The organism is Bradyrhizobium sp. GW821-FHT12B03 (genome assembly GCF_058807535.1).
In genome coordinates, this window is record NZ_JBXAQU010000008.1 from 108,619 (window position 1) to 163,141 (window position 54,523).

Annotated in this window: 59 protein-coding genes (2 of these 59 running past the window's edge); 37 read left to right on the forward strand and 22 right to left on the reverse strand. The window is 65.2% G+C overall.

Features of this window, described 5'->3' with window-relative positions; all coding sequences use genetic code 11:
- Positions 1-329: the 3' end of a redox-regulated ATPase YchF gene (gene ychF / locus AC1RUR_RS17555; RefSeq protein ID WP_492846161.1), read on the forward strand. It extends 769 nt beyond the left edge of the window; the window shows 329 of its 1,098 coding nt (coding positions 770-1,098); the start codon falls outside the window, past its left edge; it ends in the stop codon at positions 327-329.
- A gap of 149 nt (positions 330-478) precedes the next feature.
- Here the strand turns inward: ychF and AC1RUR_RS17560 are convergent, their stop codons facing one another.
- Entirely contained in the window at positions 479-775 is a 297-nt protein-coding gene (locus tag AC1RUR_RS17560; RefSeq protein WP_008130310.1) for a DUF4282 domain-containing protein, read from the reverse strand.
- Positions 776-955: 180 nt separating this feature from the next.
- Between AC1RUR_RS17560 and AC1RUR_RS17565 the strand changes: the two genes are divergently transcribed.
- The 3 genes from AC1RUR_RS17565 to AC1RUR_RS17575 all read left to right on the forward strand — a co-directional run bounded on the left by AC1RUR_RS17565 (position 956) and on the right by AC1RUR_RS17575 (position 2,233).
- Positions 956-1,408, forward strand: coding sequence for a MaoC family dehydratase (locus tag AC1RUR_RS17565; RefSeq protein ID WP_492846163.1), 453 nt, complete (start codon positions 956-958; stop codon positions 1,406-1,408).
- Entirely contained in the window at positions 1,408-1,887 is a 480-nt protein-coding gene (locus tag AC1RUR_RS17570; RefSeq protein ID WP_492846165.1) for a MaoC family dehydratase, read from the forward strand. Before AC1RUR_RS17565 ends, AC1RUR_RS17570 begins: the two co-directional genes overlap by 1 nt.
- A gap of 199 nt (positions 1,888-2,086) precedes the next feature.
- Positions 2,087-2,233 carry a hypothetical protein gene (locus AC1RUR_RS17575; protein ID WP_027545961.1) on the forward strand — a complete coding sequence of 49 codons (147 nt, stop codon included), beginning with the start codon at positions 2,087-2,089 and terminating at the stop codon, positions 2,231-2,233.
- A 39-nt stretch (positions 2,234-2,272) separates the two neighbouring features.
- Here the strand turns inward: AC1RUR_RS17575 and AC1RUR_RS17580 are convergent, their stop codons facing one another.
- The 5 genes from AC1RUR_RS17580 to AC1RUR_RS17600 form a co-directional block, all read right to left on the reverse strand.
- The gene (locus AC1RUR_RS17580; protein ID WP_018648329.1) at positions 2,273-2,410 is read right to left on the reverse strand and encodes a hypothetical protein; all 138 of its coding nucleotides are present in this window, start codon (positions 2,408-2,410) and stop codon (positions 2,273-2,275) included.
- A gap of 290 nt (positions 2,411-2,700) precedes the next feature.
- Positions 2,701-3,123 (reverse strand): hypothetical protein, encoded by a 423-nt coding sequence (locus AC1RUR_RS17585; RefSeq protein ID WP_492846168.1) that lies wholly within the window; start codon positions 3,121-3,123, stop codon positions 2,701-2,703.
- Between the two features lie 264 nt (positions 3,124-3,387).
- Positions 3,388-4,308, reverse strand: coding sequence for a hypothetical protein (locus AC1RUR_RS17590; RefSeq protein ID WP_492846170.1), 921 nt, complete (start codon positions 4,306-4,308; stop codon positions 3,388-3,390).
- 266 nt (positions 4,309-4,574) lie between these two features.
- The gene (locus AC1RUR_RS17595) at positions 4,575-5,015 is read right to left on the reverse strand and encodes a nuclear transport factor 2 family protein (RefSeq protein ID WP_492846172.1); all 441 of its coding nucleotides are present in this window, start codon (positions 5,013-5,015) and stop codon (positions 4,575-4,577) included.
- Between the two features lie 372 nt (positions 5,016-5,387).
- Positions 5,388-5,846: a nuclear transport factor 2 family protein gene (locus AC1RUR_RS17600; RefSeq protein WP_492846174.1), complete on the reverse strand. Its 459-nt coding sequence runs from the start codon at positions 5,844-5,846 to the stop codon at positions 5,388-5,390.
- Positions 5,847-6,136: 290 nt separating this feature from the next.
- Between AC1RUR_RS17600 and AC1RUR_RS17605 the strand changes: the two genes are divergently transcribed.
- The 3 genes from AC1RUR_RS17605 to AC1RUR_RS17615 all read left to right on the forward strand — a co-directional run bounded on the left by AC1RUR_RS17605 (position 6,137) and on the right by AC1RUR_RS17615 (position 7,499).
- Entirely contained in the window at positions 6,137-6,373 is a 237-nt protein-coding gene (locus AC1RUR_RS17605) for a hypothetical protein (protein ID WP_492846176.1), read from the forward strand.
- Between the two features lie 369 nt (positions 6,374-6,742).
- Entirely contained in the window at positions 6,743-7,129 is a 387-nt protein-coding gene (locus tag AC1RUR_RS17610; protein ID WP_492846178.1) for a hypothetical protein, read from the forward strand.
- Between the two features lie 7 nt (positions 7,130-7,136).
- Positions 7,137-7,499 (forward strand): hypothetical protein, encoded by a 363-nt coding sequence (locus tag AC1RUR_RS17615; RefSeq protein WP_492846180.1) that lies wholly within the window; start codon positions 7,137-7,139, stop codon positions 7,497-7,499.
- Between the two features lie 81 nt (positions 7,500-7,580).
- Here AC1RUR_RS17615 and uvrB read toward each other — a convergent pair whose 3' ends face one another.
- The 5 genes from uvrB to AC1RUR_RS17640 all read right to left on the reverse strand — a co-directional run bounded on the left by uvrB (position 7,581) and on the right by AC1RUR_RS17640 (position 12,746).
- Complete coding sequence (gene uvrB, locus AC1RUR_RS17620) at positions 7,581-10,544, reverse strand: excinuclease ABC subunit UvrB (RefSeq protein WP_492846182.1); 2,964 nt, start codon at positions 10,542-10,544, stop codon at positions 7,581-7,583.
- Between the two features lie 122 nt (positions 10,545-10,666).
- Positions 10,667-11,176, reverse strand: coding sequence for a hypothetical protein (locus AC1RUR_RS17625; protein WP_492846184.1), 510 nt, complete (start codon positions 11,174-11,176; stop codon positions 10,667-10,669).
- A 37-nt stretch (positions 11,177-11,213) separates the two neighbouring features.
- Positions 11,214-11,444: a hypothetical protein gene (locus tag AC1RUR_RS17630; protein ID WP_492846186.1), complete on the reverse strand. Its 231-nt coding sequence runs from the start codon at positions 11,442-11,444 to the stop codon at positions 11,214-11,216.
- Positions 11,445-11,469: 25 nt separating this feature from the next.
- Entirely contained in the window at positions 11,470-11,697 is a 228-nt protein-coding gene (locus AC1RUR_RS17635) for a hypothetical protein (protein WP_027548436.1), read from the reverse strand.
- 134 nt (positions 11,698-11,831) lie between these two features.
- Positions 11,832-12,746, reverse strand: a complete 915-nt coding sequence (locus tag AC1RUR_RS17640) for a LysR substrate-binding domain-containing protein (RefSeq protein WP_492846188.1) — start codon at positions 12,744-12,746, stop codon at positions 11,832-11,834.
- Positions 12,747-13,062: 316 nt separating this feature from the next.
- On the opposite strand from AC1RUR_RS17640, the gene AC1RUR_RS17645 reads away from it, so the two are divergent.
- A complete protein-coding gene (locus tag AC1RUR_RS17645; RefSeq protein WP_492846190.1) occupies positions 13,063-13,842 on the forward strand; it encodes a TSUP family transporter in 780 nt (259 codons plus the stop codon).
- On the forward strand, positions 13,839-14,069 hold the full coding sequence (locus tag AC1RUR_RS17650; protein ID WP_492846192.1) for a hypothetical protein: 231 nt from the start codon (positions 13,839-13,841) through the stop codon (positions 14,067-14,069). Before AC1RUR_RS17645 ends, AC1RUR_RS17650 begins: the two co-directional genes overlap by 4 nt.
- 32 nt (positions 14,070-14,101) lie before the next feature.
- On the opposite strand, the gene AC1RUR_RS17655 is transcribed toward AC1RUR_RS17650, so the two are convergent.
- Together AC1RUR_RS17655 and AC1RUR_RS17660 are read right to left on the reverse strand one after the other, a co-directional pair.
- Positions 14,102-14,707, reverse strand: a complete 606-nt coding sequence (locus AC1RUR_RS17655) for an SCO family protein (RefSeq protein ID WP_492846194.1) — start codon at positions 14,705-14,707, stop codon at positions 14,102-14,104.
- Complete coding sequence (locus AC1RUR_RS17660) at positions 14,707-15,822, reverse strand: MBL fold metallo-hydrolase (RefSeq protein ID WP_492846196.1); 1,116 nt, start codon at positions 15,820-15,822, stop codon at positions 14,707-14,709. Before AC1RUR_RS17660 ends, AC1RUR_RS17655 begins: the two co-directional genes overlap by 1 nt.
- Before the next feature lie 183 nt (positions 15,823-16,005).
- On the opposite strand from AC1RUR_RS17660, the gene AC1RUR_RS17665 reads away from it, so the two are divergent.
- On the forward strand, positions 16,006-16,701 hold the full coding sequence (locus AC1RUR_RS17665; protein ID WP_492846198.1) for a glutathione S-transferase family protein: 696 nt from the start codon (positions 16,006-16,008) through the stop codon (positions 16,699-16,701).
- 236 nt (positions 16,702-16,937) lie between these two features.
- Here the strand turns inward: AC1RUR_RS17665 and AC1RUR_RS17670 are convergent, their stop codons facing one another.
- Entirely contained in the window at positions 16,938-17,141 is a 204-nt protein-coding gene (locus tag AC1RUR_RS17670; RefSeq protein ID WP_492846200.1) for a cysteine-rich CWC family protein, read from the reverse strand.
- A 114-nt stretch (positions 17,142-17,255) separates the two neighbouring features.
- On the opposite strand from AC1RUR_RS17670, the gene AC1RUR_RS17675 reads away from it, so the two are divergent.
- The 3 genes from AC1RUR_RS17675 (at position 17,256) to hmuQ (ending at position 20,455) form a co-directional block, all read left to right on the forward strand.
- On the forward strand, positions 17,256-18,830 hold the full coding sequence (locus tag AC1RUR_RS17675) for a DUF1800 domain-containing protein (RefSeq protein WP_492846202.1): 1,575 nt from the start codon (positions 17,256-17,258) through the stop codon (positions 18,828-18,830).
- Positions 18,831-18,832: 2 nt separating this feature from the next.
- Positions 18,833-20,050 carry a DUF1501 domain-containing protein gene (locus tag AC1RUR_RS17680; RefSeq protein WP_492846204.1) on the forward strand — a complete coding sequence of 406 codons (1,218 nt, stop codon included), beginning with the start codon at positions 18,833-18,835 and terminating at the stop codon, positions 20,048-20,050.
- Positions 20,051-20,131: 81 nt separating this feature from the next.
- Entirely contained in the window at positions 20,132-20,455 is a 324-nt protein-coding gene (gene hmuQ, locus AC1RUR_RS17685) for a heme-degrading protein HmuQ (protein ID WP_492846206.1), read from the forward strand.
- Between the two features lie 18 nt (positions 20,456-20,473).
- On the opposite strand, the gene AC1RUR_RS17690 is transcribed toward hmuQ, so the two are convergent.
- The 6 genes from AC1RUR_RS17690 to AC1RUR_RS17715 all read right to left on the reverse strand — a co-directional run bounded on the left by AC1RUR_RS17690 (position 20,474) and on the right by AC1RUR_RS17715 (position 24,442).
- Complete coding sequence (locus AC1RUR_RS17690; protein ID WP_492846208.1) at positions 20,474-21,415, reverse strand: aldo/keto reductase; 942 nt, start codon at positions 21,413-21,415, stop codon at positions 20,474-20,476.
- 253 nt (positions 21,416-21,668) lie between these two features.
- Complete coding sequence (locus tag AC1RUR_RS17695) at positions 21,669-22,124, reverse strand: GNAT family N-acetyltransferase (RefSeq protein WP_492846209.1); 456 nt, start codon at positions 22,122-22,124, stop codon at positions 21,669-21,671.
- Between the two features lie 72 nt (positions 22,125-22,196).
- On the reverse strand, positions 22,197-23,000 hold the full coding sequence (locus tag AC1RUR_RS17700) for a PAS-domain containing protein (RefSeq protein ID WP_492846211.1): 804 nt from the start codon (positions 22,998-23,000) through the stop codon (positions 22,197-22,199).
- 224 nt (positions 23,001-23,224) lie between these two features.
- Positions 23,225-23,419: a hypothetical protein gene (locus tag AC1RUR_RS17705; RefSeq protein WP_492846494.1), complete on the reverse strand. Its 195-nt coding sequence runs from the start codon at positions 23,417-23,419 to the stop codon at positions 23,225-23,227.
- A 38-nt stretch (positions 23,420-23,457) separates the two neighbouring features.
- On the reverse strand, positions 23,458-23,634 hold the full coding sequence (locus AC1RUR_RS17710) for a hypothetical protein (RefSeq protein WP_492846213.1): 177 nt from the start codon (positions 23,632-23,634) through the stop codon (positions 23,458-23,460).
- Positions 23,635-23,791: 157 nt separating this feature from the next.
- Positions 23,792-24,442, reverse strand: coding sequence for a glutathione S-transferase family protein (locus tag AC1RUR_RS17715; protein ID WP_492846215.1), 651 nt, complete (start codon positions 24,440-24,442; stop codon positions 23,792-23,794).
- A 542-nt stretch (positions 24,443-24,984) separates the two neighbouring features.
- Between AC1RUR_RS17715 and AC1RUR_RS17720 the strand changes: the two genes are divergently transcribed.
- The 9 genes from AC1RUR_RS17720 (at position 24,985) to AC1RUR_RS17760 (ending at position 34,581) form a co-directional block, all read left to right on the forward strand.
- Positions 24,985-26,187 (forward strand): pyridoxal phosphate-dependent aminotransferase, encoded by a 1,203-nt coding sequence (locus AC1RUR_RS17720; protein ID WP_492846217.1) that lies wholly within the window; start codon positions 24,985-24,987, stop codon positions 26,185-26,187.
- Between the two features lie 159 nt (positions 26,188-26,346).
- Positions 26,347-26,829, forward strand: a complete 483-nt coding sequence (locus tag AC1RUR_RS17725; RefSeq protein WP_492846219.1) for a DUF992 domain-containing protein — start codon at positions 26,347-26,349, stop codon at positions 26,827-26,829.
- A gap of 208 nt (positions 26,830-27,037) precedes the next feature.
- Positions 27,038-29,086: an elongation factor G gene (locus AC1RUR_RS17730; RefSeq protein WP_492846220.1), complete on the forward strand. Its 2,049-nt coding sequence runs from the start codon at positions 27,038-27,040 to the stop codon at positions 29,084-29,086.
- Positions 29,087-29,540: 454 nt separating this feature from the next.
- Complete coding sequence (locus tag AC1RUR_RS17735) at positions 29,541-29,813, forward strand: helix-turn-helix domain-containing protein (RefSeq protein ID WP_027547696.1); 273 nt, start codon at positions 29,541-29,543, stop codon at positions 29,811-29,813.
- A 90-nt stretch (positions 29,814-29,903) separates the two neighbouring features.
- Positions 29,904-31,658: a SulP family inorganic anion transporter gene (locus tag AC1RUR_RS17740; RefSeq protein ID WP_492846222.1), complete on the forward strand. Its 1,755-nt coding sequence runs from the start codon at positions 29,904-29,906 to the stop codon at positions 31,656-31,658.
- Between the two features lie 67 nt (positions 31,659-31,725).
- Complete coding sequence (locus tag AC1RUR_RS17745; RefSeq protein ID WP_492846224.1) at positions 31,726-32,370, forward strand: YoaK family protein; 645 nt, start codon at positions 31,726-31,728, stop codon at positions 32,368-32,370.
- Positions 32,371-32,422: 52 nt separating this feature from the next.
- Entirely contained in the window at positions 32,423-33,262 is an 840-nt protein-coding gene (locus tag AC1RUR_RS17750; RefSeq protein ID WP_492846226.1) for a shikimate dehydrogenase, read from the forward strand.
- Positions 33,263-33,319: 57 nt separating this feature from the next.
- Entirely contained in the window at positions 33,320-33,946 is a 627-nt protein-coding gene (locus AC1RUR_RS17755; protein ID WP_492846228.1) for a hypothetical protein, read from the forward strand.
- A gap of 14 nt (positions 33,947-33,960) precedes the next feature.
- Positions 33,961-34,581, forward strand: a complete 621-nt coding sequence (locus AC1RUR_RS17760; RefSeq protein WP_492846230.1) for a single stranded DNA-binding domain-containing protein — start codon at positions 33,961-33,963, stop codon at positions 34,579-34,581.
- Between the two features lie 87 nt (positions 34,582-34,668).
- Here the strand turns inward: AC1RUR_RS17760 and AC1RUR_RS17765 are convergent, their stop codons facing one another.
- On the reverse strand, positions 34,669-35,811 hold the full coding sequence (locus AC1RUR_RS17765; protein WP_492846232.1) for an alpha-hydroxy acid oxidase: 1,143 nt from the start codon (positions 35,809-35,811) through the stop codon (positions 34,669-34,671).
- A 118-nt stretch (positions 35,812-35,929) separates the two neighbouring features.
- Between AC1RUR_RS17765 and AC1RUR_RS17770 the strand changes: the two genes are divergently transcribed.
- From AC1RUR_RS17770 to AC1RUR_RS17830, 13 genes are all read left to right on the forward strand, one after another.
- A complete protein-coding gene (locus AC1RUR_RS17770; protein WP_492846234.1) occupies positions 35,930-36,097 on the forward strand; it encodes a hypothetical protein in 168 nt (55 codons plus the stop codon).
- 220 nt (positions 36,098-36,317) lie between these two features.
- Positions 36,318-37,661: a phosphoglucosamine mutase gene (gene glmM, locus AC1RUR_RS17775; protein ID WP_492846236.1), complete on the forward strand. Its 1,344-nt coding sequence runs from the start codon at positions 36,318-36,320 to the stop codon at positions 37,659-37,661.
- Positions 37,662-37,945: 284 nt separating this feature from the next.
- Positions 37,946-39,205 (forward strand): MFS transporter, encoded by a 1,260-nt coding sequence (locus AC1RUR_RS17780; protein ID WP_492846238.1) that lies wholly within the window; start codon positions 37,946-37,948, stop codon positions 39,203-39,205.
- Positions 39,206-39,453: 248 nt separating this feature from the next.
- Entirely contained in the window at positions 39,454-40,290 is an 837-nt protein-coding gene (locus tag AC1RUR_RS17785; protein ID WP_492846240.1) for an outer membrane protein, read from the forward strand.
- Between the two features lie 169 nt (positions 40,291-40,459).
- Positions 40,460-41,338: an outer membrane protein gene (locus tag AC1RUR_RS17790; RefSeq protein WP_492846242.1), complete on the forward strand. Its 879-nt coding sequence runs from the start codon at positions 40,460-40,462 to the stop codon at positions 41,336-41,338.
- Between the two features lie 72 nt (positions 41,339-41,410).
- A complete protein-coding gene (locus AC1RUR_RS17795) occupies positions 41,411-42,001 on the forward strand; it encodes a glutathione S-transferase family protein (protein WP_492846244.1) in 591 nt (196 codons plus the stop codon).
- A 16-nt stretch (positions 42,002-42,017) separates the two neighbouring features.
- A complete protein-coding gene (locus tag AC1RUR_RS17800; protein WP_492846246.1) occupies positions 42,018-42,482 on the forward strand; it encodes a GNAT family N-acetyltransferase in 465 nt (154 codons plus the stop codon).
- Between the two features lie 256 nt (positions 42,483-42,738).
- A complete protein-coding gene (locus tag AC1RUR_RS17805) occupies positions 42,739-42,945 on the forward strand; it encodes a hypothetical protein (protein ID WP_492846248.1) in 207 nt (68 codons plus the stop codon).
- Positions 42,946-43,024: 79 nt separating this feature from the next.
- The gene (locus AC1RUR_RS17810) at positions 43,025-44,197 is read left to right on the forward strand and encodes a phosphoserine transaminase (protein WP_492846250.1); all 1,173 of its coding nucleotides are present in this window, start codon (positions 43,025-43,027) and stop codon (positions 44,195-44,197) included.
- A 167-nt stretch (positions 44,198-44,364) separates the two neighbouring features.
- A complete protein-coding gene (serA, locus tag AC1RUR_RS17815; RefSeq protein WP_492846252.1) occupies positions 44,365-45,954 on the forward strand; it encodes a phosphoglycerate dehydrogenase in 1,590 nt (529 codons plus the stop codon).
- A 278-nt stretch (positions 45,955-46,232) separates the two neighbouring features.
- The gene (locus AC1RUR_RS17820) at positions 46,233-47,405 is read left to right on the forward strand and encodes a thiolase family protein (protein ID WP_492846253.1); all 1,173 of its coding nucleotides are present in this window, start codon (positions 46,233-46,235) and stop codon (positions 47,403-47,405) included.
- Positions 47,406-47,847: 442 nt separating this feature from the next.
- Positions 47,848-49,872 carry a PatA/PatG family cyanobactin maturation protease gene (locus AC1RUR_RS17825; RefSeq protein ID WP_492846255.1) on the forward strand — a complete coding sequence of 675 codons (2,025 nt, stop codon included), beginning with the start codon at positions 47,848-47,850 and terminating at the stop codon, positions 49,870-49,872.
- A 12-nt stretch (positions 49,873-49,884) separates the two neighbouring features.
- Positions 49,885-50,097 carry a cyanobactin biosynthesis system PatB/AcyB/McaB family protein gene (locus tag AC1RUR_RS17830; protein ID WP_492846257.1) on the forward strand — a complete coding sequence of 71 codons (213 nt, stop codon included), beginning with the start codon at positions 49,885-49,887 and terminating at the stop codon, positions 50,095-50,097.
- 352 nt (positions 50,098-50,449) lie between these two features.
- On the opposite strand, the gene AC1RUR_RS17835 is transcribed toward AC1RUR_RS17830, so the two are convergent.
- On the reverse strand, positions 50,450-50,680 hold the full coding sequence (locus AC1RUR_RS17835) for a hypothetical protein (RefSeq protein WP_492846496.1): 231 nt from the start codon (positions 50,678-50,680) through the stop codon (positions 50,450-50,452).
- On the opposite strand from AC1RUR_RS17835, the gene AC1RUR_RS17840 reads away from it, so the two are divergent.
- Entirely contained in the window at positions 50,573-52,822 is a 2,250-nt protein-coding gene (locus AC1RUR_RS17840) for a TOMM precursor leader peptide-binding protein (RefSeq protein ID WP_492846482.1), read from the forward strand. The genes AC1RUR_RS17835 and AC1RUR_RS17840 overlap by 108 nt on opposite strands.
- Before the next feature lie 3 nt (positions 52,823-52,825).
- Positions 52,826-54,523, forward strand: partial view of a PatA/PatG family cyanobactin maturation protease gene (locus AC1RUR_RS17845; RefSeq protein ID WP_492846259.1) — the 5' portion only. The gene runs 885 nt beyond the window's last position; 1,698 of the gene's 2,583 nt are visible here — the first part of the coding sequence; the start codon lies at positions 52,826-52,828; its stop codon lies beyond the right edge, outside the window.

The window sequence follows — 54,523 nt, forward strand, 5'->3', positions numbered from 1 at the left end:
TCCTGGAGACGCTGGGTCTCGAAGAGGCCGGCCTCGACCGCCTGATCCGCGCCGGCTACACGCTGCTCGACCTCATCACCTATTTCACGGTGGGCCCGAAGGAAGCGCGCGCCTGGACCATCTATCGCGGCACCAAGGCGCCGGGCGCGGCCGGCGTGATCCACACCGATTTCGAGAAAGGCTTCATCCGCGCCGAGACCATCGCATACGACGACTACGTTGCGCTCGGCGGCGAAGCCGGCGCCCGCGATGCCGGCAAGCTCCGCCTCGAAGGCAAGGAATACGTCGTCGCCGACGGCGACGTGATGCACTTCCGGTTCAATACGTAAGATCTCGACGGATACGTAGGGTGGGTTAGCCCTGCAGATGATGCGCGAAGCGCATCTGCAGGGCGTAACCCGCCATGCTTCCGCGTTTGCCGAACGAAGTTGGTGGGTTACGCCTTCGGCTAACCCACCCTACGGCACCTCTGCCGGCCTCACCGCATCCCGCCGCCCTGGTCCCGGATGGCGCCGAGATGCTCGTTGATGCGGAAGATGATCAGGATCAGTTCCGCGACGATGCGCGAGAATACGATGCCGACCACCACGCTGGCGATCGAGGACAGCAGCACCAGGAAGCCGCCGAACGGGCTGATCGCCATCGCAGCTAAGCCGGAGAAGATGCCGGAGAGGCCGAACAGGCAGATCAGCGCGATCACCAGCCAGTAGAAGGTCTTGATGATCGTCGGCGTGATGAAGCGGTCCCACTGAAACAGGTCGCTGAATGAAAACATTGCTCTCCCCAGGCAAATCGGGACTTCGAACCGGGCCTCGGTAAGTGGATCTCGGCCCCCGGTTGATCCGACTCAAGACCAAAGCCGCCGCGCCCTATGTAGCACGAGCCATGCGGAGCGGCGGGTTGAGATTGCCGCAAAGTGCGGCCACAATCTGTCATTTCCTCCAGCAATCCCAAGATGACCCTGACCTTCGAAGACTTCCCGCCCGGCCGGTTCGGAACGTTCGGCCCGCGCCATGTCACCCGCGACGAGATCCTGGCCTTCGCCGCCGAGTTCGATCCGCAACCGATGCACCTGGACGAGGACGCCGCCAGCAAGAGCATGCTGCGCGGCCTGTCCGGATCGGGCTGGCACCTCTGCTCGCTGATGATGCGCATGATGGCCGACGGTTTCATCACCCGCGCCGCCTCACTGGGATCTCCCGGCGTCGACGAGGTGCGCTGGCTTTCGCCGCTCAGGCCCGGTGACGATCTCATGCTCGATGTCGACGTGCTGGAGGCGCGCGCTTCGAAGAGCCGCCCGGAGCTTGGCATCGTCAAGTTCAAATGCACCGTGCGCAACGCGGCGGGGCAGGCGCTCGCCGAGATGACCTCGCCGATCCTGATCAAGCGGCGCGAGGGGGCGGTCTGATGCGGTTCTTCGAAGACATCGCGATCGGACAGCGCCGCGAGATCGGCGCCTACATTTTCACGGCGGAGTCGATCAAGACCTTCGCCGCCAAGTTTGATCCGCAGCGCTTCCACCTCGACGAGGAGGAGGGCAAGAATTCGCTGTTCGGCGGGCTCGCGGCCTCGGGCTGGCATGTCGGCTCGGCCTGCATGAGCCTGCTTGTCGCGGACGGCCAGCGCCTGGCGCGAGAGGCCGCAGCGCGCGGCGAGGAGGTCGCGGTGTGGGGTCCGTCACCGGGCTTTCGCGACCTGCGCTGGATCCGGCCGGTGCTCGCCGGCGACACCGTCTCCTACGTCAATGTCGTCATCGACAAGCGCACCTCCGCCTCGCGCCCCGGCTGGGGCATTCTGACGGCCCGCACCACCGGCACCAACCAGCGCGGCGAGGAGGTCTATGCCATCACCGCCTCCGCCTTCGTGCCGATGCGCAAGAGCGGTTAGATCAGCTCCAAGATGAACGGCTGAAAAGAGCGCGCGAGTGTTGCCCGCGCGCTATGGACGCGATTCCGCGCGGCTGCCATAAGCCTGCGCAACATGGTTATCCGCAAAGCAGTTGGCGGAACCATCGAGTTGCTAACTAATTATGAACCTGTCGCTGTCTAATTGAAACGAATTGGGCAGAGTTCAGGGGACGAGGACCATGGCAGACCGCGGCGCACTCAAGTTTGTCGGATTCATCTTTGCGACCGCGACGCTGGCCGTGATGCTGGTCGCCGGCATGGTGGTGAAGGGCTATGCCGATGGCGCCTACACCCTGGAAGCCTCGACCGTGGAAGCCGCCCGGTAAGAGTTCGTTAACTTTTCGGGGCCGGCGTCCGGCCTCCGCTCAGCGGCTATAGACGAACGCCAGCACCGCGATCGCAACCGCCAGCAATCCGACAAAGCGCAGCATGATCGTGCCGAACTGGTTCGGCGCGGGTCGCAGCGGTATCGGGTCCGTGGTGTCGGGCCGAATGCTTTCCATCTGAAATGTCCCCAGCCCTGCCGTGGCGGCACGGGCGCTTGGCGTTAGTCGCGGGGGAGGGGTGGAGGGTTCAAAAGCGCACTCTCGTGTCCCGGACGCGCTGCAGCGTGCAACGCTGCTGCGCAGAGCCGGGACCCATCGCGCGGCGCGTTCCGGATGGGCATGGGCCCCGGCTCTGCGGCGCGTCACTGCGTGCCGCACCGCGTCCGGGGCACGAGAGCGCATCCCAGAATCAAAACCGCCGCGCCCCTTTCGGGACGCGGCGGCCGAGTGATGCGTGGTACCAGCGATCAGCTGTTGCGCAGGCCGTCGGCGGCGCGCTTCCACTGCGCGACGTTGTCGGCGATCATGCGGGTCGACTTCATCGCGGCCTGGCTGAGCTGGGCGTAGCCGGAGATCTCGCGCTGGACGCGCTGGCCTTCGGCATGGAGCAGGTCGCGCAGGCTCTCGAGCTCGGAGATCAAATTCTCGATCTCGGCGAGCGAGGTGCCGGCGACGCGCTGGATCAGCGAGTTGACGTTGGTGACGGTGGCTTCCGCGCTCGGATCGAGCGGCGATGCGTCGGTCGTGGTCGCCGCCGGCCGGCGCAGATAGGCGATGTCGTTGCGGACGAAGTCACGGATGCCGGCTTCGACCTCGGTGACTGCGGCAAGGTTGCTGTCGACGGTCTCGGTCTCGGCGGCTTCGATCTTTTCCGGACGAATGGCGTTCATCGTTGTTCCCCTGTTCGCGTTGAGCGCAGCGCGAGTGTCCCCCGCACGACGACGTCTGTAAGGCGTTCGCATCAGGGCTTCGGATTTTGACCGTAACTGGGCCGAGATGCGGCAAGGGCGGACCATTCGGGGGTTTTGCCGTGGCGTATGGTTACGAGAGTCTGAACGCTGCGACGCGCCAAAGTGAATGCGCGGCGCGGGCGGTGTTCGGAATATGCTTTCGCAAATTCCGGCCTCTCCCCGCACGCGGGGAGAGGCGAAAGACTACCAGCTCTTCTTGAATCCCGCCGTCAGGCTTTTGTTGACGGTGCCTTGCGAGGTCTCGCCGACCGAGCCGGAGACGGTGACGTTGTCGAACAGCTTTTGCTCGGCGCCGAACTTGCGCAGCCATTTGTCGTCGGTGGTCGACAGCGTCTGGCCGGCGGTGATGCTGGTGCCGGTGTCGGTGAGGGTGACCTTGGCGGACTGGTCGGTCTCGTAGTTGCGCGTGACGTGCCCGCCGATGCCGGGGACGGCGGTCGTGCCCTGCTGGTTGACGCTGTAGCCGTTCTGGAGCGTCAGCGACGTGTCGCCCGACAGCGGCACCGATTTGGTCAGCGACGCCCCGAGCTTGCTCTGATCGGCGCCGGGATCGACGCGGGCTTCGACCGCGGTCTTGTCCCAGATCACCCCCGCGCCCGGCGCGGTCGCGGCCGCCCAGGCGCTGCCGGAGGATTGCGGCAGGCTGCCGCCATTGGCGGCTTTCTGCGCCAGCAGCTCGGACATCGTCCGCGGCTCGCTCGTGACCGTCATGTCGGCGCCGATGCGGGCGTCCCAGAACGAGGAGACCGACTGCTTCACCGTCACCGCCGAGGAGCCGTTGGCATTGGCGTTGGACGACCAGTTCATCCCGTCATTGGCCGCGGCCTGCGCGCGTTTCTTGGCGGCGATGAGGTCGTTGAGCGTACCGGCGTCGATCGCGAGCTGGCTCCAGTCGAGCTTGTCGACGTCGATGCCCTTCATCACGTCGGGGTCGTTGACGTCAGCGGCTTCCGCCGTCTCCGTCTCGTCGTCGTCGGGCGCTGCGCCCGGCCCGGGGGAGAAGGGCGGAAGGATCTGCGCCGAGACCGTCAGCACCGAGCCCAGAATGAACGCCGCCGCCAGCACCGGCAGCCTGGTCCAGCCAAAACCTGTCGAGAATTCCATCGTTCTGCCCGCGAACCCCAGCGCATTTCTCCGCCAATATAGGGCGGCCGTCCGCAAACACCATGCGCCATTCCGCGCGAAGGATGCTGATCTATCGTTGCGAAATTGTGGCAACCCGCGGGGACGCGAACCAACGGGCCGCGCGAGAAGCGCGCGCCCGATGACGAGCTTCCTTGCGACGGCATCCGGCGGGGCTGGAGGCCAGGACGTGTCGCGAGGAGCATCAGTCGATCGGTCCCGAAAAGCGGGGCCCGTTGGTGTCTCCTTCAGCCGACGCTGGTCATCTTCGGTAGATGAATGGCGCGGCCGAGTGCCTGCTCGACCAGGTCGAACGTGTCGATCAGCACGCGCATGCTGATCAGCTTGCCCGCCCTGAACTGGGCGAACTGCGCGACCCGCAAGCTGATTGGCTTGTTGGAATCCAGCGCCGTCAGCGAATAGCGCAGCATCGAGGCGGCGGAATCGACGCCCAGCATGATGCTCTCGCGGTCGAAGCGGCGAACCCTAAAATTGTCGGCGAGCTGGCGGATGACGTCGAGCACGGCGTCCTTGCCCTGGCGCGCGCCGAGGAACGGAAACATGTCGATCGGGCCGTAGAGCGCCCACTCGACGTCCTCGTCGATCAGGGCCTCGATGTCCTCGAAATGCCGGTCGTTGATCGCGCGGTGCAATGCGCGCGAGAAACGCCAGAGGCTGTGCTCTGTCATTTTGGGCAGGTCCTGACGCTGGCTTGCAGAAAAAACGGAAAACGACCCCATGCACGGCAATGTGCTCCGGGGGCGTCTCAACTCATTTGTATACAAACAAAATACAGAATTTCGGCCAAAACGCAATTCACGTTTTCGCAATGAACGATTGACTGCGCTTTGTGAGATTTACAATAGAACCCCGTAATCTCCCGGTCCTGTCTCGAGGGTACGGGCGCTGGTTCCCGCATTTTCGGCGTCGTCCTGGCGAAGGCCAGGACCCATAACCACCGAGCCCTGCAATGGGCAGGCTGGTGGTTGGCAGGTGCCGCCACACCGGCAGCCGGGATAATGGGTCCTGGCTTCGCCAGGACGACGTCGCGAAGAGGGCGGTCAAACCTGCCCTTCGTCCACCGGCGCCCCCGTGATCAGCGGCCCGATCTCGCGCTCCAGCACCTGCTGCACCAGGTCGTAGGAATCGATGATCTCGCGGATCTCGGCCACCAGCCCGCCGCGGAAGGTGTAGAATACCGCCATGTCGAACTGCACGACGCGGCCGTTGCCGCGCTTCCTGAAATAGCTCTGCATGTAGGTCGCGATCGCGTCGCCCTCGGCGACGATGTGCGTCGCCTTGTAACGGACCTCCGAATAGCGCGACCAGACCGTCTGCCAGAGCGCACGCAATTCGGCCTTGCCGTGGCGCGGCACCATGTGCGGCAACACGTCGATCGGCGCGTGGGTGAGGAAGTCGACGTCGTCGGTGCAGCACGACAGCGCGGCCTCGATGTCGCCGCGCGCGAAGGCGTCGAGCAGATGCAGCACGCGTTGCTTGTTCAGCGATTCAACACTCATGCTGCTCCCGCCTTCGTTGGCTGCGGATGGCAAACGCTATCGTGCGGTGTGCGGATCCATCAATCCGCAAAAACACAGGCTCGTTGCAGCTTACGCGCGAGCACGACACCTCGTTCATGAGATGCAATCGAGGATTGTGTTTATGCCCGCATGCAAGAATTCGAGCGGCATTCGCGTCGCGATGACGCTGCGCGCCTATCGGCAGGCGCGCCTTGCCGTGTTTGGCGCAGGGAACCCGGAGCTATCAGCGCTCGTTGATATCAAGCCATCGCATCCGGAGACATCGACCCATGAAATCCCCGCTTCTCGCCTTCACTGCTGTCCTCCTCATGTGTGGTGTGACCACCGCCGCCAACGCCAAGGGTTGCATCAAGGGCGCCGTCGTCGGCGGCGTCGCCGGCCACTATGCCGGCCATCACGGCTTGTTAGGGGCCGCCGCCGGTTGCCTCTACGGCCGGCATCACGCCAAGGAACAGGAAAAGCAGCAGCAACAGCAGAGCCAGGTGAACGGGCAGGGCAAGCTGTAATCCAGCAAGCCGTAATCCGGTCGGTCCGAGCGCCATATGATGTGCACGATGCCGCGGCAATCGGCACTCGGCTCCCTCTCCCGCTTGCGGGGGAGGGCTGGGGTGGGGGTGTCTCCGCCTTGGGATTGTTGACGAGCGGACGGTGTCCCTGCGTGGCGAAAGCCCTCACCCGCCGCGCTCTGCGAGCGCGTCGGCCTCTCCCGCAAGCGGGAGAGGCGAAGCAAACTCGCTCGCAATCGTCGTGAATTCCATATGCGATGGCCCTGCCCCCGCGGGGTGGAGAGGTGACCAGCCACCGCGTGACCCATCTCACATCCCCGCTCCGGCATCACACCTATCGTCATCCCCATGTCATCAGGGAGACGTGCCATGGCCGCCACGATCGCCGCGAGAAAGTCCCGCCTCCGCAACGCGTTCGAAGGCCTCGCGCTGACCGCGACCCTGCAGAGCTTCCCGACCTTCGCCGCCGCCGCGATGCTGCTCAAGCTCGTCGGCAACCACGACCTCGTCGGCGACCCCGGCGTCGCCATCTTCGTCGCCATCGCCTCGCTCGCCCACGCGCTGCTGGCTGTGGCCTTCGGGCCGAGCTTCCCCGCCGTCTTCAAGACCGTCTACGAACCAAAGTTCTTCGAGGCCCATCTGTCGCTCACTGAGAAGATCACCGCATGGCGCACCCAGCCGGTCGCCTCGCTCCAGCTCGTGACCATCGTGCTGCTGCTGTCGGTGATGGCGGTGGTGACGGCCAGCGTGGGGTGAGAACATCATGCCCTTCGTCACCGCGTCGAAACCCGCGCCCCTCAACTGGCTCGAAGGTTTTGCGCTGACCACAGTCCTTCAAGGCTTCCCGATCTTCGCCGCGGCGTCCCTGATGGTGAAGCTGCTGAGCGACTCCCCCGGAAGCAGCCACGTGCTCACCATCACGCTGGCGTCGATCTTCTACGCCATCTTCGTCGTCTCGCTCGGGTCGGCATTTCCGAGACTCAAGAGCGGCTACGAAGCCCAGTTCTTCGACGCGAACCTGCCCCTCTCCGAAAAGATCGCCCGCTGGCGCGCCAAGCCGGCGACGTCGCTGCAACTCATGGCGTCCGTGCTGCTGCTGTCACTGCTGGCGACGATTGCGGGGTGAGGGCTCTCGTCATTCCGGGGCGCCGCAAAGCGGCGAGCCCGGAATCCATAGCCACGTAAGGCGCGGACCATATTCCGTCGTCTATCTCTTCTTCCACCCCCCGCGATGCCCCGGCGTGCCGCCGCTGGAGCGTGGGGTTGGCCCGAACTCCGGTCCCGACTGCCTTGAATCCGTCGGCTGGATGATCCGGCTCGTGCTGCCGAACGGTTTTGCCGGCAGCGTCGGTTTCTCGCGGTAGGGCAGCGACTCCGGCCCGTGCATCTCGTCGAGATACGGCTTGTGGACTTTTGAGCCGCTGCCGCCGCCGCTGGCCTTCAGCGCCGAGCTCACGGTCTTTTTCTTCATGGCGCTGACCGGCAGGTTGGCCGCGTCGCCGTATTTCTTGCTGCCGGCATAGGCGCCGGCCTTGCCCTGCACGGTGCGCTGCTTGGCGGTGGGGTCGTCGACCACGGCGAGCTCGGTGGCGCGCAGGCGCTTGACTTCGTCGCGCAGGCGGGCGGCTTCCTCGAAGTTCAGATCGGCGGCGGCTTCGCGCATCCTTGTTTCGAGGTCGGCCAGCACGGCTTCGAAATTGTGGCCGATCGAGATGACGTCGTCAGTCATGTCGTGGCCGCCGACCTCGACCAGCACGTGGTCGCGCTCGTAGACCGAGTTGAGGATGTCGCCGATCTGCTTCTTCACGCTCTCCGGCGTGATGCCGTTGGCGGTGTTGTATTCGACCTGCTTCTCGCGGCGGCGGTTGGTCTCGGCGATGGCGCGCTCCATCGAGCCCGTCATCTGGTCGGCATAGAGGATCACCTTGCCGTCGACGTTGCGCGCGGCGCGGCCGATGGTCTGAATCAAGGATGTCTCGCTGCGCAGAAAGCCTTCCTTGTCGGCATCGAGAATCGCGACCAGCGCGCATTCGGGAATGTCGAGGCCTTCGCGCAACAGGTTGATGCCGACCAGCGCGTCGAACGCGCCGAGCCGCAAATCCCGGATGATCTCGATGCGCTCGATGGTGTCGATGTCGCTGTGCATGTATCGGACACGAATGCCCTGCTCGTGCAGATATTCGGTGAGGTCCTCCGCCATGCGCTTGGTCAGCACCGTGATCAGCGAGCGATAGCCGGCTTGGGCTGTGGCGCGGACTTCGCCGACGAGATCGTCGACCTGGGTCCGGGCGGGGCGGATGTCGACGGGAGGATCAATAAGTCCAGTCGGACGAATGACCTGCTCGACGAACACGCCGCCGCTCTCGTTCAGCTCCCAGCCGCTCGGCGTCGCCGACACCGCGATGGTCTGCGGCCGCATCATGTCCCATTCCTCGAAGCGGAGCGGGCGGTTGTCCATGCAGGAGGGCAGGCGGAAGCCGTATTCGGCCAGCGTCGCCTTGCGGCGGAAGTCGCCTTTGAACATGGCGCCGATCTGGGGGACGGTGACGTGGCTCTCGTCGGCGAACACCAGCGCGTTGTCCGGGACGTATTCGAACAGCGTCGGCGGCGGCTCGCCGGGCAGGCGCCCGGTGAGATAGCGCGAATAGTTCTCGATGCCGGCGCAGCTCCCCGTGGCCTCCATCATCTCGAGATCGAAGGTGGTGCGCTGCTCCAGCCGCTGCGCCTCCAGCAGGCGCCCCTGGTTGTGGAGCTGGTCGAGCCGCATCTTCAGTTCGGATTTGATCGACTTGATCGCCTGCACCAGCGTCGGGCGCGGCGTCACATAGTGCGAGTTGGCGTACATCTTGATGAATTCGAGCTCGTCCTGCTTGTGGCCGGTGAGCGGGTCGAATTCCTCGATGGTCTCGATGGTGTCGCCGAACAGGTTCACACGCCAGGCGCGGTCTTCATAGTGCGCCGGGAAGATGTCGATGACGTCGCCGCGCACGCGAAACGTGCCGCGGGTAAAATCGGCCTGGGTGCGCTTGTACTGGAGCGCGACGAGATCGGCGATCAGCTGGCGCTGGTCGATGCGCTCGCCCTTCTTCAGCGCGAACGTCATCGCGGTGTAGGTCTCGACCGAGCCGATACCGTAGATGCAGGACACCGAGGCGACGATGATGACGTCGTCGCGTTCGAGCAGCGCGCGCGTCGCCGAATGGCGCATGCGGTCGATCTGCTCGTTGATCGAGGAATCCTTCTCGATATAGGTGTCGGTGCGCGGAACGTAGGCTTCCGGCTGGTAGTAGTCGTAATACGAGACGAAGTACTCGACCGCGTTGTCGGGGAAGAAGTTCTTGAACTCGCCGTAGAGCTGGGCGGCGAGCGTCTTGTTCGGCGCCAGGATGATCGCCGGGCGCTGCGTCGCCTCGATCACCTTGGCCATGGTGTAGGTCTTGCCGCTTCCGGTGACGCCGAGCAGCACCTGGCTGCGGTCGTTACGCTGGATGCCTTCGACCAGCTCGGCGATCGCGGCCGGCTGGTCGCCGCGCGGTTCGTAGTGCGACTTGATCTCGAAGCGCACGCCGCCTTCGGACTTTTCCGGACGCGGTGGCCGGTGCGGCGTCCATATCTTGGTGGAGCCGTCGTCCTTGCGGAACTCGGGACGGCCCTCGCGGATCAGCGACTCCAGCGCGTCTGCCGTGGCCTTGACGCCCAGCGCCTCCATCTTGTTGCGCGGCGGCCGCGCCAGCGCCTCGGCGTCGTCCTCCTCGGTGGGAAAACCGAGCTGCCGCGCCAGTTCCGGATCGAGCGTCGGGATCGTGGCCGCGGTGCCGTAATTGGCCTGCGGGGCCTCCTCCAGTCCGCCCCCATCCTTTCCCTCCCCCGCACGCGGGGGAGGGTTGGGAGGGGGAGGAAAGTCCTTCGGCGTCGAGGCGCGCGCGCGGTGCGCGGCGGCCTCGCCCCCGGCGCGGCGGTCGCGTGAATTGTCTGGCGGCGGCTGCAGGCCGGTGCCCGATCCAAGCCCGGCATCGCCGCGGTTGATGGCGGGATTGAGCAGCTCGGCCAGCGCCGGCCCGATCGGCTGCACATCGGGGCGTGACGCGCGAGAATTTGGCGCCTTCGAGTTCGGGGCCTTGGTCTTGGGGGATTTGCCGGGTTTTTCGGAGGATGCAGGTTTCTTCGCCATGAGGCGAATATGGGACGAGTCCGCCGCTCAGAAAAGAGCGAAGGTACGTCCGCGTTCAGGCTGCTGACAGCAGGTTGGCAGCAGGTTCGCGGATCCCGCCGCAATCGGTCCAGCGCATGGCTCTATGCCGTCACGCCTATCTTTTGCGAGATCAGTTTCGCTGCGCCTGACCAGGAGGTGAAGTCGACGCCGAATTGCAGGGTCTTCATGTGAAGGTCGTCGCGGCACACCCTGATATGCTCGGCGTTCTCCGTGATGAAGAGCGTCTGGCGCAGGGTGCCGTGGACCTTGGCCCGCTTGAGGGCGGTCTTGAACACCTCGGCGGCGGGCTTGAGCTTTCCGGCGTGGGTCGACAGCGTCACGCGTTCGTCGACCGGCTCGAAGAAGCCCCTCAGATGGGTCTTGTCCAGCACCTGGAGGTAGTCGGCGAACGCCGCCGCGATGGCCTCCGGGGTACGTGGTTCCGGCATCGTGTAGTCGGAGACCAGGCACATCACCAGCGGCTTGTGGTCGGCCATCTTCAGGGTCTTGAGCACGCCAAGTGCCTTCTCGACGCCGGGATACGGCGCTTGAGGCGTCCTGTGGGTGTCGATCAGCGTGTCGCCGAGGTCAAGCAGCAGAGCCTTGATCATGGTCGCACCTCGCCTGCGCCCCGTATGTGCCCCCGCCTTACGCCGCCGCCGGCGGTCCCTCGTCGTCCCCGGCCGGCTGGCGCGGCTTGAGGATGTCGAGATGGATGCCGCCGCAATCGGTGCAGCGCATGGTCCAGTACTCGCTTCCGGCGCGGCCGCCGATCACGCGGAGCACCGTGAGATCGCCGTCGCATTCCGGACAATTCGACAGGACGGTGCGGGTGTAGATCCGAGGCCGCACTGCATCGTCGAATTCGATGATTGACATGACCGGTTCCCCCTGTCCCTGCCGATTATTCGTCGTCGCTGTCGTCCGCCCGGCGGCGGAAGCGATCGATGTGGTGCTTGGCATCGGCGATCGCGGCGTCGCGGTCCGGCCAGGCGAAGCCGACTTCCATGGCCGGAAACAGCACGCCGTCGATGGCAACCGGGCTGAAATCGGCGCGCCGGATGCGGGCGTGCCACAGTCCCTTGCCAGCTTCGAAGGATTCGATGTCAAAGCCGTCGTAGATGGTCGTCATTGGTAGTCCCCGGAGTGTCTAGGTCGAGTCTCTGCTCGAGCGTCTTGTTGGAGGGTTAGGGGACCACGTTTCCGGCTTTTCGGATGTGAAGCCGTTCACAAGCTGCCGGGTTTTTCACCCAACCGGGTGATGGGTCAGCTCCGTCCGGCGGCGCGTCCGGACCGCCGCGGACGGGCAGCGGGTTCCGCCGCCGCGCGCATGATCCAGCGGCGGAACGCGGCAAAGTCGCGCTGCTCGGTCTGGAAGCTGCGATAGAGCAGATACCAGCGCATCCCCTTGGGAACCGAGAGGTCGAACGGCGCCACCAGGCGTCCGGCGGCGAGATCGTCGTCGATATAGGGGCGGATACCCATGGCGATGCCGAGCCCGTCGGCGGCGGCCTGGAGCGCCTGGCCGTAGAACTGGAACTCGGGACCACGCGGATTGATGCGGGGCAGGTTCGCGGCCTTCAGCCAGATCGGCCAGTCCTCCGGCGAGTGCTCGACGCGGATCAGGCTCGGGCCCTTGAGGTCTGCCGGCCGTTTCAACGACGTCGCAAGGCGAGGCACGCAGACCGGCGTGAGATCGCCGGCGAACAGCGGCTCGGCGACGAGGCCGGGCCAGTCGCCGGTGCCGAGCTTGATGCCGCAGCTCCAGTCCTCGCCGAACGGCACCGACGCGCCGCCGGTGGTGAAGCGCACCTCGATGTCGGGCTCCTCGCTGCGGAACTCCGACAGCCGCGGGATCAGCCAGCGCATCGCAAAGGTGTGGCCGACGCCGATCGTGAGCACGCGGACGCTGGAAGGCGCCGTCACCTGCGCGGTGAGGCTGGCCAGTGCATCGAAGATCGGCGTCAGCCCGCTCTGATAGGCGCGGCCGGCCTGCGTCAGCACGAGCTTGTTGGCCTTGCGCTCGAACAGCGCGAGGCCGAGCCGCTCTTCGAGCAGATGCACCATGCGGCTGACGGCGGCCGCCGACACGTTGAGCTCGGCGCCCGCCGCCGCAAAGCTGCCGGTCCGCGCCGCCGCCTCGAATGCCTTGATGCCGTTGAGGAAGAGCAGCCGCCGCAAATACGTGGACCCTCAGGAAAACTGATGCCAGGCCAAGATAACTCAGTTTGCGCGAGGGGAGCAAGCGAGGCAGAAATATCGGCGTAATTTACGCTGATTTGTCGAAGCGAGGACGGTGCCGTTCGCCTCTCCCGGCGTGCGGGGAGAGGCCGGAATCCTAGCAAAGCTTGGACTCCGGGTGAGGGGGCTCTCCGCGAGTCCAACTGCCGCCGTCCCCGTAGAGACTCCCCCTGACCCCACCCTCTCCCCGCAAGCGGGGCGAGGGAGTGATGCAGCCTTCGTCCCTTACGTTGAGCCACCACAGGAGAATTCTGACGTGACGCCCATCATGATCGCTGCCCTCGGATTGCTGATGGTCGCCACCGCGTTCCTGTCGGGGCTGTTCGGCATGGCGGGCGGGCTGATCCTGATCGGCGTGCTGCTGGCCTTGATGCCGCTGCCGACCGCGATGGTGCTGCATGCGATCACGCAGATGGCCTCGAACGGCTGGCGCGCGTTCCTGTGGCGGACGCATATCCGCTGGCGGCCGGTCGCGAACTACATGGTCGGCGCTGCGGTCGCGCTGGCAGCCTGGTCGCTCACGCGCTACGTGCCGGACAAGCCGGTCGCGCTGCTGCTGCTCGGCATCACGCCGTTCATGGCGTGGCTGCTGCCGTCCAACATCAAGCCGGATCCCGATCGTCTCTGGCAGGGCACGGTCTATGGCACGATCTGCATGGGCCTGATGCTGATGACCGGCGTCTCCGGCCCGCTGCTCGACACCTTCTTCCTCGGCGGCGAGTTCGGCCGGCGCGAGAAAGTGGCGACGAAAGCGATGTGCCAGCTCGTCAGCCATTTCACCAAGCTGGTCTATTTCGGCGGCATCATCGACCAGGCGGCCACCCTCGATCCCGTGCTCGCGGCCGTCGCGATCCTCGCCTCGATGCTCGGCACCACGCTGGCGCGGCGCATCCTCGAGGCGATGACGGATCAGCAATTCGTGGCCTGGTCGATGAAGCTGATCACCGCCATCGCCTGCTACTACATCGCCTATGGCAGCTGGCTGCTGGTCCGCACACCCGTGCTGGCGGCCTTCGACAAGGGAGGTTTGCAATGAGCGGTAACGCCGATCCGCTGGTGCTGGACTTCGTCGAATGGGTCGCGCGCGAGCCGCGCGCCTATGCCGAGGTGATTTCGACCTGGAAGACCTCGTGCCCGCGCCTCACCATCTGGGAGGACGCCGCCGACCGCGGCTACGTCACGCGCGAGACGGTCGCCGGCCTCGGACTGGTCATCGCGGTGACGGAAGGCGGCAAGCAGTTGTTGCGCACCAACGGGCGGTGAGCACGTCGCTTTCGACGGCTCTGGCCGCAGTCCTACCGCGAAGGCGCGGCAAGCCGTGGCCGGATGATCTCGACGATGCGCTCGGCCGAGGTGCCCGGTGGAAAGAAGCCGAGATATTTTCCGTCGCGGTCCATGAGATAGATGAAGGAGGTGTGGTCGACCGTGTAGTCGCCGGCCTCCTTGCCGATCGGCACCTTGGCAAAATAGACCTTGTAGGCCTCTGCCGCTGTCCCGATCGCGTCGAGGCTGCCGGTCAGCCCCAGCAGCCGCGGATGAAACAGCGGCGCATATTCGGCAAGATGTTCGGCCGTATCGCGTTCGGGGTCGAGCGTGATGAAGACCGGCTGGACCGCGTCGGCTTCCGGCCCCAGTTGCTCGAGCGCCTGGCCAATCGCCATCAAATCGGTCGGACAGACGTCGGGGCAGTAGGTGAAGCCGAAATAGACCAGCATCAGGCGTCCGCGGAAGTCGCGGTCGCTGCGCGGCTTGCCGGTCTGGTCGATCAGCTCGAACGGTCCGCCGACCGGCTCCCGATTCCACATCAGGATGTCCATGGTCTCGGCGGCCGAGCGCGCCTGCGCTGCTCCCGCGCAGGCGAGCGCCAGCATCACGTACAGCCAGGCACTGGCGCGTCGCATCACAGCCCGAAGGTGAGGCGGCTGCCCGTCGTCGTCACCACCACCTTGCCCTCCATCTGAGCATTGGCTTCCTGTGCGAAGTTGAGCCCGCTGCAATGCATGGGCACGACGACGTCAGGATTGAGCGCCTTGATCTCGCTCACGACCTGCGTGAGGTAATCCTTGGGCGCCGGGCCGAGATGGAAGCCGCCGACGATGGCGTGCACCTTCTGGATGCCCGACACCTCCTGCGCCTGCTTCACCGAATTGACGATGCCGACATGGCCGCAGGACGAGATCACGACGAGGCCGAGATCGCGCACATTGAAACAGGTGGCGTGCTCGTGGATGTGCTCGTCCGGCACGATCTTGCCCTCCATCTCCGCGGGCAGGTAGTGGCCGACATTGCAGCCCAGCCCATCCTTGATGCCGAACTCGACCAGCGTGTTCGGCAGCACGCGTTCACTGCTACGACGCGTGATCTTGCCGGTGGTGAAGGCATGGTCCGCAATCACGGTCGGCGTTTCGCACAGCACGGTCGTCACTTTCTGCGCCGCGAGCTGGCGGCGGTCGAGCGTGCCGAAATCGGCGAATTGCCCCTGCGTCGGCGTCGGGCTGACGCGGTGGCAGAAATTATCCTCGCCGCCCGCGTAGAGCTTGACGTCGGCCGGCAGCTTGTCGCGGAACTTGTCGAGGAAGCCGTTCAGGCCGCCGAAATGATCGTAATGGCCGTGGCTCACGATCAGCGCGTTGAGCTTGGCCGGATCGACGCCGATCAGCGCCATGTTGTTGAGCAGCACCTCGGGCGTGTAACCGTAGTCGAGCATCAGCGTGCGCTGGTTGCCGCCGCCTTCGGATTCCAGCCAGAGCGACAGGCCCCATTCATTGTGCAGCGATTTGCGGAAATCGCCGCCGCGCGCAGCCGGTGCGATCGAGACACCGTTGATTTGCTTGGGGCGGAAGAACAGATCGAAGCTCGAATCCACCAGCACGCGGATCGAAAGCTTGTCGACGGTCGGAACGGCGATCGGTGCGGCGCTCGCGATCTCGACGCAGGTGAAGGCGTTGGCGGCCGCGGCTCCGGCGAGTGCCGCCGAGCCCAGAAGAAATTCGCGCCGTGGAATGGTCCTGGTCATTGCAATGCCTCCCGTTGCTTGAAATGCCCGAGCTTAGGTCCAATCCGGGGCCGGCTCAATAAGTGGCGGGCAAATCCGGCGCGGGCGAGACCGGTCATACCCCGGCACCGGCGGTAAGATGGCTTCTTGTGCTCGTCGCCATGACGGCTACTCTGTTCGCCAATCGCAGCTATTGGACCAGTCATGTCACTCAAACTGTTCGAACTCGTCGGCACCGACGCTTCGCGCCCCTTCAGCCCGTATTGCTGGCGCACGCGCATGGCGCTGGCGCACAAGGGACTGTCGGCGGAATCGCTGCCCTGGCGCTTCACCGAGAAAAGCGCGATCGCCCCGCACGGCTCGGAGCGGGTTCCGGTGTTGTTGCATCACGACAAGCCCGTCGTCGATTCCTGGGTGATCGCCAACTATCTCGAAGATGCATTTCCCGATCGCCCGTCGCTGTTCGGCGGCGAGGGCGGCCGCGCCATGGCGCGCATGATCAATGCGTGGGGCGATATCGCCATCGTCGGCGGTCTCTCTCCGCTGATCATCGCCGACATCCCGAACAATCTCGCCGAGGTCGATGCCGCCTATTTCCGAAAGTCGCGCGAGGCGCGGTTCGGCAGGAAACTTGAAGAGGTCCAGGCGAGCCGCGACACCGGCATCGTGGCGTTCCGCAAATCGCTGGAGATCATGCGGCAGACGTTCAAGACGCAGCCGTTTCTCGGCGGGCAGGTACCGAACTATGCCGATTACGTCGTGTTCGGTGGCTTCCAGTGGGCGCGCGTGGTGAGCCCGTTCAAGCTGCTGGAGAGCGATGATCCGGTTTATGCGTGGCGCGAGAAGCTGCTCGACGCGTTCGACGGCATGGCGCGGACATCGCCGGGACATGCGGTGTAACGAACGGGAACGGAATGCAATGACATTGTGACGTTGTTGACAGAGCACGCTTTCTCCCCAACGTCGTCCTGGCGAAAGCCAGGACCCATACCGCGTGATCAATCGATTGCGGTTGGTCGCAGTACCAAACGACCAGTCTTCGCCAAACTTCTCCCTGGGGTAATGGGTCCTGGCCTTCGCCAGGACGACACTGAAGATGTGACTGCCTGCTCGCGTCTCACGGACGATGTTGCGGCCTACTTTGCGGCACTCGTCTCCGCTGCCGCCTTGCGCAAGCAATCCCGGCACAAACAGTCCTCGCCCTTGACCGGCATCGGCAGCCGCGCGGTTTCCTCCGCGCACCAGCAATTGCCCGACAGATCGCAGCCGAACTCGGCGCCGCAGCGGGAACAGGCGAGGCGGCGCGGTTCCTGCATCGAGGATTCTTTCGGAATTGTCATGATTTGCGCAAAAGCTGTGCTGTCATTTTCATGTCGGGTTCATCTCTCGCTGCGGTATATTATCCGCCGCGCACAGACCAGGAAAGCGGTTGGCAATCCGCGAAGGACAAATCGATGGCCCGCGATTCGCAAGCCGCCCTCGTTGCGCTGAACCGTTTCGGCTTCGGGGCCCGCGGCGGGGCGTCCGGCGATCTGATCAATGCGGCGTCCGATCCGCGCGGTTTCGTGAAGGCTGAACTGGCGCGCCCCAACGGCGTGCTGCTGGAGGCGCCCGGCCTGCAATCGACGCCGCAACTGGGCCAGGCCGTGTTCGCCTATCAGGACGAGGTCAAGCGGGCGCGTGAGGCGGCCGCCAAGGAAACTGCGAAGGCCGGCGCGATGCCCGAGGCACCGCCACAACAGCCGCCTGCCGATCAGAAGTCCGGGCCGCGCCGCAATCTTTCGCTGAACACGGCCGCGACCGAGATCGCCGGCCAGATGACCGATGCGAAGCCGGCCGACACCGCGGCGAAGCCCGAGACCATGCCGCCGAACATGGCCGCGCCGCCGCCCGCCAAGCCGGCCCCGCAGCCGCTCAACGTGATCCAGAAAACCTTTCGCGCCGAGGCGCTGGCGCGCTTGCAGCGCGCGACGCTGGTCGAGTGCGGCTTCACCGAGCGTCTCGTCGTGTTCTGGTCCAATCATTTCTGCATCTCCGCGAGCAAGGGCGAGCTGGCACGGATCTGGGCCGGTGCGTTCGAGCGCGAGGCGATCCGGCCGCACGTGCTCGGGCGCTTCGCCGACATGCTCAAGGCGGTCGAGCAGCATCCGGCGATGCTGTTCTTCCTCGACAACCAGCAATCGCTCGGACCGGATTCGCGCGCGGGCCAAAACCGCAAGCGCGGGCTCAACGAAAATCTCGCGCGCGAGATCATGGAGCTGCATACGCTCGGCGTCGGCGGCGGTTACACGCAGGAGGACGTCACCTCGCTCGCGCGCATCATCACCGGCTGGACCTTTGCGGGCCGGCAAGGCGGGCTCGGCACGCCCGGCTCCTTCGCCTTCAACGCCAACGCGCACCAGCCGGGCCCGCAAATGCTGCTCGGCAGGACCTACGAGCCGACCGGCCTTGCGCAGGGCGAAGCCGCGCTCGCCGACATCGCCCGCCATCCCTCGACCGCGAATTTCATCGCAACCAAATTCGTTCGCCATTTCGTCGCCGACGATCCGCCGCCCGGGCTTGTGGCGCGATTGCGCGACGTCTTCGTCAAGACCGACGGCGACCTCAAGGCGATGGCGACGGCGCTGGTCGATTCCGACGAGGCCTGGAAGGCGCCGCTGACCAAGATGCGCAGCCCTTACGACTTCGTGGTCGCGAGCGGCCGGCTGCTCGCGCGCGTGCCGGAGGACCCCGGCGGCTATATCAACAGTCTCAACCTGCTCGGCCAGCCGCTGTGGTCGCCGGCCGGTCCCAACGGTTTCCCGGACACCAGCGCCGCATGGGCCGCGCCCGAAGGCATGAAGCTCAGGCTCGACATCGCCGCGCAGATGGGCGCGCGGCTCGGCAACAACATCGATCCGCTTGATCTGCTGGAGTTCGCCGCAGCGGATGCGGCGTCGATCGAAACGCGCAAGACCATCGAGCGTGCGGAATCGCGCCAGCAGGCGCTGGCGCTGCTGCTGATGTCGCCGGAAATGCAGAGGAGATGATGATGATCGACTGCGTCGAGAACCGGCTCCTCACCTCGCGCCGCGGCCTGCTGCTCGGCGGTGCCTCCTTCGCCGCCTGGGCGTACCTGCCGAAATTCGCGCGTGCCGCGGACGGGCGCGATCCGCGATTGATCGTGGTGATCCTGCGCGGCGCACTCGACGGGCTCTCGACCGTCGCGCCGGTCGGCGACCCCGACTATGCCGGCCTGCACGGCTCGATCGCGCTCGCGGCCGACGGCGCGCATCCCGCCATCATGCTCGATACGTTCTTCGCGCTGCATCCGGCGATGCCGGAATTTGCGCGGATGTATCGCGACAAGCATGCTGCGGTGATCCACGCCGTCGCAACGCCCTATCGCGACCGCTCGCATTTCGACGGCCAGGACGTGCTCGAAAGCGGCTATGCCGGCCCGGGCCGCGTGCAGTCCGGCTGGCTCAATCGCGCGCTGGAAGCGCTGCCGCGCGGCGAGCGGGTGTCGAGCGGCCTTGCGGTGGGGCCGACCACGCCGCTGGTGCTGCGCGGCAACGCGCCGACCGTCGGCTGGGCGCCCGTCGCGCTGCCGCAGGCCGACGACGACACCGCGATGCGCCTGGTCGATCTCTATCGCCACCGCGATCCCGCGCTGGCGATGGCCTTGTCGCAAGGTCTTCAGCTCGACAAGGTCGCGAGCGGCGACGACATGAAGCCGAAGGGTGGCAACCAGGTTGCGCAGATGCGCCAGGTCGCGCGTGGCGCGGCGAAGCTGATGGCCGCCGACGACGGCCCGCGCATCGCCGCGCTCGCCTTCGACGGCTGGGACACGCACGCCAATGAAGGCGGCCCTGTGGGGCGCCTCGCCTTCCTGCTCGGTGGGCTCGACGGTGCGCTCGCCGAATTCGAGAGCGGCCTGGGGGACCGCTGGCGCGACACCGTCGTCGTGGTCGCCACCGAGTTCGGCCGCACCGCGCGCATCAACGGCACCGACGGCACCGATCACGGCACCGGCACGATCGCGCTGCTCGCCGGCGGCGCGGTGAAAGGCGGTCGCGTCATCTCCGACTGGCCCGGCCTCAAGCTCGCGAACTTGTATGAGGCCCGCGACCTCAAGCCGACTACCGACCTGCGCTCCGTGATCAAGGGCGTGCTGCAAGGCCAGTTCGGCCTGTCGGACCGCGTGCTGGCCGAGACGGTGTTTCCGGACAGCGCCAGCGCAAGGCCGATGAAGGGATTGGTTGCTTAACAAAAGCCGTCATTCCGGGCCCGCGCCTTGCGGCGCGTCGCGGAATGACGACATGATGAGCCAAGCATCAGGAGACCACCCATGTACATCGCCATGAACCGCTTCCGCGTCGCCAAGGGCTCGGAGTCTGCCTTCGAGCAGATCTGGCTCACGCGCGACACGCATCTGGACAAGGTGCCGGGCTTCGTCGAATTCCATCTGCTGCGCGGGCCCGAGCTCGAGGACCACACGCTCTACGCCTCGCACACCGTGTGGGCGAACCACGCGGCGTTCGAGGCCTGGACCAAGTCGGAAGCGTTTCGCGCGGCGCATGCGCGGGCCGGCGACACCAAGCCGACCTATCTCGGCCATCCCCAGTTCGAGGGTTTCGAGGTGATGCAGACGGTCGGGCGCGGCGCTAGGTAGCGCGCCACGCCGCAGAGATCAGCCCAGCGTGATCTTGTCGATCTCCGCCATCTCCTCCGCGCTGAGCTTCCACGCGATCGCCTTGACGTTCTCCTCGATCTGCTCGACGCGGGTGGCGCCGGCGATCACGCTGGACACCTGCGGGCGTGCGGCGAGCCAGGAGAAGGCGAGTTCGAGCATGCTGTGCCCGCGCGCCATGGCGAAGGCCTGCAGCTTCTCGACGATGTCCTCGTTGCGCGGCGTGACGTAGCGGTCGCGCAGCCGCGGCACCTTGCCGAAGCGGGTGTCATCAGGCGCGGTCTCGCCCTTGCGGTATTTGCCGGTCAGAAGCCCGCTCGCGAGCGGGAAGAACGGCAATAGTCCGAGCTTGTATTCCGTTGCTGCCGGCAACAGGTCCTTCTCGATGTCGCGCATGACCAGGGAATATTCGTCCTGGCAGGAGACGAAGCGGTTGACGTTCATCGCGTGTGCGACGTGCTCGGCTTCGGCGATGCGCCAGGCCGGAAAGTTCGAATTGCCGATGTAGCGGACCTTGCCCTGCCGGACGAGGTCGTCGAGCGCGCGCAGGCTCTCCTCGATCGGCGTCAGCGGGTCATAGTCGTGCTGCTGGTAGAGATCGATGTAATCGGTCTTCAGCCGCTTCAGGCTCGCTTCCACCGCGTCCATGATGTAGCGGCGCGAGGCGCCCTGCTTGGTGCCGTCCTCCGCCATCGGCTTGGAATATTTCGTCGCCAGCACGATGTCCTTGCGGCGATCGCCGAGCACGGTGCCGAGCACGTTTTCCGAGCCGCCCATGTTCGAATAGATGTCGGCGGTGTCGAACAGCGTGATGCCGAGGTCGAGCGCGCGGTGGATCACCCTGCGCGAGGTCTCGAGGTCGGTGCGCTGGCCGAAATTGTTGCAGCCGAGCCCGACCGCGGACACGCGAAGGCCGGAGGCGCCGAGATTGCGAATTTCCATGGGAGGTCCTGTGAGGAGAAAGCAGCCCCCATAGTGACCGCGGTGCGCCGCAGCAGCAAGGCGCCGCCTGCGCTGCTGCCATGCCGGCAGAGCGGACAAAAAAATGCGGCCCCTGTCAGACGCGGCGACTGACGGGGACCGCTTTGGGGCGCTTGATCGGTGACGGGGGGCCTGATCAGACGCAGGTGGAGCCTAGCCCCGCTATGTAACGGGCGGGTGACAGACGGACTTATCCACAGGCTGCGGGCACGGATCAGAACAGCTTGCGATAGACGATGAAGCCGGAGCGCTCCGCGACCTTGTCGTACAGGCGCTGCGCCGTGACGTTGGTCTCGTGCGTCTGCCAGTAGACCCGCGGCGATCCCGCCAGTTTCGCCCGTTCATACACGCCGTAGATCAATGCCGAGGCGACGCCCTTGCCGCGCGCGGCCTCCAGCGTGAACAGGTCCTGCAGATAGCAGGACGGCTCGATCGCGGTCGTGCTGCGATGGAACAGATAGTTCGTCATGCCGAGCAGCTTGCCGTCGCTCTCGGCGACCAACCCGTGCACCGGCTCGTAGGCATCGAAGAAGCGCTGCCACGTCACGCGCGTGATCTCGGGTGCGAGCGCGGTCGGCCCGGAACGGCCGTAGAAGGCGTTGTAGCCGTCCCACAGCGGCAGCCATCGATCGTAGTCCTGCTTGGTGACGGGGCGAACGGTGAGCGACATGTGAAAATTCCGCGAGCGATGAGGTGTCCTTCATACGTGATGAAGGGCGCGCCGATCAATCGCGCAATCGCCTCACTCCGCGACGCGCAGATACCGGATCAGCTTGCGGCTGGTGGGATCGCGCAGCGAACGGTAGTAGTCGGCGCGCGCCGGCGCGTCGGTGTGGCGCACGAGGTCGGTCACCGGCGTGTAGCTCAGCATGCGTCCGCCGTCGGGCAGCGCGGCGCAGACGAAGCGCAGCACCTCGCCATTGCGCAAGGCGATGTTGATCGGCGTGGCGTCGCCGATCCGCACCATCTCCATGCGCTGGGCGATGAACGTGCCGAGCTCCTCCTCCGGCAGCTCGAACGCGCCGGTGTCGCGGCCGTGATACATCAGCGCGATGAAGGGCGGCTTGCCGTCGGCGATGTCGTCCGGCACCGCAAAATAATCGCGGAACGCGCGGTTGATGAACTCGGCGCGCGTCTCGGCATCGAGCAGCACGATGCCGATATCGACCTGGTCGAGCGCGGCCGACAGCCGCGCGGCGGTGGCGTGGCTCTGGCGCTCGGTGGCAAAGGTGCCGAGCAGCCGCTCGCGCATCAGGCCGGTGATCGCGGCAGTGCCGGCGGCCGTCACTGCGAGGAGGCCGAGCTCGACCAGATCCGCCGTCGCAAAGGGCAGGGCGCGGTGGGTGAGGAAGACCAGCGCCGCGCCGGCCGCGGCGAGCGCCGCGCAGGTGATGGCGGAGGCGAAACCCGACAATGCGCCGGCCAGCGCCACGATGCAGACGAACAGCGCCGCGGGCGAGGGGACAGAGCGATCAAGCAGGATCGCCAGCAGCAGGGTCGCCGCTGTCAGCACCGGACCGCAGATCGCGCGCCATCCGACTAGCATGGGCCTGTCTCGTTCCTCCCTGAACGAGGTAAGGCGGCAACACTGACTGATTGTTGCGATGGCGCAGTGCGAAATCGTGCGGAGCGCTTAAGGGCGCCTTGCGGCGGCGCGCAAAGCTTTCGGATGATTAAGAGCGTTTTCGAGCGAAGTGGACACCGGTTCGCGCAAAGAAAACGCGTCAAAACAAGAATCTGGAGTCCGTTCCGATTTCGTCGGAAAGGGCTCTACGCCAAGTGCGCGTGCGCGATGCGTTGCTGCAACGCGGGCGCATTCAGCGTCGAGGTGCCCGGGTTCTTGCGCATGCCGGTGAAAATCAACAGCGATGCCGCGACCAGGATGGCCGCGGTCAGGGTGATTGCAACGACTACCACAGGTGATTTCATCGACGTCCTGTCGCGATGCCGGTCGGCGCGAGCCACGCAGCGCCTTGAAGGGCTGGTCCAGGATGAAACGGGGATCAGACCGGCAAGCCCATCGCCATGGTCGCCTTGGTCGACAGCACCGTCAGGGTGACGATCAGGCATAGCGAGAGCGCGGCGACGGCGAGCGAGGCCGCCACCGCGTTGGTCAGCCGGGGAGACGCGACGGTGGCGGATTGGCCCTGAAAGCCAGCCGTGCCGAACGCCCGAATCATGGGTCTAAATCCTTCAACGTGCGAGCGAATCACCCGCGACTTTCCACAATTTCCCAGTTTCAACCGGCAATATTGCGGCGGCTGCCACGCTGAAAATGGCGAGATTGCGGCAAAAACGCCCCTTATGCCCGCTATTCGCCAGAGCGGACCCGCGCCGTCAGGCACTCGCTGCGATGCTGGCGGGGTCGTCGATGTCGGCCGGCCGCCAGTCCATCGACACGAAGCCGGGTGCGGCCTCCACGCGCTTCAGCCAGTCCCGGATCGCCGGGAAGGTCGAAAGGTCGAAGTCGCAGCGGTCGGCGAGATGGGTGTAGCCGTACAGCGCGATGTCGGCGACCGTGAGCTGGCGGGCGGCAAAGTAGGCGTTGGTCTTGAGGTGGTTCTCCATGACCTGGAGCGCGCCATAGCCACGCTCCATCCAGTCCTCCAGCGCGTGGGTCTGGAGATCGCGGCCGCCCTTGACCAGCGACAGCCAGAAATAGGCGGCGCCGAGGTTCGGCTCGAGCGCATGCTGTTCGAAGAACATCCATTGCAGCGCCTCGGCGCGATCGATGCGGTTCTCCGGCGCGAGCGGTGTGCCGACGGCGACGTACCAGAGGATGGCGTTGGACTCGGCGAGGTAACGGTCGCCGCCGACCTCGAGCAGCGGCACCTGGCCTGACGGGTTCTTGGACAGAAAGTCCGGCGTACGGCTCTCGCCGCGCAGAATGTCCACCTCGACCGCTTCGTAAGGCAAGTTCAGCAGCGCCAGTGCAAGGCGAACCTTGTAGCTGTTGCCGGAGCGTTGCATCGAATAGAGCTTGTACATTCTGGGAGTTCTAAACCGAGGACGGGAAGGCGCGGCGCTTGTTGCCCCGCAACGCGGCTAAACAATGATGCCGATGCGAATCCGCCGCAAGGGCCGGCCAATAGAAAAACTCGAAAACCCTACCGCAGTGCAACGCCAGGGAAGATCATTTCCACGCGACGATGCAAATCAGATCACGCTTGCGTCAACATGCGCGACGCATTGCTCTGTGCGATCGTGCGTGCGAGTTGAAGCGGCTTGATTTCACAGGGGCTGACGATCGGTCGCAGGGGGCGCCAGCGTCAGCCTGCCGTCAGCTTCGTGGCGCTTCGGAAGGTGCAAAATTGCTCCGAGGACAGGCCTTGCCGGTTATGAGGGATCTGGACGGCAAAGTTGCGGAATATTGCGGGAAATCGCGCCTCGAAGCGCCGGAAATCAGCAAACTTTTGCGAGATCGGGCCGAAGTTTCTTGCGGTGCAGCGGCGCACGTTTTAGGGTGGCTCCATTCCCACAATCAGAGTCGTGACGACCCATGGGGTCACGACGCTTGTCAGGAGATGACGATGTCCTTCCTTGCCGCTGCGCTCGACCGTGTGAAGCCGTCCGCGACCATCGCGGTCACGGATAAGGCACGTGCGCTGAAAGCGGCGGGCCGCAACGTCATCGGCCTCGGTGCCGGCGAGCCCGACTTCGACACGCCCGCCAACATCAAGCTGGCGGCGATCCACGCCATCGAGGCCGGCAAGACCAAGTACACCGCGGTCGACGGTATCCCCGAGCTGAAGGAAGCCATCATCGCCAAGTTTCAGCGCGAGAACGGCGTCGTCTACAAGCCGAACCAGATCATCGTCGGCACCGGCGGCAAGCAGGTGCTCTACAACGCGCTGATGGCGACCATCAATCCGGGCGACGAGGTGATCATCCCGGCGCCCTATTGGGTCAGCTACCCCGAAATGGTGGCGCTCGCCGGCGGCGAGCCGGTGCCGGTGGTCTGCACCGCGGCGACCGGCTTCAAGCTCGGGGCCGAGGCGCTCGAGCGCGCGATCACGCCGAAGACCAAATGGGTCATCCTGTGCTCGCCGTCGAACCCGACCGGTGCCGCCTACACAAGGGCCGAGCTGAAGGCGCTCACCGACGTGCTGGTCAGGCATCCGCATGTGTGGGTGATGACCGACGACATGTACGAGCACCTCGTCTATGACGACTTCCAGTTCACCACGGTCGCGCAGGTCGAGCCCAGCCTCTACGACCGCACGCTCACCGTGAACGGCGTGTCGAAGGCCTATTGCATGACCGGCTGGCGCATCGGCTATGCCGGCGGCCCGGCCCAGCTCATCAAGGCGATGTCGACCATCCAGTCGCAGTCCACCTCGAACCCGTGCTCGATCGCGCAGTGGGCCTCGGTGGAGGCGCTGAACGGTCCGCAGGACTTCATCCCCGCCAACAACAAGGTGTTCAAGGAGCGCCGCGACCTCGTGGTCTCCATGCTCAACCAGGCCAACGGCATCGAGTGCCCGCGCCCCGAGGGTGCGTTCTACGTCTATCCGTCCTGCGCCGGCACGATCGGCAAGAAGGCGCCGTCGGGGAACGTGATCTCCAACGACGAGCAGTTCGTCACCGAGCTGCTGGAGACCGAAGGCGTTGCCGTCGTGCAGGGCTCGGCGTTCGGCCTCGGCCCGGCGTTCCGCATCTCCTACGCGACCAAGACCTCGGACCTCGAAGACGCCTGCAAGCGCATCCAGCGCTTCTGCGGTAATCTGCGGTAAGCTTCTCGCGACAGTGCGAATTGGAAAGGCCCGCTTCGGCGGGCCTTTTTTATTGCCTCACGAAATCTGGCACCGGCATCACTCCTGTGGCATAGAACTCCCGCGCGGCGTGTACCGCGCCCTCCAATGCTCGAATCATATTCATCGCCGGAGACATTCATGCGCCGTTCGTTCATCTTCGCCGGGCTTGCCGCGGCCAGCCTCGTTGTCTCCGCCTCCAACAGCGGCGCTCAGCAGCAGCGGATGGTGCGGGTCGGTGTGCTCGAATGCCGTGGCGGCGCCAGCGTCGGCTTCATCGTGGGATCGGTGACCAATCTCGGCTGCGTCCTGCGCGCCGACGGGTTGCCGGAGGATCGTTACGTCGCAACGATCCGTAAAGTGGGTCTCGACATCGGCATCACCCAGGAGACGGCGCTCGCCTGGGGCGTGTTCGCGCCGGTCGATCGGCTGGGACCGGGTGACCTCTCGGGCACCTATGCGGGCGCGCAGGGCAGTGCGTCGGTCGGCGTCGGCCTCGGCGGCAACGTGCTGGTCGGCGGCTCCAACAACTCGATCGCGCTTCAGCCGCTCAGCTTGCAGGGCCAGGTCGGCCTCAACGTCGCCGCCGGCCTCGAAAGCCTGGAACTCCGTCCCGGCCGTTAACACATTCCGTCACGGCGGACGCTCTCTTCACCTCTCCCCAGCGGGGAGAGGTGGAACACAGAGCCGACAGCCGTCGAATTATTAATCCTTGATCTAACGGACGACGCACCGCAGCGACGTTTGACGCTTGCCAAATCTCGGGGACGGGCAGAGCATCCGCGTTTGCCGACCCAATCATGGGCCGAGCTCCACACCAAGGAGGCGGCGAATGGGACAAGACGTCAGAAGTCCCCGAGGTCCACGGTGCATTGCGCTGGTGGGCCCATTCCAAAGCGGTAAAACCACACTTCTCGAAGCAATACTGGCGCGCACGGGCGCAATCCCCCGTGCCGGCAGCGTCGATGCCGGAACTTCCGTCGGCGACGCCACGCCGGAGGCCCGTCATCACAAGATGACCGTCGGCCTCACTGCCGCCACCACGAGTTTCATGGGCGACAGCTACACCTTCCTCGATTGTCCCGGTTCCGTCGAATTCGCCCACGACATGCGCGCCGCGTTGCCCGCCGTCGATGCCGCGGTCGTGGTCTGCGAGGCCGACGAGAAGAAGCTGCCCCAGCTTCAGATCATCCTGCGCGAGCTGGAGGAGCTGAAGATTCCGCGCTTCCTGTTCCTCAACAAGATCGACCGCGCCAACAAGCGCATCCGCGAGACGCTCGCAACGCTCCAGCCCGCCTCGCGCGTGCCGCTGGTGCTGCGCCAGATCCCGATCTGGAAGGACGAGATGATCGAGGGCTTCGTCGATCTCGCGCTGGAGCGCGCCTTCATCTATCGCGAGCACAAGGCCTCCGAGGTGATCGCACTCGAAGGCGGCGATCTCGACCGCGAGAAGGAGGCCCGCTTCTCGATGCTGGAGAAGCTCGCCGACCACGACGATGCGCTGATGGAGCAACTGCTCGAAGACATCCAGCCGCCGCGCGATGCCGTGTTCGACGATCTCGCCCGCGAATTGCGCGAAGGGCTGATCTGCCCGGTGCTGCTGGGTGCTGCCGCGCGCGAAAACGGCGTGTTGCGCCTGATGAAGGCGCTGCGCCACGAGGCGCCCGGGGTTGCGGAGACTGCAAAGCGTCTCGGCGTACCGGAGAGCAAGGACGCGCTCGGCTATGTCTTCAAGACGCTGCATTCGCAGCACGGCGGAAAGCTGTCGCTGACGCGGCTGCTCGCCGGCCATCTCGACGACGGCGCCACGCTGCAATCCTCCTCCGGCGGCGCGGGGCGCATCTCCGGCATCCTCGCCGTCAACGGTGCCTACGATACCAAGCGTATCTCGGCGGAAGCCGGTGACACCGTGGCGCTCGCCAAGGTCGATCCGGTCAGGACCGGCGACATGGTCTCGAGCGGCAAGACCCAGCCGGCAGCGCTGGTCACCGCGGAACCGACGCCGGCCGTGCTCGCGATCTCGGTCGCGGCCACCGACCGCAAGGACGACGTCAAGCTCGGCCAGGCGCTGACGCGGCTGCATGAGGAGGATCCCTCGCTCATGGTCGTGCAGAACGCCCAGACCCACGACACCGTGCTGTGGGGGCAGGGCGAGATGCACTTGCGCGTTGCCAGCGAGCGGCTGCGCGATCGCTTCGGCGTCAAGATCACATCGCATCCTCCCGCGATCGGCTACCAGGAGACCATCCGCAAGCCGATCGTCCAGCGCGGCCGCCACAAGAAGCAGTCCGGTGGCCACGGGCAGTTCGGCGACGTCGTGCTCGACATCAGGCCGCTGCCGCGCGGCGAGGGGTTCAAGTTCGCCGAGAAGGTGGTCGGTGGCGCTGTACCGCGCAACTACATCGGCGCGGTGGAAGAGGGCGTCGTCGACGGATTGGTGCGCGGCCCGCTCGGCTTCCCCGTCACCGATTTGCAGGTGACGCTGACCGACGGCTCCTATCACAGCGTCGATTCCTCCGACCTCGCCTTCCGCACCGCGGCGCGGGTCGGACTCAACGAAGGCCTGCCGCAATGCCAGTCGGTGTTGCTGGAGCCGATCCACGTGGTCGAGATCGTCTGCCCGACCGACGCCACCGCCAAGATCAACGCGATCCTGTCGGCGCGGCGCGGCCAGATCCTCGGCTTCGACACCCGCGACGGCTGGAGCGGCTGGGACTGCGTCCGTGCCATGATGCCGGAAGCCGAGATCGGCGAGCTGATCGTCGAGCTGCGTTCGGCCACCGCCGGGGCCGGCAGCTTCACCCGCACGTTCGACCATATGGCCGAAGTCACCGGCCGCGCCGCCGACCAGATCATCGCCGCGCATCAGCACGCGGCGTGATCGGCTTCGCGCGGTGACGGTCGCATCGCTCTTCCTCTCCCGTTCTCACGGGAGAGGAAGATGTGAGGCGATATCCTCTCCACGCGTCATTGCGAGCGTAGCGAAGCAATCCAGAGTCTTTCCGCGGAGGCATTCTGGATTGCTTCGCTACGCTCGCAATGACGGAGTGTGGATCAGCAGCGCGAACTCCATCACCGTCACCCTGAGGTGCTCGCCCCTTCGGCGAGCCTCGAAGGGCGACGGCCCGGCTGCATCGGGGGCCGTGCATCCTTCGAAGCTCTGCCAGCGATGCATTTGCATCGCCGGCTTCGCACCTCAGGCTGACGGAGTTAACAGTGCACCGTGATGAAGGAGACCCGCGGGTAAGCCCCTTGCCTTCGCCTTACAATGATGTATTTTACATCATTGTGCATATCTCAGATATCACTTATAAGATATGATACGTGAGGCCAAGGTGATTACGTCGTTCCAGATGCGGGCCGCCCGCGCGCTGCTCGGCATCGACCAGAAAACCCTGGCCGAACTCGCCGGCGTGTCGCTGCCGACCATCCAGCGGATGGAGGCCAGCACAGGCAATGTTCGCGGCGTGGTCGAGACCTTGATCAAGGTGGTCGAGGCGTTCGACCGGGCCGGTGTCGAACTGATCGGCGAGCAGGCACGCAGTGACAGCGGCGGACGCGGCGTTCGCCTGAGGGAGCCGGGGCCGCCGCGTCGCGTCGGAGCATGATCGGACGTCGATCGTGCTCGGGGACAGGTTGAACTAACGCACCGTCGCGCCGAAGCACGCGGCCGCACGATGCATCGGAGCATTGTGGGCATGAGCATCGCGAGCGAACACGCAAGCCGGCTGCATCAGCTGCGCCGGCCGACCTTTACCGAATTGTATCTGCCAAAGCTCGTCACCGTCTGGCGTGAGGGCTACGGCCTTGCGGATTTCCGCGCCGACGTCTTTGCAGGCCTGACCGTCGCGATCGTGGCGCTGCCGCTGTCGATGGCGATCGCGATCGCCTCGGGCGTGACGCCGGATCGCGGTCTCTATACTGCCGTGGTCGGCGGCTTCATCGTGTCGCTGCTCGGCGGCAGCCGGTTCCAGATCGGCGGGCCCGCCGGTGCCTTCATCGTGCTGGTCGCAGTCACCGCGGAACGGCACGGCGTCGACGGCGTGATCCTCGCCACCATGATGGCGGGCTTGTTCCTGATCGCCGCGGGCCTCCTGCGCATCGGCACCTACATCAAGTTCATTCCCTATCCGGTCACGGTCGGCTTCACCGCGGGCATTGCCGTGATCATCTTCGCCAGCCAGCTGCGCGATCTCTCGGGGATCACGCTGGCGGGCAAGGAGCCCAGCGAATTCGTTCCCAAGCTCGCAGCGCTGGCGGGCGGCCTGCACACCGTCAACCCGTCAGCGCTTGCGGTTGCGATCGGCAGCATCGCCATCATCGCGGCCTTGCGGGTCTGGCGACCGTCCTGGCCCGGCATCCTGATCGCGGTCGTGCTCGCCGCGGTCGTGTGCGCGGTGTTCTCGCTGCCGGTCGAGACCATCGGCTCGCGCTTCGGCGGCATTCCGCGCGAACTGCCGTCACCGGCGCTGCCGGCGTTCTCGCTGGCGAAGGCGCAGGCGGTGCTGCCGGACGCGATCGCGTTTGCGCTGCTCGCCGCGATCGAATCGCTGCTGTCCGCGGTGGTGGCCGACGGCATGACCGGACGCCGGCACCGCTCCAATTGCGAGCTGGTCGCGCAAGGCGTCGCCAATATCGGCTCGGCGCTGTTCGGCGGCATCTGCGTCACCGGCCTGATCGCGCGCACCGCGACCAACATCCGCGCCGGCGCACGCGGCCCGCTCGCGGGCATGCTGCACGCGGTCTTCCTGCTGCTGTTCATGCTGATCGCAGCGCCGCTCGCAAGCTACATCCCGCTCGCCGCGCTCGCCTCGGTGCTGGTGGTGGTCGCCTGGACCATGGCGGAGAAGCACGAATTCGCAACGCTCCTGCGCTCGTCCTGGGGCGACGCCGTGGTGCTGCTCGCGACCTTCCTGCTGACGATCTTCCGCGACCTGACCGAAGGCATCCTGGTCGGCTTCGCGCTCGGCGCGGTGCTGTTCATCCACCGCATGTCGGAGATGACGGGAATCGAGGAGCGCACGCCGCTGGTGGCCGCCGACCGTCCCGATGACGGCAACGGCGAGCGCGTGCCTTACGATCCCGCGCTTGCGGTCGATCGCGACGTGCTGGTCTATCGCATCACCGGCGCGTTCTTCTTCGGCGCCGCCTCGGCGATTGGAAGCGTGCTCGACGGCATCGCCGACAAGCGCAAGGGGTTCGTGGTCGATTTCGCCGCGGTGCCGTTCCTGGATTCGACGGCGGCCAACGTGCTCGGCCGCGTCGCCGTCAAGGCCCATCGCCAGGGCATCAGGCTGTTCATCACCGGTGCCTCGCCCGCCGTCCGCCGCGCGCTGCTGACCCACGGCGTCACGCCGCCCCGCGCGCGCTATCGCGCAACCATCGAACGCGCGGTCGCCGACATCAAGGGCGGCGCGGCGCTGTCCGCGGCCGACGACGCCGCCGCGAGCTAGCGGCGCGCACCTTCTCAAGCCGGCGGATTTGACCGACACTGCCGCGTCACGGCGGTGGTGCATCGGAATGCTCAATTCACGTCGCAATATTGCGCTGGCCTGCGCGCTCAGCATGCTCGCGGGCTATGTCGACGGCATCGGTTTCCTGCATCTCGGCGGCCTGTTCGTCTCCTTCATGAGCGGCAATTCCACGCGCCTCGGCGTCAGCCTTGCGGAAGCGCAATGGTGGCAGGCCGCCGATGCGCTCGGCCTGATCGCGCTGTTCGTGGCCGGCGCGGCAGCGGGCAGCCTCGTCGTGCTCGGCGGTGGTGCCGAACGGCAGCCATGGCTGCTCCTGATCGAAGCGGCGCTGCTGGCGGGTGCCGCGCTCTGCCATGCCTACGGCCTGCCGAATCTCGCGATCTCAGGCATCGTGCTCGCGATGGGCCTGGAGAACGCCGTGTTCCAGATCGACGGCGGGGCGGGCCTCGGCCTCACCTATGTCACCGGCGCGCTGGTGAAGGTCGGCCAGCTCCTCGCCGTCAGCCTCACCGGCGGGCCGCGCTGGAGCTGGGCACCGAACCTGTTGCTGTGGGCGGCGCTGGTTGCAGGCGCGGCGGCCGGCGCGCTCGCCTATGCCTGGATCAACCTCGCCGCGATCTGGTTCGCCGCGGGCGGGGCGCTGACGCTGGCCGCGACCGTGACGGCAGCGACGCGGCGCCCGCGCGCTTGACAGAGCGGGCGGGACGCGAAATGGATCGCCTCCGATACGATCCGGGGAGAAGATGACCGTGACCAAGGCTCCCGCAGCCTGTCTGATCGGATGGCCGGCCGCGCATTCGCGCTCGCCGCTGATCCATCATTACTGGCTGCGCACGCTCGGCATTGAAGGCGGCTATGTCATCGAGGCGGTGCCGCCCGACGATCTGCGCGACTTCGTGCTGCGGCTGTCGCTGCGCGGTTTCGTCGGTGGCAACGTCACCATCCCGCACAAGGAAGGCGTGCTGGCGCTGTCGAGTCCCGATGCGCGCGCCAGGGCGGTCGGCGCCGCCAACACGCTGTGGTTCGCGGACGGCGAGCTGCGCTCGACCAACACCGATGTCGAGGGCTTCATCAACAATCTCGATGCCGGCGCGCCCGGCTGGGACCAGGCGGAAGAAGCGCTGGTGCTCGGCGCCGGCGGCTCCGCGCGCGCGATCGTGTTCGGCCTGCGCGAGCGCGGCATCAAGCGAATCCATCTCGCCAACCGCACCATTGGGCGGGCCGAGACGCTGGCGAAGCAGTTTGGGCCGAACGTGCATCCGCTTCTCTGGGACGGGATCAACGACGTCCTGCCGCGCGCAAAACTCCTCGTCAACACGACCTCGCTCGGTATGCACGGCCAGCCTCCGCTCGAAGTGGATGTTACGCGCCTGCCAGAGGCAGCCGTCGTCGCCGATCTCGTCTATGTTCCCCTGGTGACGCCGCTGCTGGCGGCAGCAACGGCACGCGGCCTGAAGACCGCCGACGGGCTCGGCATGCTGCTGCACCAGGCCGTGCGCGGCTTCGAGCTGTGGTTCGGCCAAAGGCCTGAGGTCACGGCCGAGCTCCGGGCATTGGTCGAGGCCGATCTCACAAAATCTTGAGAGAATAGCGAGTCGGATCCGGGGTCTTGTCCTCGTAGGGACAATCTGGAGACACTCATGCCTGTTCAACGTGTCACGCTCGCACGTCCGCTTCTCGCCGTCGCGATGGTGGCCCTCTCGACTTATTGCGCGATCGCACAAAGGGCGCCGGTTCCGACGCGTGTGCGCGGCACGATCGAAAGCGTCGATGGCGACACCATGCAGGTCAAGTCGCGCAGCGGCGAGGACGTCAAGCTGCACATCGCTCCCGATCTGCGCGTCTCCGGGATCACCAGGATTTCGCTCGCCGACATCAAGACGGGGTCGTTCATCGGCGCCACCACCGTGCCCGGGCCGGACGGCGGCCAGAACGCGGTCGAGGTGCATGTGTTTCCGGAGAGCATGCGCGGCACCGGCGAGGGCTCGCGGCCCTACGATTTGAAGCCGAACTCCAGCATGACCAATGCCACGGTCGCCGAGAGCGTGGTCGGCAATGACGGGCACACCTTGCTCGTCAAATACAAGGACGGCGAGAAGAAGGTGTTCGTTTCGGCGGACACGCCTGTCGTGACCTACGTGCCGGGCGAAAAATCCGATCTCAAGGCGGGCGCCAAGATCATCGCCTTCGTCAAGCCGCTTCCCGACGGCTCACTGGAAGCCAACCGCGTCAGCGTCGGCCGCGACGGGCTGACCCCACCGATGTAATGGAGCAACCGAACATGTCGAAATCGAACTGGATGCCACGCGTCGTCGTGGCTGCGTTGGCCGCGGCCTCCATCGTCTCCGCCTCGGCGCAACAGGCGCCGACGGTCCGTATCCGCGGCACCATCGAAAGCGTCGACGGCAACACGCTCGCCATCAAGACCCGCGAGGGCAGCGACGTGAAGGTGCGCATGACCGACAACGTCGCGGTGTTCGCCGTGGTCAAGACCTCGCTGTCGGAGATCAAGGACGGCTCCTATATCGGCGTCACCGGCATGCCCGAGCCCGACGGTACCCAGAAGGCGATCGCGGTGCACATCTTCCCGGAGAACCAGCGCGGCGCGGCCGAAGGCTTCCGTCCCTGGGATGCGCGCGCCAACTCGACCATGACCAACGCAACCGTGGCGCAGACGGTGAAGGGCACCGACGGCCAGAACATCACGGTGAAATACAAGGACGGCGAGAAGAAAGTCGTGGTGCCGCCGGACACCCCGATCGTCACCTTCGTCGCCAGCGACAGGTCCGAGATCAAGCCCGGCGCCAAGCTGATCATCTTCGGCGCGGCGAAGCAGGAAGACGGCTCGCTGGAGGCCAACCGGGTGAACGTGGGCAGGGACGGGATTACGCCGCCGATGTGAGGGGCGCAAGCTGCGGCTACATCTTCAGTGTCGTTCCGGCGAAGGCCGGGACGACGGCTGAGTTTGAAGCGGCGGCTTTTCACTACACTACGGCGCGGCCGCAATGATCTGATCGTCGATCTCGTCGATCCGATTGACGCCGCACAGGCCCATGGTCGTGAGCAGCTCCTTCTGGATGATGTCGATCGCCTTGGCGACACCGGCCTGGCCGCCGGCGCCGAGGCCATAGGCATAGGCGCGGCCGATCATGCAGGACTTTGCGCCGAGCGCGAGCGCGCGCATCACGTCCTGGCCGGAGCGGATGCCGCCGTCGAACATGATCTCCATCCTGTCGGCGACGGCGTCGACGATCTCGGGCAGCACCTCGATCGAGGACGGTGCGCCGTCGAGCTGGCGGCCGCCATGGTTCGAGACCACGATCGCCTGTGCGCCGGTCTTCGCCGCGAGCTCGGCGTCCTCGACGTCGAGAATGCCCTTGAGGATCAGCTTGCCCGGCCAGATCGAGCGGATCCAGTCGATGTCCTTCCAGTTCAGCGAGGTGTCGAACTGCGAGTTGATCCAGGTCGACAGCGAAGTGATGTCGTCGCTGACCTTCAGATGGCCGGCGAGATTGCCGAAGGTGCGGCGCTTGCCCTGCAGCACGCCCGACACCCAGGCCGGCTTGGTGGCGAAATCGATCAGCTTCGACAGCGACCATTCCGGCGGCACCGTCATGCCGTTCTTGATGTCCTGGTGGCGCTGTCCGATCACCTGGAGGTCGACGGTCAGCACCAGCGCCGAGCATTTTGCCGCGATCGCGCGCTCGATCAGCGCCTTGATGAAGCCGCGGTCCTTCATCACGTAGAGCTGGAACCAGAACGGTTTCTCGACATTGGCGGCGATGTCCTCGATCGAGCAGATCGACATCGTCGATTGCGTGAACGGGATGCCGGCGGCCTGCGCGGCGCGGCAGGCGTGGATCTCGCCGTCGCCATGCTGCATGCCGAGCAGGCCGACGGGCGCGAGCATCAGCGGCATGGTGGAGGGTTCGCCGAGGATCGTGGTCGAGGTGTCGCGCTTGGAGACGTCGACCAGGATGCGCTGGCGAAACTTGATGTTCTGCATGTCATCGCGGTTGGCGCGCAGCGTTTCCTCGGCATAGGAGCCGCGGTCGCAATAGTCGAAGAACGCCTTCGGGACGCGGCGCTGATGCAGCGCGCGAAGATCGTCGATACAGGTGATGTGCTTCATGAACGTTCCCCGGCCCGTCTTGTCTCGGAAGTCTTGCATCAAGAGTCTTGCATCGGAAGATTGAGGGGTCATCTAGCATGGTTGGATGCACAGCCAAATCGTTTGAGAGGAGGGCGTCATGACCAAGCCGCACGCCGGACCTTCGCCGGAAGAGATCAAGGAGAAGCAGGACCTCGAGGACGCCCTGGAAGAGGGCCTGGAGGAGACCTTTCCGGGCTCCGATCCGATCAACGTCACCCAGCCGGCGCCGAGCCGCGGTGACGGCCATGTGAAGCGCTCCTCTTAAGGGCGGGTTCCGCCCGGTTTCGGCACCTCAACGGAAATACAGTGTTAACAATATGTTACCGGGACCCGTTGTCCCCGGTTCCGTAATGATTCATCATATTTTTTGAAGCCAAGTTAGCCGCGATGGCCTTATAAGACCTCAGCAAATCAGGGATGCGGGTCCCGCCAGGGCAGCCCGTGGTTGTAGAGGGGGTTCCCTGGTTGTTGCTTGGGGGACGATTATGAGCCGCAAATATTTCGGAACGGACGGGATTCGGGGCCGCGCCAACGGACTGATCACGCCGGAGCTCGCCCTCAAGGTCGGCCAGGCCGCAGGCCTTGCGTTTCAGCGCGGTGACCACCGCCACCGGGTCGTGATCGGCAAGGACACCCGCCTGTCCGGCTACATGATCGAATATGCGATGGTCGCGGGCTTCACCTCGGTCGGCATGGACGTGCTGCTGGTCGGCCCGATGCCGACGCCGGCGGTCGCGATGCTGACCAAGTCGATGCGCGCCGATCTCGGCGTGATGATCTCGGCCTCGCACAATCTGTTCGAGGACAACGGCATCAAGCTGTTCGGCCCGCAGGGCTTCAAGCTGTCCGACGACGTCGAGAAGCAGATCGAGCAGCTGCTCGACGAATCCCTCGACAAGCGCCTGGCGCAAAGCGCGAGCCTCGGCCGCGCCCGCCGTATCGACGGCGTGCACGACCGCTACATCGAATTCGCCAAGCGCACGCTGCCGCGCGACCTCTCGCTCGACGGCCTGCGCGTCGTGGTCGATTGCGCCAACGGCGCCGCCTACAAGGTGGTGCCGGAAGCGCTGTGGGAGCTGGGCGCCGACGTCGTGCCGATCGGCGTCGAGCCCGACGGTTTCAACATCAACAAGGAATGCGGCTCGACCTCGCCGGAAGCGCTGTCGAAGAAGGTGCGCGAGATGCGTGCCGACATCGGCATCGCGCTGGACGGCGACGCCGATCGCGTCATCCTGGTCGACGAGCGCGGCCACATCGTCGACGGCGACCAGCTGCTGGCGGTGATCGCGCAGAGCTGGAAGGAAGACGGGCGCCTGTCGCGTCCGGGCATCGTCGCCACCGTGATGTCCAATCTCGGCCTCGAGCGCTTCCTGAAAGAGCAGGGGCTCGATCTCGTGCGCACGCCGGTCGGCGATCGCTACGTGCTCGAGCAGATGCTGAGCGGCGGCTACAATCTCGGCGGCGAGCAGTCCGGCCACATCATCCTGTCCGACTATGCCACCACCGGCGACGGCTTCGTTGCCGCCTTGCAGGTGCTGGCCGTGGTGCAGAAGTCGCGCCGGCCGGTGTCGGAAGTGTGCCACCGCTTCGATCCGCTGCCGCAGATCCTCAAGAACGTCCGTCACAAGGGCGGCAAGCCGCTCGATGATTCCGATGTCAAGTCGGCGATCTCCGACGGCGAGAAGCGCCTCAACGGCCACGGCCGCCTCCTGATCCGCTCCTCCGGCACCGAGCCGGTGATCCGCGTCATGGGCGAGGGCGAGGACCGCATCCTGGTCGAGGACGTCGTCGACACCATCGTCTCGGCGCTGGGCCAGGCGGCGGCCTGAGTCTTTCTTACCCTCCCCTGGAGGGGGAGGGTCGATCGCGCGAAGCGCGAGCGGGGTGGGGTGATCTCTCCACGCTGGCACGGTTCGACGCGGAGAGACTGTCACCCCACCCCGTCTCACATTTTCGCTGCGCTCAATGTGAGCCGACCCTCCCCCTCCAGGGGAGGGTAAGCGACGAGAACACCCACGCATTCCAGCCATCGACGATTGGCGGTGGTTCCGCCACAGCGGTCATCGTAGGTAGGCAGATGCGGCGGTTCGCCGCGCCTGTCGGGATCGATCCATTGAACAAGCCAGTCGTCGTCTCAGAGGAAACGCTGACCGAGCCCGTCGTCGTCGCCGACGTGGCGCCCGTCGCCAAGCCTGGTGTCAAGGCCGCGGGGCCGGCCTATGTCGTGCTTGCCGGCATCAGCGTCTCGCATTTCCTCAACGACACCATGCAGTCGCTGATCGCCTCGGTGTATCCGATCCTGAAGGACACCTACGCACTCGACTTCGCGCAGATCGGCATGATCACGCTGGCCTTCCAGTTCACGGCCTCGCTGCTTCAGCCGGTGGTCGGACACTACACCGACAAGAAGGCGCAGCCTTATTCGCTGTCGATCGGCATGGCCTCGACCTTCTTCGGCCTGTTGCTGCTCAGCGTCGCGCACCAATATCTGATCATCCTCGTGGCGGCTGCCTTCGTCGGCCTCGGCTCGGCGGTGTTCCACCCTGAATCCGCGCGCATCGCGCGGCTCGCCTCCGGAGGCCGCTACGGCTTTGCGCAATCGGTGTTCCAGCTCGGCGGCAGTTTCGGCACGTCGATGGGGCCGGTGCTGGCAGCGCTGATCGTGGTGCCGTTCGGGCAGGGCAGCATCGCCTGGTTCTCCTCGATCGCGTTCCTCGCCATTGTCATCCTCTGGCGCATCGGCCGCTGGTATGCGCCGCAGATCACGACGAAGAAGGTGGCGCCGGTTCACACCCAGCCGGGCGGGCCGAGCTCGCGCCGCGTCGCCGTTGCGCTTCTCGTGCTTGTCGCGTTGCTGTTCTCCAAGCAGCTCTACGTCTCGAGCCTGTCGAGCTACTACATCTTCTACCTGATCGACCGTTTCGGCGTGTCGACGCAGGCCGCGCAGATGTATCTCTTCATCTTCCTGGCGGCGAACGCGGTTGGCGCGTTTCTCGGCGGGCCCTTGGGTGACCGCTTCGGCCGCAAGATCGTGATCTGGATCTCGATCCTCGGCGCGCTGCCGTTCACGCTGGCGCTGCCCTATGCCGGCCTCTATGCGAGCGCGGTGCTGTCGGTCATCATCGGCCTGATCATCTCCTCGACGACGTCGTCGATCATCGTGTTCGCGCAGGAACTGGTGCCGCACCGCTTCGGCATGATCTCCGGCGTGTTCTTCGGCGTCGCCTTCGGCATCGGGGGCCTGGGGGCGGCCGTGCTGGGCAAGCTCGCCGACCACACCTCGATCGAGTTCGTCTACCAGGTCTGCGCCTACCTCCCGGCGATCGGGCTGCTCGCGGTGTTCCTGCCCAGGCTGCCGCGCCACGCGCGTTAACGGATCCTGTTTCGCTGCATTGCGGCTTCATACATCGTTAGCAATTGCGGCGCGCAAAGGCGCTGGCCGGCGGAATAGCCGCCGCATTTTTGCAACGCTTGCGCCGCATCGGCGTGTGCAGTCAGAAAAAATCAACCTTAAAAATTAGGGTTAAGTGGCGCTTAAACATTTGCTGCCATCGTCCGGGCCGTGAGTTTCCAGAACGTGAGGCCTGCGTATTTGCCTCACCGGCCAAAAGGACGAAGCCAATGCGTAGCGTTAAGTCTCTCCTTGCCGCGGGTGCGGCAACCCTGATCTCGTCGATGGCGTTCGCCGCCGATATGCCGATCGCGGCGCCCCCTCCCATGTACGCGCCGCCGGCTCCTCCGGCTGACTTCGGCGGCTGGTATCTGCGCGGCGACATTGGCATGACCAACCAGAGCGCCAAGCGCATCGACAGCGCGACCGCGCAGACGTACCCGACGACGACGACGGGCCTCGGCTTCGACTCTTCACCGCTGTTCGACGTCGGCGTCGGCTACCGCTTCAACAACTGGTTCCGCGCCGACGTGATCGGCCAGTATCGCGGCAAGGCCAATCTGCACGGTTCGGACAGCGTTCGCCTCGGCCCGACCGACGTCGAAGCCAACAACTACTCGGGCAGCAAGTCCGAGTGGGTCGTGATGGCCAACGCCTATGTCGACCTCGGCACCTGGTGGTGCATCACCCCGTTCGTCGGCGCCGGTGTTGGCGGCTCCTACAACAAGCTCAGCGGCTTCCAGGACAACGGCGTCCGCTACACCGCCGGTGCGCTGTCCAACAGCGTCACCTATTTCGACACGAACGGAAAGTGGAACTTCGCCTGGGCCGCGCATGCCGGTCTCGCCTACAAGGTCAACCCCGGCTTCACCGTCGAACTGGCCTACAGCTACATGGATCTCGGCGATGCGGCGCCCGGCAACTACCGCGCGTTCGACGGCAGCATCTCGGGCGCTTCGACGATCAAGGTCAAGGACATCACCTCGCACGACATCAAGCTCGGCGTGCGCTGGGATCTCAACAGCCCGCCGGCCTACATGCCGCCGCCGCTCGTCACCAAGGGCTGATCCTCAAGCCCATCGCTTAAGACCTCTTAACGGCGCGGGATCATCCCGCGCCGTTTTGCTTTGCGTATTTTTCATGGCGAGCGGCGACGAAATCGCCGGACGCAACCATTGGTTAAGGTTAACGAGCCATGATCATGGCGAAAGTTCGAGTCCGATTTGGAGCGTTGCGATGCGTAGGCTTTTGTTGGCGGCGGCGATGTTGGGGACGGTGTCTGCCGCGCACGCGGCCGATCTGCCGGATCTGCCCATTCTGCGCGGCAGCTTCACCGACGGCCTGTCGAAGACCTCTCACAATTGGGACGGCTTCTATGTCGGCGGCCAGTTCGGCTTCGCCATGACCGACATCGATTTCAGCCGCGCCCCGAAGTCGATGACCGACTTCATGCTTCGCAACAGTATCCTCCAGGCACCGGTCGGCGGCTGGTCGCTGCTACCGAAGAACCACGTGCAGTCGACCGGGTTCGGCGCCTATGTGGGCAAGAACTGGCAGATCTACGATGCCGTGATGGGCGTCGAAGCCAATTACAGTTACATGAACAATATATCGAGTTCGGCCAGCGATTCCATGACGCGGATTCTCGATGGCGAGACGGGTCCATCTGGACACACCTATACCTATGTCACCACGCTCGGTGGTGGTGCTTCGTTGAAGCTGAAGGATTACGCCACCTTCCGCGGCCGGGTCGGCTGGGACGGCGGCGACTTCATGCCGTATGCTTTCGCCGGTTTGGCGGTCGGCCGCGCCGAGGTCTCGCGATTTGCGACCGTGTCCTATATCAAGCACGACGACTACGATACGTCGGTTACAGTCGGCGGTGTCACGACGACGACGCATCATCAGGACACGATCGACACAGGCTCATGGTCGAGCGTCGAGCAGCGAACGAACGCCTTCATGTACGGATGGACGGCCGGCATCGGTGTCGAGTACGCGATCTGCGGCAACTTTCTCATTCGCGGCGAATGGGAGCACGTCGGCTTTTCGGACGTGAAGAACATCACCGTCGGCCTGAACAATTTCCGTGTCGGCGCCGGCTACAAGTTCTAGACGCGCGTACGCAGCCGGTTGACAGGTTCCCTTCGTCCTGATGCTCTGTCGCCCGAAAGCGGGGTGGCAGCGATGCAGATCTACGGCGACGGCAATTCCGGCAATTGTCTCAAGGTGAAATGGGTCTGCGACAAGCTCGCATTGCCCTACGACTGGATCGAGGTCGACACAGGCAAGGGCGAGACGCGCACGCCGCAATTCCTGAAGATGAACGGCGCCGGCCAGGTGCCGACCGTCGCCTTCGACGACGGCCGCACGCTGGCGCAGTCCAATGCCATCATCCGCTACCTCGCCCGCGACAGCGCGCTGGTTCCGCGCGACGCCTTTGCTGCGGCCAAGATGGACGAGTGGCTGTTCTGGGAGCAGTACAGCCACGAGCCCTATATCGCGGTGTGCCGCTTCCAGCTCGTCTATCTCGGCAAGGATGCTTCCGAGCTCGACCCTGAAAAGGTCAAGCGGGGCTATGCCGCGCTCGACCGCATGGAGCAGCATCTTGCGGCAAGCCGCTTTTTCGCCGGCGAGGCGATGTCGCTGGCCGACGTCTCGCTGCTCGCCTATACGCGCGTGGCGCATGAAGGTGGCTTCGATCTCGGCCGTTACGCGGCCATTCGCCGCTGGATCGGCGAGGCCGAGGCCTATCTCGGCCTGCCGCCGGCGCGCTGAGCCCGGAGTTTCTTCCATGAATGCCAAATCCGTCTCCATTCGTCCCGCACGCCGCGAGGATGTCCCTGCGATGATCGCAATGCTCGCCGACGATCATCTCGGGCGCGCCCGCGAGCGCGTGGAGGATCCGTTGCCTGCGTCCTATTACGACGCATTCGCGCGGGTCGAGCGCGATCCCAATCTGACACTCGTCGTCGCCGAGAGCGAGGGCAGGGTGGTCGGCTGCCTGCAACTCGCTGTGCTGTCAGGCATCAGCTCGCAAGGTGGCATCCGCGCTCTGCTCGAGGATGTACGGGTTGCTTCCGATTGTCGCAGCCGCGGCATCGGCGAGCAATTGGTGCAATGGGCCGTGACCGAAGCAAAGGCGCGCGGCTGCAATCTGGTCGAACTGCTGACGCATCAGACGCGCGTCGATGCGCAACGCTTCTACAAGCGGCTTGGATTCACAGCGAGTCACGTCGGCATGACTGTCCGCTTTTGATGCAACAGAGCGTTTTCGAGCGAAGTGGATACCGGTTCGCGTGAAGAAAACGCGTCAAGGCAAAATCTAGAGTCCCGTTCCGATTTTATCGGAACGGGACTCTAACCTCGCGCACGTTGCGTCATCAGCGAAATCGGATCGCGCGTTCGTTCGTATTAAGAGTGGGTAAACTACCCCTCCGTCGTTCACGTGGAACCAGGAACGAACGGTGCTACGCCAGCGTCAGACACCGAGCTCGGTCGGTTCGGGGATTTCGATGACAAGCTATTCGATGATCAAGGTCGGCAACGACTACGTTGTGCAGGCCAATGACAAGTGCATTTTGAAGGTCGGCAGCCGACGCAAAGCCGCGCAATTGATCAGCGAGGCCACGGACTTGCTGAACGCGCTTGCCATGGTCGAATCCCCCGATATTGCGCCGGAGGCGCCATCACTCGCGCGTGAGACCCCGGAACTTCCTTGACGACTCTACCCGTTTCCCGTATCAGCCGCGGCGGGACACCTCCCCCCAACGGGAGGCTTACTATCTGGAAGGGTAGACTATGACTGTAGCGAAGCCCGCTTCGCGGCCGACCGTGCCGCATTTCTCCTCCGGCCCCTGCGCCAAGCGCCCCGGCTGGAACGCCCAAAATCTCAAGGACGCAGCGCTCGGCCGCTCGCATCGCGCGAAGGTCGGCAAGACCAAGCTCAAGCTCGCGATCGATCTGACGCGCGAAGTGCTTGAAGTGCCGGCCGATTATCGCATCGGCATCGTGCCGGCCTCCGATACCGGCGCGGTCGAGATGGCGCTGTGGTCGCTGCTCGGCGCACGGCCCGTCACCACGCTCGCCTGGGAATCCTTCGGCGAGGGCTGGGTCAGCGACATCGTCAAGGAATTGAAGCTCAAGGACGTCACCAAGCTCAACGCGGCCTATGGTGAAATCCCCGATCTCTCCAAGGTCGATCCGAAGTCGGACGTCGTCTTCACCTGGAACGGCACCACGTCGGGCGTGCGCGTGCCGAACGCCGACTGGATCAGCTCTGCCCGCGAAGGCCTGACCATTTGCGACGCGACGTCCGCGGCGTTTGCGCAAGCTCTCGACTGGGCCAAGCTCGATGTCGTCACCTTCTCCTGGCAGAAGGCGCTCGGCGGCGAAGCCGCGCACGGCATGCTGATCCTGTCGCCGCGCGCCGTGGAGCGGCTCGAGACCTACAAGCCGGCCTGGCCGCTGCCAAAGATCTTCCGCATGACCAAGGGCGGCAAGATCAACGAAGGCATCTTCGTCGGCGAGACCATCAACACGCCGTCGATGCTGTGCGTCGAGGACTATCTCGATGCGCTGAACTGGGCCAAGTCGATCGGCGGCCTCAAGGCCCTGATCGCGCGTGCCGATGCCAACACCAAGGTGCTGGCCGACTGGAAGGCGAAGACGCCCTGGATCGACTTCCTGGCCAAGGACGCCGCGATCCGCTCCAACACCTCGGTGTGCCTGAAGTTCACCGATCCTGCGATCACCTCGCTCTCCGACGACGCGCAGGCCGACTTCTCCAAGAAGCTGGTCGCGCTGGTCGAGAAGGAAGGCGCCGGCTACGACTTCGCGTACTACCGCGATGCGCCCGCGGGCTTGCGCATCTGGTGCGGTGCCACGGTGGAAGCAAAGGATGTCGAGCTGCTGACGCAGTGGATCGACTGGGCCTTCGCCGAGACCAAGGCCGCGCTGGCGAAAGCCGCCTAGTTCTTACCCTCCCCTGGAGGGGGAGGGTCGACGCACCGTCAGGTGCGGCGGGGTGGGGTGATCTCTCCACACGGCGCACCGGCAGTTTTTTTGTTGCAGCTTCACCCCACCCCGGCGCTTCGCGCCGACCCTCCCCCTCCAGGGGAGGGTGTGAAGGACACATCCCCATGACCAAGCCCAAAGTTCTCATTTCCGACGCGCTCTCGCCCGCTGCCGTGCAGATCTTCAAGGATCGCGGCGTCGAGGTCGACTTCCAGCCCAATCTCGGCAAGGACAAGGACAAGCTCGCCGAGATCATCGGCAATTACGACGGCCTTGCGATCCGCTCCGCGACCAAGGCGACCGCCAAGATCCTGGAGAAGGCGACGAACCTGAAGGTGATCGGCCGTGCCGGCATCGGCGTCGACAATGTCGAGATCCCCGCCGCCACGGCCAAGGGCGTCATCGTGATGAACACGCCGTTCGGCAATTCGATCACGACCGCCGAGCACGCCATCACCCTGATGCTGGCGCTGGCCCGCGAGATCCCGCAGGCCGACGCCTCGACCCAGGCCGGCAAGTGGGAGAAGAACCGCTTCATGGGCGTCGAGATCACCGGCAAGGTGCTTGGCGTCGTCGGCTGCGGCAACATCGGCTCGATCGTCGCCGACCGTGCGCTCGGCCTGCGCATGAAGGTGGTCGCGTTCGATCCGTTCCTGTCGCCGGAGCGCGCCAAGGACATCGGCGTCGAGAAGGTCGATCTCGACGACCTGCTCAAGCGCGCCGACTTCATCACGCTGCACACCCCGCTCACCGAGAAGACCAAGAACATCATCGATGCGGCCGCCATCGCCAAGATGAAGAAGGGCGTGCGCCTGATCAACTGCGCCCGCGGTGGTCTCGTCGACGAGCAGGCGGTGGTCGATGCGCTCAATTCCAAGCACATCGCGGGTGCGGCCTTCGACGTCTTCGTCGAGGAGCCCGCGACCTCGAACGTGCTGTTCGGCCATCCCAACGTGATCTGCACGCCGCATCTCGGCGCCTCCACCACGGAAGCGCAGGAGAACGTCGCGCTCCAGGTCGCCGAACAGATGTCGGACTATCTGCTCACCGGCGCGATCTCGAACGCCGTCAACTTCCCCTCGATCACCGCGGAAGAAGCGCCGAAGCTGAAGCCGTTCATCGCGCTTGCCGAGAAGCTCGGCTCGTTCGCCGGCCAGCTCACCGAGAGCGGCATCCTCAAGGTCGAGATCACCTATGAGGGCCACGTCGCCGAGATGAAGATCAAGGCGATCACCTCGGCCGTGCTGTCGGGCCTGCTGCGGCCGATGCTGGGCGAGGTCAACGTGGTGTCCGCGCCCGTCGTCGCCAAGGAGCGCGGCATGGTGGTGGACGAGATCGTCCGCGCCGCCCAGAGCGACTATGAGAGCCTGATCACCGTCACGGTCACCACCGAGCGGCAGGAGCGGTCGGTCTCGGGCACCGTCTATGCCGACGGCAAGCCGCGCCTCGTCGACATCAAGGGCATCCGCGTCGATGCCGAATTCGGCAAGTCGATGATCTACGTGACCAACGAGGACAAGCCGGGCTTCATCGGCAAGTTCGCAAGCCTGCTCGGCGACGCCAAGATCAACATCGCCACCTTCCATCTCGGCCGCGTCGCGCCGGGCTCCGATGCCATCGCGCTGATCGAGGTCGACGGCGCGGTGCCGGCCGACGTGCTCGCCAAGGTGCAGGCCCTGCCGCAGGTCAAGCAGGTCAAGGCGCTGACGTTCTGAGGTGAACTCCCTCCGTTCGTCATGGCCGGGCTTGGCCCGGCCATCCACGCCTTGCCGCTCGGCACGAAGAACGTGGATGCCCGGGACGAGCCCGGGCATGACGAGTGGATAGAGTGGGGCGCTCCCCCCGGGATGACGCGTATCATATATTCCGACCCGCGGAACAACGCCGCCTCCCTCACGGGGGGGCGGCGTTTTTATTTCTCCCGCGGCCTTCCAACTTTGTGTACCAATGGCACAAGGACGCTCCGTACCAATCGTTCGAAAGGGAGAAAACAATGCGTGAAGCCGTCATCGTTTCCTATGCGCGCACGGGCCTTGCGAAGTCCGGCCGCGGCGGGTTCAACATCACGCCGCCGATGTCGCTGGCGGCCCACGCCATCCACCACGCGGTCGACCGCGCCGGCGTCGAGAAGGACTATGTCGAGGACTGCTATCTCGGCAATTGCGCCCACGGCGCGCCGAACATCGGCCGGCAGGCTGCGCTGCTCGCCGGCCTGCCGAAGACCACGGCCGGCGTCTCGGTGAACCGCTTCTGCTCCTCGGGCCTCCAGACCATCGCGATGGCCGCCAACTCGATCCGCTCCGACGGCGCCGACTGCATCGTCGCCGGCGGCGTGGAAAGCATTTCCATGCCGGGTGGCGGCACGCCGAAGGAATCGATCGATCCTGAGCTGCTCAAGGTCGCCCCCGACATCTTCATGGCGATGATCGACACCGCCGACATCGTCGCCGAGCGCTACAAGCTCAGCCGTGAGTACCAGGACGAGTTCTCGCTGGAATCGCAGCGCCGCATGGCCGCGGCCCAGCAGGCGAGCAAGTTCAAGGACGAGATCGTCCCGATGAAGACCAAGATGAAGGTCGTCGACAAGCAGACCAAGGCCGAGTCGATCGTCGATTACGTCGTCGACCGCGACGAATGCAATCGCCCTGAGACCACGATGGAAGGATTGGCAAAGCTCGAGCCGGTGAAAGGCCCCGGCAAATTCGTCACCGCCGGCAATGCCAGCCAGCTCTCCGACGGCGCCGCCGCCGTGGTGCTGATGGAAGCCAAGGATGCCGAGAAGCGCGGGCTCAAGCCGCTCGGCCGCTTCGTCGCCTGGGCGACCGCCGGCTGCGAGCCCGACGAGATGGGCATCGGCCCGGTGTTCGCGATCCCGAAGCTGCTCAAGCGCACCGGCCTCAAGGTCGACGACATCGATCTGTGGGAGCTCAACGAGGCCTTCGCCAGCCAGTGCCTGTATTGCCGCGACCAGCTCGGCATCGATCCCGCCAAGTACAACGTCAACGGCGGCTCGATCGCGATCGGTCATCCCTTCGGCATGACCGGCGCACGTCTCACCGGCCATCTGTTGCAGGAAGGCGCGCGCCGCAAGGCCAAGTGGGGCGTGGTGACGATGTGCATCGGCGGCGGCCAGGGCGGCGCCGGCCTGTTCGAGATCTACAGCTGAGACGAACCGAGGGGAATGCAAGAGGCACGGCGCCGCAAGCGCCGTGCCTTTTTGTTGGTGCGTTGTTGACGCGGTCCCGAGACCGGGGAACCTACTTTGCTGTCGCGGTCATCTTCATCGTGGATCGTCGCTCGAAATCAGCGGGTGCTGCCATCACAGCTTTGCGAGCGCAGCAAGTATTGCGCGGCAAACTGAGCCAATTGTTGTCGAGCCGGGCTCGGTATTGACCGCGGTTCACAACTACGCGGCAAAATGACCGTTGCGATCGCCTGTAAGTTGTGTATAGTTTTTGCATACTTTAGGTAGTACGACAGAATTTTTTCGACCGCGACCGACCAGCGCATCCCGATCCGTCCAGTACAAAGATCAGCGTCATAAATGCCTGCGTCGTGCAGGAGCAATGTCGCATGGCATTTTTCGCAATGCCTGCGATGAGGATGCTATGCGTACTCATTCATCTGGGCATCGCTTTTTCCCAAACTGGGGAGACTCGAGCATACGCGTCGCCGTCCTGGACGGAGCGGCGGACGTTGCACATCCGTGTTTCCAGGGGGGGAACGTCACCTTGCTGCCGAGCCCGACCTCGCCGGGACAACAATCGAGCGACGCCATGGTCGCTCACGGCACGCACATCGCGAGCGTGATCTTTGGCCAGCACGGCAGCGAGGTCGAAGGAATCGTGCCGCGCTGCACCGGCTTCGTCATCCCCATCTTCTTCAACGAATCCTACAGCGTTTCGCAGCTCGATCTGGCCCGTGCCATCGAACTGGCGGTCGAGAACGGCGCCCACGTCATCAACATCAGCGGCGGCCAGCTCACCGATTTCGGTGAGGCTGACGCCTGGCTGCACAACGCCATCCGTCTGTGCTGCGATCGCAACGTCCTGATCGTTGCCGCTGCGGGCAATGACGGATGCGAGTGCCTGCATGTTCCGGCCGCGCTTCCCAATGTGCTGGCGGTTGGCGCGCTCGATCATCAGAACCGGCCGATGGATTTCAGCAATTGGGGAGACGTCTATCGCGTAGCGGGGCTGATGGCGCTGGGCGAACAGATCCTCGGCGCCAGGCCGGGAGGTGGAACGACCCGCGCCAACGGCACCAGCTTCGCAACGCCGCTCGTGTCGGGCGCGGCGGCGCTGTTGCTGAGCCTGCAATTGAGCAAGGGTCGCGCGCCAGATCCGCTCGCAATCCGCCGATTGCTGCTTGACACCGCGCTTCCATGCGACCGCAGCGCGGCCAGGGGCCGTGACCGGTGCTTGGCGGGAATACTCAACATGCCTGCGGCTTTTGATACTCTAACAGGGAGTGAGGACATGACTTATCAGTCGATATCCAAGGCCAATGCGATAAGTCCCCAATGTGCGTGCGAGGATGCCGATCAGCCGCAGCAACGCGTGAACGCTGCGCTCGCACGCGAAACGGAGCCGCAGGGCGCAGACGCGCAGCCCGGCGCTTCCGCGCTCAGGCCGGCCGGGCTGGCTACGGCGGAAACGCTTCGCGGCGATTTTTTGGGGCGCGTCGCGGCGCAACCTGGCCGCGGCCCCGACTCGCTCGCCGCGGACCATGGGCTGGGTGCGCGTGCCGCGGACGGCGCGCGGCCGAGTGCGATCGTTCCAAGCCAGTCACCTGACGAGGCCGCGACGGCCCCCGGCAAGGTCTTTGCTCTCGGCGTCCTCGGATACGATTTCGGGACCGAGGCACGTCGCGACACCTTCAAGCAATTGATGCCGCCGAGCGAACAGTCTCCGGCCAATCCGTACGATGCGCGCCAGATGGTCGACTATCTGAAGAGCAATCTGTCCGAGGCGCGATCGCTGATCTGGACGCTGAACATCGAGCTGACGCCGGTTTACGCCATCGAGCCGGCCGGCGCGTTCGCGCGCGATGTCTACGAGGTGCTGCGCAACTTGCTGGACGGCGAGATCAGGATCGAGACCGACCCCGAATATATCGAGCGGGTGAGCGTGCCCGGGCTGATCTCCGGCCGCACCGTGAGGCTGTTCTCGGGACAGGTGGTGCCGGTCATCGAGCCGCAGAACACGCGCGGCCTGTACGGGTGGAAGACCAACATTCTCGTCGATCGCGCCGTCCAGGCGGCGGGCAAGTCGGACCGCAAGCCGATCGATATCAATGCGACGCTCGAGGGATTCCTCAATCGCGTCTATTACGACTTGCGCAATCTCGGAAAGACCTCGCACGACCGCGCGCTCAACTTCGCCGTGACCAACGCCTTCCAGTTGGCCGGAACGTTTCGCGAGTCTCTCGCGGCAGGCATGCAGCTTGACGAAGTCTCGGTCGAGAAGAGCCCATTCTGCCGGCTGGACAGCGACTGCTGGGACGTCAAGCTGAAATTCTTCGATCCCGACAACGTCAATCGCGCCAAGAAGATCTACCGCTACACGGTGGACGTCAGCGACCTCGTGCCGGTGACGATGGGTGAGGTGCGGACCTGGTCTGCAGCCAATTGATCGGAGGGCACTATGGATCTCTATCCCGTTCTTTCGAAGCCCGTGAAGCGTCCGCACTTCGTGAAACCGTCGACTTGTGTCGACGTGGTGCATGGAAAGCGCGACCACTTGATATCGCTGGCGATCAAGCTGGTCCACGGCGCCAACTACAACGATCCGGCGGCGTTCGACGCGCCGCAATACCAGCAGGTCATGAGCTCCGCTCCGGCAGGATGGCGCTTCTGAGTCCGGCTGACGACCCGAGGAAACCAACCAGGAGATATTCCAGATGGCGAGGAAACCAACGGCGGCCAGGCCGCGGTCCAAGACAGCACCGCCGAATAGATCGGATCCACCTCCGCTCGATACGATCAGCTGGCATCAGGGCAACGAGATGAGCATGAACTACAGCACCTACCTGCAGGCCGAGAGGCGAACGATGCTGGCGACGCCGAGGGGAACGCAGGATGACGCGGCGGTGAGCGACCAATCCTACAGGAGGGGGAGAATATGGGCATGACCCCGTCGCTCTAGGGCTCCGCGGGCGTCATCTCCCGATCCGGTCGGCGCGCGCGGCGCTCCCGATCGGACTCAATCGTCAAGAACCGGGTTCGAGTCGATGCTGATGCAGTCTGATTTCGTCGATCATGTCGCGGACGGCCGGGCGCGGCCCGCGAGGCCGTGCATCAAGGCGAATTTCCGCGTCGAAATCGTCGTGCCGATGCACGTCTATCTGCTCAGCGAGCACGCCTCGCACGCTCTGACCGGCCGATTGTATTGCGCCATCGTCCCCTTGCTCGACGGCCGGCACACGCAGGAAGAAATCCATGGTCTCGTGTCGGAGACGATCTCGGGCGACGTCGTGGATCATGTGATCGATCGGCTGAGGCGCCTCGGCTACCTCACGGACGCGGTCGACGCGTTGCCGCAGGGTGTCGCGGCATTCTGGAGCGAGCTTGGTTTCGATCCCGGCCGGGTCGCCGCCGTCCTGCGGCAGGGCAGGATCGCTCTGACGGCGATCGGCGACGTCGAGGTTGCACCTCTGGACCTGCTTCTGTCAGAGGCAGGTCTCGTCGTCGGCGATGCAGGACCGTGGAGCGGCGATGGAGCGGCCGCCGTCCCCGGGTTGCAGGTCGTCGTCACCGACGACTACCTGCGCCCGGAGATCGCGGAGATTAACCGCGCGTCACTTCGGAGCGGGCGTCCCTGGATGCTGGTCAAGCCGGTCGGCAGTGTCGTCTGGCTTGGTCCGATCTTCGTGCCGGGCGAGACCGGCTGCTGGGAATGTCTGGCCCAGAGGCTGCGCGGCAATGCCGAGGTCAAGACGTCGGTGCTCCGGCAGCGAAACGCGCCGCCGGACTCGGTATACCTCCCGACGTCGCGGCCGGTCCTCCCCTCGACGCTCAAGCTGGCGCTGAATTGGGCGACGACGGAAATCGCGAAATGGATCGCGGCACGGGCACTGGACGTCGATGCGAACGGCCCCGCCATGCCGGAGACGCTGGCCGGAAAGATCGTCACGCTCGATCAAGTCACCCACGCATGCCGAACGCATTTGCTGCCGCATCGGCCCCAATGTTCCTGCTGCGGCGATCCCGGGCTCGTGACCCGGCGAGGCTTCCAGCCGATCGCGCTGGAATCCTCCCCGAAGCGGTACATCGGTGATGGCGGCCATCGATCGCTGACGCCCGAGGAAACCCTCGACCGCTACGGGCACCTGATCAGCCCGGTCTCCGGCGTGGTGATGGAGCTGACGCGGATTTCGGATCCGGCCAATCATTTGGTGAACACCTACAAATCAAGCCACAGCATGGGCACCGTCGGGTCGCTGCGCGGCCTGCGCCAGATCCTCCGGCACACCAGCTCCGGCAAAGGCAAGACCGGCAGCCAGGCGCGCGCCAGCGGCTTCTGCGAGGCGATCGAACGTTATTCCTTCATCCATCAAGGCGACGAGCCGACGATCAAGGCCACCCTGGCCGAGTTGGGCGACGACGCCATCAATCCCAAGCGCTGCCTCAATTTCAGCGAGGCTCAATACGCCGATCGGGAGACGCTGAACGCCGCCTCCACCGTCGGCAACAACTGGATACCCCAGCGCTTCGATCCCGATCGTCACATCGACTGGACGCCCGTTTGGTCGCTCACCGAGGGGCGGCGGAAGTTCCTGCCGACGGCGTATTGCTATCTCTGGTATCCGCTGCCGAAGGACCACGAGTTTTGTCGCGCGGACTCGAACGGGAATGCCGCAGGCAACGATCTGACGGAAGCGACTTACCAGGGCTTGCTCGAGGTCGTCGAACGCGATGCCGTGGCGCTCTGGTGGTACAACGGCCTGAAGCGTCCGGCCGTCGATCTCGCAAGTTTCGATGATCCGTATTTCCAGGATCTCGCGCAGCATTACCGCGACATCGGCCGCCAGATCTGGGTTCTGGATCTGACCGCCGATATGGGCATCCCGGTGATGGCCGCGGTGTCCCGAAGGACGATCGGGACCGAACGGCTGATCATCGGCTATGGCGCGCATCTCGATCCGGCCGTCGCGATCACGCGGGCGCTCACGGAGATGAGCCAGGTCGGCCTGGAGCTGGACAAGATCCCCGATGACCGGATCGACACCGACAGCGCCGATTGGCTGCTGCGGGCCACCGTCGAGAACAAGCCCTTCCTGGTGCCCGATCGGTCGGTGCCCGCCACCAGGGCCGGTGACTTCGCATCCACGAAGACCAACGACATTCGAGATGATGTCGAGATTGTCGTTGCCGCGGCGCGGCGCGCCGGTCTCGATGTTCTCGCTCTCGACCTGACGCGTCCGGACATCGGGCTGAGCGTCGTGAAGGTCGTCGTGCCCGGCATGCGTTTCTTCTGGCAGCGGTTCGCGCCGGGACGCCTCTACGACGTGCCCGTCAAGCTGGGGTGGCTGAACCAGCCAACGGCGGAAGCCGAGCTGAACCGGGCACCGATGCCGTTCTAGTTGATGCCGGCGTTTTCCGGCAGCGCCGGAAGCCGCCGGTGGCCAAGCTTCTTCCACAGGAAGAAGGAGCCAAGCGACCCGCTCAAAGTGGTCGGATATGCGTCAATCAACGGAGATAGCCATGAATACCACGAACAGGAAGCCGATCCAGACCGCGCCTGTCGCCCGCAGGGTGATTGGCAATCAGGCCGAGTTGCTGGCCGAATTGTCGGAAGAAACCCTCGTCGGCGTGAACGCCTCCATCAGCGTCACGCTGCCGTGCGGCATCTCGGGTACGGCGGGCTGCGCCTATTCGGGCGACGGCGAATAGCACGCCGGCGACAGCAATCGGCTGATCGTCGCGCGGCAGTGCCGGCGACGGTCGGTGGGACTCTGAGAGGGAACGCACGCCGCTTTCGGTGGTGGGCGTTCCCCGATCCAGACACAGCCGATCGCGGTTTCGTTGAGGCAACCCGCGTCCGAGCACGATCCCGGGACGGAGCACTGGCCATCATGATCGCCGCTAAACGCCAGTCCGGTGCCGGACAACAGCACGATCTGGATGACCGCATTCCGGGCCTCGCTGTGCTTCGACGGCACACGGCTGGCGACCGCCGAGTCACCATCGTCATTCTCGACGGCAATCCGGATCTCACGCTGTCCTGCTTCCGCGGCGACGGCATTTCCAGGATTTTCCCGTACTGGCATGATCGTGCGGTGCCGATTACGACAACGCAGCACGCACTGTTTCGTCAGATCGCGAACAGCGATGTGCCGCGCGAGGTAAGAGACAAGCAATTCCTGACGGCATTCCCGCGACCGATTCTGTTCCGCTTCCTCGGTGATCGCCATGCCACGCATATTTCCAGCATCATTGCGGGACAGCCCGGCACGCCGGCGCCGGGAATAGCCCCCGATTGCCGCGTCATCGTCGTGCCCCTGAACGAGGTCGGTGATCCCGGCGAGTTTCTCTCGCCGCTGAATCTGGCCCGCGCGTTCGATCTGGCGCGTGAGTTCGGCGCCAACATCATTCATTGCGCCGCGTGCGTGCCGACCCAGACCGACTCGCCGCACGAAGTGCTGGCGCAGGCGGTCGGCAAGTGCCGCGATGACGGGATCCTGATCGTGGCGCCAGCCGGCAACAATGCCGGCGATTGCCGCTGCATCCCTGCGGTGCTTCCCGGAACATTGGCGGTCGGCGCTTTGAAGGACAGCGGCCAGCCGTTCAAGTTCAGCAATTGGGGCGGCAATTACGCGATCGACGGCATCATGGCGCCGGGCGAGAAAATACTCGGGGCGCAGCCCGGTACCGAAGAGCCGATCCGCGAAATGGGCACGAGCGTCGCCGCGCCCGTCGTAACCGGCATCGCCGCCTTGCTGATGAGCCGGCAATTGCAGCTCGGCCGGCCGATTGATGCGGAGGCGATCCGCAAGGCGCTGCTGGTCACGGCCCGGCCCTGCGATCCCGCCGTCGTCACCGAGACCGAACGCTGCCTGCGGGGCGTGCTCGACCTGCCGCTCGCCGTCGACGTCCTGTTCGGCCAGCCCGGCGGGACCACGGCGCAGACCAATCGCGCGCGCCTGTTTGCCAGCGGTCTCATTCCGCAGCAATCGGCCACAGCAGAGACTGCGTCGGCGAGCGGCGTCGAGGAAGCGATTGTTTCACCCGCAACTGTCGCGGCGCCCCCAGTCACGGAAGCGGCCGGGCTGGATCCGTCGGCG

Bases quoted from the DNA above. Each gene is read 5' to 3' on its own strand.
- serA (WP_492846252.1), top strand. From the start codon at position 44,365: ATGACCAAGCCCAAAGTTCTCATTTCCGACGCGCTCTCGCCCGCTGCC.
- AC1RUR_RS17560 (WP_008130310.1), bottom strand. From the start codon at position 775: ATGTTTTCATTCAGCGACCTGTTTCAGTGGGACCGCTTCATCACGCCG.
- AC1RUR_RS17755 (WP_492846228.1), top strand. From the start codon at position 33,320: ATGCCTGTTCAACGTGTCACGCTCGCACGTCCGCTTCTCGCCGTCGCG.
- AC1RUR_RS17765 (WP_492846232.1), bottom strand. From the start codon at position 35,811: ATGAAGCACATCACCTGTATCGACGATCTTCGCGCGCTGCATCAGCGC.
- AC1RUR_RS17710 (WP_492846213.1), bottom strand. From the start codon at position 23,634: ATGATTCGGGCGTTCGGCACGGCTGGCTTTCAGGGCCAATCCGCCACC.
- AC1RUR_RS17770 (WP_492846234.1), top strand. From the start codon at position 35,930: ATGACCAAGCCGCACGCCGGACCTTCGCCGGAAGAGATCAAGGAGAAG.
- AC1RUR_RS17700 (WP_492846211.1), bottom strand. From the start codon at position 23,000: ATGCTAGTCGGATGGCGCGCGATCTGCGGTCCGGTGCTGACAGCGGCG.
- glmM (WP_492846236.1), top strand. From the start codon at position 36,318: ATGAGCCGCAAATATTTCGGAACGGACGGGATTCGGGGCCGCGCCAAC.
- AC1RUR_RS17595 (WP_492846172.1), bottom strand. From the start codon at position 5,015: ATGACAGAGCACAGCCTCTGGCGTTTCTCGCGCGCATTGCACCGCGCG.
- AC1RUR_RS17625 (WP_492846184.1), bottom strand. From the start codon at position 11,176: ATGATCAAGGCTCTGCTGCTTGACCTCGGCGACACGCTGATCGACACC.
- hmuQ (WP_492846206.1), top strand. From the start codon at position 20,132: ATGTACATCGCCATGAACCGCTTCCGCGTCGCCAAGGGCTCGGAGTCT.
- uvrB (WP_492846182.1), bottom strand. From the start codon at position 10,544: ATGGCGAAGAAACCTGCATCCTCCGAAAAACCCGGCAAATCCCCCAAG.
- AC1RUR_RS17665 (WP_492846198.1), top strand. From the start codon at position 16,006: ATGTCACTCAAACTGTTCGAACTCGTCGGCACCGACGCTTCGCGCCCC.
- AC1RUR_RS17810 (WP_492846250.1), top strand. From the start codon at position 43,025: ATGACTGTAGCGAAGCCCGCTTCGCGGCCGACCGTGCCGCATTTCTCC.
- AC1RUR_RS17730 (WP_492846220.1), top strand. From the start codon at position 27,038: ATGGGACAAGACGTCAGAAGTCCCCGAGGTCCACGGTGCATTGCGCTG.
- AC1RUR_RS17585 (WP_492846168.1), bottom strand. From the start codon at position 3,123: ATGAACGCCATTCGTCCGGAAAAGATCGAAGCCGCCGAGACCGAGACC.
- AC1RUR_RS17740 (WP_492846222.1), top strand. From the start codon at position 29,904: ATGAGCATCGCGAGCGAACACGCAAGCCGGCTGCATCAGCTGCGCCGG.
- AC1RUR_RS17565 (WP_492846163.1), top strand. From the start codon at position 956: ATGACCCTGACCTTCGAAGACTTCCCGCCCGGCCGGTTCGGAACGTTC.
- AC1RUR_RS17610 (WP_492846178.1), top strand. From the start codon at position 6,743: ATGGCCGCCACGATCGCCGCGAGAAAGTCCCGCCTCCGCAACGCGTTC.
- AC1RUR_RS17715 (WP_492846215.1), bottom strand. From the start codon at position 24,442: ATGTACAAGCTCTATTCGATGCAACGCTCCGGCAACAGCTACAAGGTT.
- AC1RUR_RS17820 (WP_492846253.1), top strand. From the start codon at position 46,233: ATGCGTGAAGCCGTCATCGTTTCCTATGCGCGCACGGGCCTTGCGAAG.
- AC1RUR_RS17650 (WP_492846192.1), top strand. From the start codon at position 13,839: ATGAGCGGTAACGCCGATCCGCTGGTGCTGGACTTCGTCGAATGGGTC.
- AC1RUR_RS17655 (WP_492846194.1), bottom strand. From the start codon at position 14,707: ATGCGACGCGCCAGTGCCTGGCTGTACGTGATGCTGGCGCTCGCCTGC.
- AC1RUR_RS17790 (WP_492846242.1), top strand. From the start codon at position 40,460: ATGCGTAGGCTTTTGTTGGCGGCGGCGATGTTGGGGACGGTGTCTGCC.
- AC1RUR_RS17570 (WP_492846165.1), top strand. From the start codon at position 1,408: ATGCGGTTCTTCGAAGACATCGCGATCGGACAGCGCCGCGAGATCGGC.
- AC1RUR_RS17825 (WP_492846255.1), top strand. From the start codon at position 47,848: ATGCGTACTCATTCATCTGGGCATCGCTTTTTCCCAAACTGGGGAGAC.
- AC1RUR_RS17795 (WP_492846244.1), top strand. From the start codon at position 41,411: ATGCAGATCTACGGCGACGGCAATTCCGGCAATTGTCTCAAGGTGAAA.
- AC1RUR_RS17840 (WP_492846482.1), top strand. From the start codon at position 50,573: ATGCACGTCTATCTGCTCAGCGAGCACGCCTCGCACGCTCTGACCGGC.
- AC1RUR_RS17805 (WP_492846248.1), top strand. From the start codon at position 42,739: ATGACAAGCTATTCGATGATCAAGGTCGGCAACGACTACGTTGTGCAG.
- AC1RUR_RS17785 (WP_492846240.1), top strand. From the start codon at position 39,454: ATGCGTAGCGTTAAGTCTCTCCTTGCCGCGGGTGCGGCAACCCTGATC.
- AC1RUR_RS17725 (WP_492846219.1), top strand. From the start codon at position 26,347: ATGCGCCGTTCGTTCATCTTCGCCGGGCTTGCCGCGGCCAGCCTCGTT.
- AC1RUR_RS17635 (WP_027548436.1), bottom strand. From the start codon at position 11,697: ATGACGACCATCTACGACGGCTTTGACATCGAATCCTTCGAAGCTGGC.
- AC1RUR_RS17630 (WP_492846186.1), bottom strand. From the start codon at position 11,444: ATGTCAATCATCGAATTCGACGATGCAGTGCGGCCTCGGATCTACACC.
- AC1RUR_RS17575 (WP_027545961.1), top strand. From the start codon at position 2,087: ATGGCAGACCGCGGCGCACTCAAGTTTGTCGGATTCATCTTTGCGACC.
- AC1RUR_RS17600 (WP_492846174.1), bottom strand. From the start codon at position 5,846: ATGAGTGTTGAATCGCTGAACAAGCAACGCGTGCTGCATCTGCTCGAC.
- AC1RUR_RS17670 (WP_492846200.1), bottom strand. From the start codon at position 17,141: ATGACAATTCCGAAAGAATCCTCGATGCAGGAACCGCGCCGCCTCGCC.
- AC1RUR_RS17760 (WP_492846230.1), top strand. From the start codon at position 33,961: ATGTCGAAATCGAACTGGATGCCACGCGTCGTCGTGGCTGCGTTGGCC.
- AC1RUR_RS17675 (WP_492846202.1), top strand. From the start codon at position 17,256: ATGGCCCGCGATTCGCAAGCCGCCCTCGTTGCGCTGAACCGTTTCGGC.
- AC1RUR_RS17830 (WP_492846257.1), top strand. From the start codon at position 49,885: ATGGATCTCTATCCCGTTCTTTCGAAGCCCGTGAAGCGTCCGCACTTC.
- AC1RUR_RS17660 (WP_492846196.1), bottom strand. From the start codon at position 15,822: ATGACCAGGACCATTCCACGGCGCGAATTTCTTCTGGGCTCGGCGGCA.
- AC1RUR_RS17750 (WP_492846226.1), top strand. From the start codon at position 32,423: ATGACCGTGACCAAGGCTCCCGCAGCCTGTCTGATCGGATGGCCGGCC.
- AC1RUR_RS17580 (WP_018648329.1), bottom strand. From the start codon at position 2,410: ATGGAAAGCATTCGGCCCGACACCACGGACCCGATACCGCTGCGACCC.
- AC1RUR_RS17800 (WP_492846246.1), top strand. From the start codon at position 42,018: ATGAATGCCAAATCCGTCTCCATTCGTCCCGCACGCCGCGAGGATGTC.
- AC1RUR_RS17690 (WP_492846208.1), bottom strand. From the start codon at position 21,415: ATGGAAATTCGCAATCTCGGCGCCTCCGGCCTTCGCGTGTCCGCGGTC.
- AC1RUR_RS17745 (WP_492846224.1), top strand. From the start codon at position 31,726: ATGCTCAATTCACGTCGCAATATTGCGCTGGCCTGCGCGCTCAGCATG.
- AC1RUR_RS17835 (WP_492846496.1), bottom strand. From the start codon at position 50,680: ATGGATTTCTTCCTGCGTGTGCCGGCCGTCGAGCAAGGGGACGATGGC.
- AC1RUR_RS17615 (WP_492846180.1), top strand. From the start codon at position 7,137: ATGCCCTTCGTCACCGCGTCGAAACCCGCGCCCCTCAACTGGCTCGAA.
- AC1RUR_RS17695 (WP_492846209.1), bottom strand. From the start codon at position 22,124: ATGTCGCTCACCGTTCGCCCCGTCACCAAGCAGGACTACGATCGATGG.
- AC1RUR_RS17720 (WP_492846217.1), top strand. From the start codon at position 24,985: ATGTCCTTCCTTGCCGCTGCGCTCGACCGTGTGAAGCCGTCCGCGACC.
- AC1RUR_RS17605 (WP_492846176.1), top strand. From the start codon at position 6,137: ATGAAATCCCCGCTTCTCGCCTTCACTGCTGTCCTCCTCATGTGTGGT.
- AC1RUR_RS17680 (WP_492846204.1), top strand. From the start codon at position 18,833: ATGATCGACTGCGTCGAGAACCGGCTCCTCACCTCGCGCCGCGGCCTG.
- AC1RUR_RS17590 (WP_492846170.1), bottom strand. From the start codon at position 4,308: ATGGAATTCTCGACAGGTTTTGGCTGGACCAGGCTGCCGGTGCTGGCG.